This window comes from Acinetobacter bereziniae LMG 1003 = CIP 70.12 (assembly GCF_000368925.1).
Classification (GTDB): domain Bacteria; phylum Pseudomonadota; class Gammaproteobacteria; order Pseudomonadales; family Moraxellaceae; genus Acinetobacter; species Acinetobacter bereziniae.
Window position 1 is genome coordinate 1969789 of record NZ_KB849756.1, and the last position, 57671, is coordinate 2027459.

Sequence of the window (57671 nt, forward strand, 5' to 3'; positions counted from 1 at the left end):
CACCAATCACATTGTTCAGGCTGAAAAAATACAGGTTCCCACTCTGCCAATGAATCGGCATATTGCGTTAACGGAAGCATTTTTTCTCGAATTGGCTTAAGAATATTGTTTAACGCTTGATAACCTTGCGGGCGTGGTAAACCTATTCTTGCCAATTGTGGTGATTCATCTGCTCTAAAAAACACTCCACCATTGATCGGTTCTAAACGTAATGGCGTATTCGAATCTTGCTGTTGAATGGCTTGTACTTTATCGAGTTTTTCAAGCCACGGCTGACCAAGATACACCAACCAAGCTGTTGAACGAACACCTTTTTCTAAAGAAGGTTCATCATTGGTTACAGCACTGGTCTGCGTCATATCTTTTTCAATATCTAGACCTAAGAAACGGTAATTGGCTGCGGTTTCAAAAGCTTGCCATGGTACAGCTTGGGTAAAATCTAAGGGCTGTCCGACGCGATAACCACAATAGGCTTGTTCTATCTTAATTTCACGAATAATGGATTTAAAAAATTCAATACACTTTAATCGTCGATCACTGTTATTGGTAAAATCAAAAGGGAAAATAAAATTTATCCATGAGTACCATTCGTTATTTGCAAAATCAGGGTTAAATGAAGCCTTAACTCCATACTTAGGGGCAAAGCTCATATTGGGTTGATCTGAAAAATAATAAATGACAGAGGTTTTTTCCTTTTTTATATCTTCTAATAAATTTTCAGGAAAACCCTCCTTACGAAATTTACGTTCACGTTGATTTTTTACAGAGGCTTCTCGCTGAAATTCAACACCTGTCAAAGCAATATAGTCTTGTATTTTCTTGACAAATCTTTTCTTAATTTCTAGTTGATCACCATCATAGAACCAAAAAGACATCATTAAGTTTAAACGGAGTGGCTCAGTCTTTGACTCAATATCAACATAAGGCAATGTGTAGTCTTGTGTTTGTTCAATCTGATCTAACCACGCTTCCGCTTGTTGAAATAACTCACCCATCATCTATTCCTTATTATTTCCAAAGATTCTCTGCATTCGTCACAATCACATCCCAAATTTCACGCATTTTATTCACTTTACTGGTCTTTTTACCTTGCGGGGTACTGCTTGGCTTTTGTGTATTTTGCGGTATTGCCTTTGCCTTACAACCACAATCACTTGTTTTGGGATCAGCAGATACTCGAATCATCGCAAGTTTTGTGCTACTACCTAAAAATCTTGTGTAGTTAGTCATTTGTTTTTGATCAGGAGGGTCTTTGCTGTCCAAAAACTTAATTTCTACCCAATGTAAGAGATTATCAATAGTGGGGGCTTTCATGATGTCTTTGAGCACAACTACATCTGCCCCTATGCGATGATCTCCCCCAGGCGTTTCCATAAACTTATGCCGAGGCGGGTTTGTCCCAGCAACCATCAACGGTTGTTTGGTTTTTATGTCATAAATCACTTCGGCTTTAATCGGACATTTATGTTCCATCACAATATCTACGAGTGCAAAAATGACTTGCACGGCTTTTTGTCTAAGGTGGCGTAATCCGCCCCATAAATTAATCACTTTATCAGCAATCGTTTCTTTTTTAGACGCTTTCCCTGTTGCACCACCAATTTGATTACTAAAACAGCAAACTTTACAAATCACCGATTTAAATAAAATTGGTTTCTTGGTGTAAACCTCATACCAAGCGCCAACTCTTGAAGCTTGCGAGGGTACGGTTGGTTTTGTTGAACTGCTTGGTTTGGGTGTCGTAGAAGCTCTTTGTTCTCGCTTAATATCAGTCGCAACTTCAGTTGCAAAAGAAAATATAAACTCAATCAACTCTTGAGCAATCGTTGCGCCAATATCTTTTAAAAAAGGTGCAAGATACTTTTTGACCAATTCAGTGGTCACTTTTGCTGCCTGATTGAGGAGTTTTTTGAGTACGTGGAGCAATACTCTCAACAAAAATGCAATGACAACATATGCAGCTGCAACAATTGGAGCAACCATAATTTCCTCTTATTCTTCTAAATGATCAATATCATCTAATTCATCTTCTGGATCTTCCACATAAAACAAGGCTTCATATGTTTTTTTAAGAAGCGGAGATTCGCCTGAATTTTGTTGGTGGTTATTTGGTAAATCTGCAATATACAAATCGACTTTTTCCCGCTGATCAGTTTGAATCGGTTGAGTTTTTCCAAACTCATCCGTGATTCCCGAAACTTCAAGCCCATTTTCAGCAATCAGTCGATAGTTATAATTCGCCATCGGTTGTTTGGCATCATCAAGAAAAGTCACAGCAGCTGAATAAGGTTGATCAATCATCACAGGAAGTGCTGGAAAGACTGTTTGTATTTTTGCCCCACTCTCAAACTTATGCTGACCAGCTCTAACAACAAATTCCCTACCCATTTTCACCTCATTGTTTATCATAATTTAATTATTTGTTAAATTATACATCACAATCTTTTAATAGTCCTGATTTTTTATGTCATTAGTCATCGCCTTCAACTTAGATCGTTATGCAATACTTGCTACAGATAGACGTGGAGTCATAAAATACAGCGATACAAAAAAACATATCACTCTGAATATCAATGATCATTATCAAAAAATTAGAAAAGTACCCTTTGGTTTTTTTGCGGCAGCTGGTGATTATTTTATAACAACGTGTTTTTATGCTGAATGTATGCGAAAAATGCCAAAAAAAAGAAATTTAGAAGAACTCCTTCAAGATACTTATCATAGATATTGCAATATGAAAGGAATTCTGCACTTTTCAGGAATCACAACAATATTGCTGATTGCGAATCACCGTACAGCAGGTAAAAATTGTGAGAAAGATGCTATTTTAGAAATCAACATCAGTTATGAAAATATTGAAATTCAAGAAATTGAAACGATGAATTTAGTCGCATTGATGGCAAACATGAACCCAGATATTCATTTCTGGGATAGTGTCAGTGAGTTATTACGTCCATCCAATCATTTTTTAGGAATAGATCAATTTTTGAGTTATCACCTAAATCTAATTCACTACATTTGGCAAGAACAGCTCAAATTTGACCACTTAATTTCCCATCATATTGATTTTTATTTTCATGATCGGATGACAAGCAAAGGAATATTTATTCCCTATGAAAAGTTTACAAATATCTCCGAGGATTTGGTTAAAAAACTATAGAATGGGACTTCGACTTAAACATATCTTTAACTTTTAAAAAACATCGTGAAGAGTTGATACGCACGTGCATAGCTCACTTTTAGTAATTTCACAGTTGACCGTAAAACTTATTAGAGAACTGCAAAAACACTCAATCACTAGTAAAACAACGATTACAAATAGAATTCTGCCTAAAACAATTGCGGACAATATCTTCGAGTATCATCTTAGATCATGGGTTTAGTCATCCAGTCTTTTTTGCATTCTGAATGAGAACGATTAGAATAATAGCAAGATGATTAATATGGAGTCACCATGCAATACCAATGTCCAAAGTGTCAAAGCCGGAAAATTCTCCCAGTTGCAAATGGCAACACACCTGCTGCTCGCCCAGTTGTACCTAAAAGCTTGGTATTCTTGATTCCACTACTCTTTATTTTATTGCTTTTGGTTGTCATCAGTATAGTGATGTGGATTTTCAGTAACGGTGCAGGTCAGACATTGCAGATTGCAACAGTGGTGGTTTTTATTGCAACAGTGATTGCTGGCGTGCTTTTTTGGCGTGATCTTCCTGATTTTAAAATTTCCATGCAATCTTTTATGCAAGCCAATAAAAATTGGAAGTGTCGCGACTGTAATCATGAATGGCAAATCTAAAACCATTACTTAACAGATTTAAAAATCAAACCATTCACATTAATGTGAATGGTTTTTTTCTTGAGCTATAGGTGAATCTTGAGCATGGTTCTGTGTTGTATGTGAATCTACCATATCTGCATCATCCTCGATTTGTAGAGTCATTTCGGTGATCCCATGCTGATGACTCAGCATTTCCATGGCTTGTTGATATAGCTGGTTGCGATCTGCTTCAGGTGCATACAAATGGACAGTTAAATGAACATTTTTGGAAGTAATTGCCCAGACTTTGAGTTGGTGAATACTTTCCACGCCTTTGATTGATAACAGGTCATTCCGTAACTTCTCAATATCAATTTCCTCAGGTACACCCTCTAAGAGAATATTGATACTTTGTTTAAGTAGAATCCATGTTCTTGGCAAGACCCAAAACCCGATAAGCACAGCAATGACTGTATCAACCCACATCCAACCCGTGAAATAAATAATTGCTCCACCGACGATAACACCAACTGAACCAAGCGCATCACTCAAGACTTCCAAATAAGCTCCCTTGATATTTAAACTTTCTTGGGAACTTGAAAATAAAATCTTCATCGAAATCAGATTAATCACCAAACCAATAACGGCGACAATCATCATGCCTACACTTTGAATTTCAGGAGGTTGACTAAAGCGTTGATAAGCTTCATAAAGAATATAAATCGCCACCACAAACAACATCAGCGCATTAAACAATGCCGCCAAAATTTCAAAACGCTGATAACCAAAGGTACGCTTATTGTCCGCGGGTAATTTTCCAATTTTTATCGCGACCAATGCAATTGCGAGTGCAGCTGCATCGGTAAACATATGCGCAGCATCAGACAATAACGCTAAACTCTGTGTAATGAACCCAGCCACCACTTCAACAATCAAAAAAGTACCAGTCAATAGCAATGCAAAGCTTAGTTTTTTAACATTGCCCTCGGTGACCATGGCGTGACTATGATCATGCCCTTGTTGTTCACTCATTTCGCACCTCTCTTTATTTGATGTATTCGCAATTCATTTCTTTTTCAATTATTGATAATAATAATTATTATCAATAATACTTTTTCTCTATATAATGCCTACACAACATTTTTAGATTTGACAATACCCCTTCTAACAGGATGTCTACAATGAAAAAATATCTTGCGCTCGCCCTACTGTTTTGTTCTTATAGCCATGCACATGAACCCTATGTTGCTCCTTTGAGTTACCTCACTGCAAATACACAAATTCCTGTCATTGCTGGTTATGCAGAAGAAGCGCTCAATGCTGAACATGCACTTAAACAAACAACTTTAACGGTCATTCAACCTGATCAAAACCAATTACAAGTTCAACCTACCAGCACTTTAAAATCTGCGACTGTTTTTGACTTAGCTCTACCACAATCAGGCACTTATCAATTGGGTACTAAAGTTTCTTTCCCGCTCAAATATGTACAACATAATAAAGAATGGAAAATGCTTTTTGATGTTGCCGCAGATAAAGCAGGAAATATTTCCGAACGTGACTATGTCGTCCCGTCTGATTTCAAAAAAGCCCCTGTACCCGTCAGTATTCAGCGTGAATGGTCAATCCAAAGCTATATTTCAAAAGATAAATCCTCTGCTTTTCAAAACAAAACTGATGCAGTCATGCAGGTTGAGTTTAAAACCCATCCCAATGACATCACTGCACAACAACCTGTACAAATTCTAATTAAAAAATCAGGGCAAGCACTCAAAAATGCGGAGCTACTGATTCGAGCTCAAGGTCAAACCGATAAGCAAGCGTTAAAAGTTCCTGTCGCTACGGATGGCTCTGCCACACTTACTTTCCCATATTCTGGACAATATCTTGTTGAAGTCAGTGAACCTTTCAATTCAACCGCAAAACCAGTCAATCAAAACTACACCATTATTAGCTTAGGCGTATTACCTGCTGGCAAATAATACAACCTTAAAAATATAGAGACCCTCTTCTTGTTTTACTCAAAAAGAGGGCTTTGTTTTTTAGACAAGCAATTAGTTACTTCGCTCTTTACGCTCATTCATCCAACGATAGATCACAGGCAAAATCACCAAGGTCAACAACGTAGATGACATAATTCCACCGATGACCACTGTTGCCAATGGACGCTGTACTTCTGCACCTGTCCCAGTTGCCAATGCCATCGGCACAAAACCTAAAGAAGCAACACAGGCTGTCATCAATACAGGTCTTAGACGTAAAATTGCACCTTGCCAAGTCGCATGATAAACATCAAGTTGCTGACGCAATTCCTTAATGAATGTCAACATGACCAGACCATTCAACACCGCCACACCAGAAAGTGCGATAAAACCAACACCTGCTGACATAGACAATGGTATTCCTCGCAACCACAATGCAATCAAACCGCCACATAGTGCAAATGGAACACCAGTAAAGACCAATAAGCTTTCTTTGAAGTTATGGAAAACTGCCATTAGCAAAATAAAAATCGTAATCAATGCCAATGGAACCACCAATTGCATTCTGGCTTTGGCTGAAGTGAGGTTTTCAAACTGCCCACCATAACTCAACCAATACCCTGCAGGCATTTCCTGTTTAGCCAAAGTAGATTGAAGTTCTGCAACAAAAGAACCTAAATCACGTCCTTCTACATTTGTAGTGACAACAACCCGACGCTTACCATTTTCACGGCTGACCTGATTGATACCTAAAATATTTTCTACTTTAGCGACATCTTGTAACTGAATTAAGCCACCATTTGGTGTTTGAATCGGCAGCACAGCCAAGTGTTCTGGAGTACGTTGCGCATCATCCAGACGGATCACAAAGTCAAAACGACGATCTCCTTGTAAAATTTGCCCAACATTCTGCCCACCCACACTTGTTGCAACCAAATCCTGAATAGCTCTTACAGATAATCCGTATTGCGCTGCTGCTGCTTTATTCACTTCAACATTAAGCAAAGGTAAACCCGATGTCTGCTCGATCTTAACTGCGGATGCGCCTGAAATACTTTGAACTTGTTGGGCAATTTTACTCGCCTGTTGGTTCAATACATCCATGTCATCGCCAAATATTTTGATCCCGACATCACTACGCACACCTGAAATCAATTCGTTAAAGCGTAGTTCAATCGGTTGTGAAAACTCACTGTTATTACCGGGTAATGTTGCCAGAAATGCAATCATGCGTTGACGTAACTCATCTATGCTTTCTTTCGGATTTTTCCATTCCTTCTGCGGTTTTAACAAGACCACAGCATCTGAAATATTCGGTGGCATCACATCTGTTGCCACTTCTGCAGTACCAGTACGGGCAAATATGGCTTTAATTTCTGGAAACTCTTTTAACAACAATTTTTCCGTATTTTCTTGCATTCTTAAAGATTGCTCCAAGCTGGTACTTGGGGAACGCATTTGCTGTACTGCAAAATCTCCTTCACTCAACGTTGGTGCAAATTCACTTCCAATCTGTGTTGCAAGTAGACCTGTCAAAAATAAAATACACAGCGCAAGCGTGATGACCAATACTTTAAAATGATAGGCTAAGTTCAGCACTGCTTCATATTTACGCTTTAACCAAAGCATCCAGCGACTTTCTGTTTCCTTCACCTCACCATTTACAAACAGCGCCACCGCTGCTGGAATAAATGTCACAGAAAGGATAATCGCGCCAAGAAGAGCCAATACAACTGTCATTGCCATTGGATGGAAGAGTTTAGCTTCAACCCCTGACAAAGCAAAAATAGGTAAGTACACCACCAGAATAATCAATTGACCAAAAATCAATGGACGACGTGCCTGTTTTGCTGCAAGGAATACTTCTTTAAAGCGCTCTGATCGTGACAACAAACGCCCTTTAGCATGTTGAGCTTCTGCTAAGCGACGAATACAATTTTCCACAATCACCACTGCACCATCGACAATAATCCCGAAATCTAATGCACCTAGACTCATCAAGTTAGCACTGATTTTTTGTTCCACCATACCTGCTAAAGTGAATAACATGGACAATGGAATTACACAGGCAGTAATTAAAGCCGCTCGGAAATTACCTAGGAATAAGAACAAAATAACAATAACCAGAATCGCCCCTTCAACAAGGTTTTTCTGTACAGTTTTAATCGCTCGCTCAACCAGATCAGTACGGTCATAAACTGTTTCAATCACAATGCCTTTCGGTAAAGACTGCTGGACTTCCTTGACTTTGGCATCCACAGCACGTGCAACTGTACGGCTATTTTCTCCCATCATCATCATGGCAATACCCAGTACAGTTTCTTGACTGTTATAAGTCGCCCCACCAGTTCGAAGATCATGCCCTATCGCTACGGTCGCAACATCAGCAACACGGATCGGAAAACCATTTTTATTGCCAATGCTGACATTTTGAATATCTTCAATACTGCTGAGCATTCCCGGAACACGTACAGTCAATTGCTGACCATTGGTTTCAATAAAACCAGCACCACGGTTCTCATTGTTTAAAGTCAAAGCATTTTGCAAATCACTGAGAGGGATTTGCAATTGTTGTAAACGATTGAGATCTGGAGTGACCACATATGTTTTATTAAAGCCACCAATCGAGTTTACCTCAGCAACACCAGGTACTCGTTGTAATTGCGGTCTTACAATCCAATCCTGAATTTCACGCAAGTCCATGGCGGTATAAGGTGTACCATCAGGTTTCTTGGCATTGGGTTCAGCTTTGACCACCCACTGATAAATTTCTCCCAGCCCTGTCGATACGGGTGACATCGTAGGTGAAATATCATCAGGTAGTGCTGCTTGAGCTTCTTGGATACGCTGATTAATTTGTTGACGCGCCCAATAAATGTCTGTGCCATCTTTAAAAATAATGGTGACTTGTGATAAGCCATAACGAGAAATTGAGCGGGTCATCTCAAGTTTAGGTAGCCCCGCCATCGCAGTTTCAATGGGATAGGTGATTCGTTGCTCAACTTCCAATGCAGTAAACCCAGCTGCCTGTGTGTTCACTTGTACTTGGACATTGGTAATATCAGGTACCGCATCAATCGGTAATTTTTGATAGCTATAAACACCTACACCAATCCAAGCCACGATAAACAGTATCACCCATATCGCATTTTTGATTGAGAATTGAATGAGTCGATCAAACAAACCCTCTGCCTGAGGCAATTCCTGATCTTTGTCTAAATCTAATTGAGAATCTGGAGAATCCTTAATGGTCATGGCTCGCTTCTCCCTTTTCTAGTTCAGATTTGAGTAAGAAACTGCCTTGCCCCGCGTATTGCTGCCCTTGCTTCAGACCTGACTGAATTTCAATCCACTGTCCATCACTGGATACCTGCCCCAAGACGACAGGCTGTGCTTTAAATTCAAGCTTTTTATCATGTTCATTGGCAACAAATACAACATCTTTATCCTCTATTTTTTGTACTGCACTTTTTAATACACGTAACGCTTGAGCAGAACCCGGCTGTTGAAGCTGAACATTGACCATTAAGTTTGGACGTAATTCAGCAGCATTGGACAATACTTTGGCACGCACTTGTAAACGTCCAGTCTGAGCATCAGCTTCAGTATTTAAACTTTGAATCTGAGCCTTGAAAGTATTACCTGTTTGTAACGACTTAAACTCAATCTGTTGATTCGGTGCAATAGATGAAAACTCGGAACTTGGAACAATAAATTCAAGCCACAATTGATCCAACTGATCAATCACGAACAATTGACTGGCAAGCTGAACATTTTCCCCCATGACTAAATCTTTTTTGCTAATAATTCCCGCAATCGGTGCTGTCATGACATAACGTCCCTGACTTCCAGAAGAAGCCCCTAAAGCAGACAGACGAGATTTGGTTGCTTGTACCTGTATTTGAGCCTGTTTATAGGCATTGTATGCACGCTGATAATCCTGTTTGGCAGAGATGCCTTGTGACCACAATTGACGCTCACGTTCATAATCTTGATGCGCCAACTCCATTGCAGTTTGTGCAATCTGCAAATTCGCTTGTTGGTCAACCAAATCTGGAACAACGAGCGTTGCCAATGCCTGACCTTTTTGCACACGCTGCCCTAGCTCTACATTTACCGCTATCACTTGTCCACTAAAAGCAGGAGATACATGCGCCTGTCGATCGGTATTGACCATGATTTTTGCAGGATAAGAAGCTGACTTTAAAACAGCTCCCATTTCCGCTTTGGCGAGTTGTATGCCTTGCTCAGTAATTTGCTGTGCAGTCAGGCTAATGGTTTCTTTTTCCTCCTCTTCACTATGCCCACCTTCATTTGCACCTCCCTCAGCTGATTCTGCTGCACCTTCTTCACCATGCGCATGTCCTTCCTCACCATGCCCTTCTTCTTTTGATGTGCTTTTTTTCGATGAAAAAAGTAAAGCTGTTGCAATAAGTGCTGTCACGACAATAGCAACAATGATCAGTAGGCGTTGAGAAATTTTGCCCTGCTGATGCTGAAACGATTTAAATTGATTTAGCATATTAATTTCTCCCACCAATCACTGGTAGTGCTTGAGTCTCTTGCCATAAGTTTTGATTAATTTGTGCGATTGCATCTTTCGCCATGATTTGACTTGGTTCAACGCCTAGACTCAAACTTTCTGCTTCAATGGCACGTTGCCATCCATCTTTGAGTAATTGCACCTTGCGTAAACGTACATCCTGCAATTGTAAAGTCGCTTGCTGTACATCCGTTACAGCAAACTTACCTACTGTAAAACCCATTAAAGTTTTACGTTGTACCTGAGCGGCAAGTGGAATTTGCGACTGATCCACAGCATTAAATTGCACTTCTAATCCTTGCAGTTCAGTCAATAATGTACCGACCTGCAAAGCATTTTGACGAAGATAGAATTCTTGCTGTTTGTTTAATAAATCTTCTTTCGCACGCGCAATTTGCACACCATATTGTTGGCGGTTAAAAATATTCAATGGAATCGACACCCCCACCACAAGTGCATTATCCGTTTGTGCTTGAGGTGATCGTGTGCGGTTTACCCCAAAATTCACAGTAGGATTTGGGCGCGCTGAGGCTTTGAGCTGATCTACGGTCGCTTTTGCCTGCAACACTTGTAAACGGCGTGATTTTTCAAACAAATTATCCGATAAATATTCTTGCACTTGTTGATGAGAAGAAGATGGCCACAATGATTGTGGACTCAGATTGATACTGATCGATTTATCTGAATCTCCCCATAAATTTGATAATTGCTGTCTAGCAACCTGAACTTGTAGATCCGCTTGGCGATACAGACGCGCATTTTCAGCATGACTTAATCGCACCCGATCCACATCGACTTGGGCAACACCACCTGCTTGATAACGCTTCTGGATGGCATTCAAATTTTCTTCACTGACTTTAAGTTGCTCTTGAACTACACTACGTTCGAGTTCAAAAATTGCCAGTTGTGACCATAGATATTTAACAGCAAGCTCAAGTTGAGCTTGATAAATTCGCTGATTTAAATCGCTTTGATCTTTAGAAAGTTGCGCCAATTTTTGAACAGATTTTCGCTCACCAAAAATATCCAAGCGCTGAGAAACACCTATCGCAAGCTCTTTATCATCATTTGAACCAAAGCCTGTTTGCTGTATGGATATCTCTGGATTTGTCCACAGTTTTGCTTGTTTTATATTCGCATCCGCAATCTGCTGCTGAGTCTGCCACACATTTTGTGTTTGTTGGTACTGCTCTGCTTTCGCGATTGCCTGTTGCAAGGTTAATGACTGTTTTGAATCATTCGCCCAAGCGCTAGATGTAATGATACTCACCATGAGCGCGCCAAGAAGAGACGATCTAAAGCTCAATCTAGACTTTTGTAAGGTTTTACATGTTTTTTTAGGCATAGAAATGCTCCACTAAATTCAAATATTAGCGGTGAGTGATTTTTCGGCTACCCCACCTTATAGCGGGGATAAGAGGGGCGGTGGGTTAGGAAAATATAGATCAGGCGACTGGTATAAGTTGTTCCAGCCAACAAATGGCGCTTCTCGGTAACCTATAAATTTAGGCTGTTCAGCATGTTGCTGATCATCCACGACAATAAAATGGACTAAAGAAGGCAAATGATCACTATGATCATCATTGAAATGATTTAGAAAATCGTTAACGCGTACATCATGCTGATGGGTTGCTTTCTGTGGAGAAGCCCCATGATCTGTTTGAGTCTCAGACCCATAGCTTCCCAATAATTGAGGATGTAGTAACTGATCTTGCGTACAATCAGGCGCACTATGATGACCAAAATGCTGAATGACCGATTTCTGAGCTGCTCCAGCACTTTTTTCATGATCACAAAAAGCCGCTGCCACATTCCAAAGGCTCTGGAACATGAACAAACTTAGCAAGACTGTGATGAAAACAGCTGAACGTTTCACAGATTGAGACTCGAAATCAAAATACATGATGAATATAGCAACTTTGTTGAGCTATTCAAATTACAGAAAGGTAATTTTTAAAAATTCTAAATCTTTTATTAACTAGGACTAACACAAACAAAAGTATATAAAAAGCAATTGACAAATTACATAAAATTATTTGCAAAGTTTACAAAATCAGCTAGATTTACTGATATCTAATCAATTTTTTATGATTAGCAATCTCTTTTACTTTGTTAATGGATTAGCAAGGAGGTTTTATATGTTGGTGCATATTTTTAACCGTTTTTTAGGAGATTCCACATCTCGCCAAGCATTTGAACAAAATGCATCTGAAGCAACGCTCGAAAAAGCGCAAGCACATGATTTTGAAGATCAACATTTAAGTTCAGATGAAATCGCAAATCGCAATGCAATGTGGTGTTATCTCAGAGCCGCTTTACGCGGAGATCAGGAAGCCCAATATAAAATGGGGCTGAGTTATCTCAATGGGCAACTGGGTTTAGACCGTAGTTATAGTCATGCTGAAAAATGGCTTGAACAAGCGGCGCATCAAGGTCATCTTCATGCAAAAGAACAGTTAAAGAAAGCCTATGACGAACTTGCATTCTCATAAATTATGTTAATTGTATTGTATATATCGCGCGATAAACAGAGCTAAAACTGGCTCTGTTTATTGATCAATTATACTGGGTTATCCACCTGAATTCATTTGTTTATTTTTCACGCAAACATTGATTATTTTTACTTTAAAAATTGATTTCAATATGGTAAAAATCACTAAATAAATAAAAAAACTATAGAGTATTTACTCTAAAATATTTTTTAAATTCAGAGGCTTACTACTAGTAATTTTATTTTTTTTGTATATTATTGCCCCCAATAAAACTGACTATCTTTTATACAAGGATAGCTTCACCCAGAAACTAAAAATACAGCTCATATATTCATTTTAGCAAAATCAGGAAAATAGCTATGAATCAGAAATTGGAGCAACTTTTTCAAGAAAAGGTTCAAGGTAAAATTGCATTAATCACTGGTGCATCTAGTGGTATTGGTTTAACGGTTGCAAAAAAACTTGCTGCGGCAGGAGCACATGTACTTTTGGTGTCTCGTACAGAAGAAACACTCAAAGAAGTTCAAGCGGAAATCCAGGCAGAAGGTGGTCAAGCGGACATTTTTCCGTGCGACTTAAATGATATGGATGCAATTGATAGGGTCTCTAAGCAAATCATTGCTTCGGTTGATCATATTGATATATTAATTAATAACGCAGGACGTTCGATTCGCCGTGCTGTACATGAGTCTGTCGACCGTTTCCATGACTTTGAACGTACCATGCAGCTGAATTATTTTGGTGCTGTACGCTTAGTATTGAACATTTTACCGCAAATGATGACACGCAAAGATGGTCATATCATCAATATCAGCTCGATTGGTGTATTGGCAAACGCAACCCGTTTCTCTGCTTATGTTGCTTCAAAAGCGGCTTTAGATGCCTTTAGCCGTTGCTTATCTGCCGAAGTCCACTCACATAAAATTGCGATCACATCGGTGTATATGCCTTTAGTGCGTACACCCATGATTGCACCAACCAAAATCTATAAGTACGTTCCGACGCTCTCTCCAGAACAAGCTGCAGATTTGGTGGCTTATGCGATTGTTAAACGTCCGAAAAAAGTTGCAACCAACTTAGGACGTTTAGCTTCAATTACCTATTCAATCGCACCTGGAATCAACAATAAATTAATGTCGATTGGTTTTAATTTATTCCCAAGCTCAACTGCCTCTGTGGGTGAACCACAGAAACTTAATCTAGTACAACGTGCCTATGCGCGTTTATTCCCTGGTGAACATTGGTAAGTTTAAAACATCTTAGAAAGCTTATTTTTAAGTAAGCTTTCTAGCCACTCAATAAAAAATTGAAAATAGGCAGGTCTATATTTTCTTTCTAAAAATAAAAAATTAACAGGAATCTTGAGACAAGGTTCATCTTCAAAAATTCGAATTAATTTATTTTGTGCAATAAAAGGCACTGCATCGAACGCTGGAATCTGAATGATCCCCAATCCTTGTAAAGCAGCATGTAGATAGCTTTCTGTGTCTTCTACACACAGTTTGTAGGGAAGATTGACCTGAATATTTTTAAAATACAGGCGCTCAAAATCAGTATCTAAATTTTTGATTTGATACCCGATCAGAAAATGCTCTTGTAAATGCGTCAAGCGCAATGGCTGTTGCAACCTATTTAGATAATCAGGAGAAGCCAAGGTATATAAATCAACATTGGCAATCGGTCTTACAATTAAATTTTCATCCTCCACCCTACCCACACGAACGACACAATCTAAACGCTGTTCGATTAAATCTGAATAATGATCATGACTATAAATTGAAATTTTAACATTTGGATATTTTTCATAAAACTCATTGAGATAAGGAATAAGGTATTGTGTTGCTATACGCAACGGCAAACCAATTTTAATTTTTCCTATATGCTCACGATTTTTTAATTTGAAATGATCTAATGTTTCAGACTGTAGAATTAAGTGTTTAACCTCTAGAAAAAATTGCATTCCGTCATTGGTTAAATTGACTTTTCGAGTAGTTCGATTAAACAGCAAAATTTCATATTCTTTTTCTAAAGCTTGTATGGCATAGGTAATGGTGGAACGTGGTAAGTCTAACTCTTTTGCTACTTGTGCAAATGAGTGTTTTTCTGCAACAAGACAAAAAATTTTAAACCGCTCTATTTTATCCATCTATTATTCAAATTTTTCAAACAATCCATTCGATTCTATCCACTATGTAGAATAAAAAATAGCACCTAGAATTTCAACATCACTGGTTAACATTGGAAAATAAAAATGAGCTCACATGACTTAAAAGATAAAACCGTTATTATTACGGGTGGCGCAAAAAATTTAGGTGGTTTGATCTCTCGTAAATTTGCAGAACAAGGCGCAAATTTGGTCATTCACTATAACAGCCCAGAAACCCGAAAGGATGCTGAAGAAACACTTAAAGCTGTTGAACAATTGGGTGCTCATGCAACACTGATACAAGCAGATCTTTCTAATATTGAGAATATTGAAACCTTGTTCATCAAAGCCAAAGAAACTTTTGGTGATATCGATATTGCAATTAATACAGTCGGTCGAGTATTAAAAAAACCATTGATTGAAACCACAGAACAAGAGTTTGATTCAATGAATGACATTAACAATAAAATCGCTTATTTCTTCATTCAATCTGCGGGAAAACATCTCAATAATGGTGGAAAAATTTGCTCAATCGTGACCAGTCTTTTGGCAGCCTATACCGGTTTGTATTCCACCTATGAAGGCTTAAAAGCACCGGTTGAGCACTACACTCGCGCGGCATCAAAAGAATACGGAACACGTGGTATTTCCGTTACAGCCGTTGCGCCTGGTCCAATGGATACCCCATTTTTCTATGGTCAAGAAGCACCTGAAGCTGTGGCGTACCATAAATCTGCCTCAGCACTGGGGGGCTTAACCAAAATTGAAGACATTGAACCTTTGGTACGTTTCTTAGTCACAGAAGGCTGGTGGATTACAGGACAGACTATTTTTGCCAATGGTGGTTATACAACACGATAATGCTGCTCGAGAAAAGTGCCCATTTTATTCAATGGGCACTTTTTTCTTAGTCGTCATAATTTTGCTTGACCCATTCAGCCGTCCGTTCAATGGTTTGCTTGAGATTGGTTTCGGGTATTTTCCAGTTTTGATTCAATTTTAAAAATGCATCAATATTCAATTGCTCTGTACGAATGAAATTTAACATTTCCGCAGATAACTCCAACTTTTGAGCAAGCCATTTCCATTTTAAAATTAATTTTAATATTTTGAGAGAAACAAAATAGTGTGGTGCCTTAAGATTTAAGCGATCTGCCGCATGTTGAATCAATACCTGTAAAGAAATCTGGGTGGGATTAACAATCAGTATCTCTTGATCTACTGCCAATTGATCCTGTGAGGCTTTACATATCGCATGAATCAACATGGTCACTGAAACTAAAGGCAAATAATGCTGAGGGGTGGCAGGAATTGCAGTCAACTTGCGTTGTATCAATTGGGTAATGAGATGTTCAATCGGCTGATATTTTGCGATTTCTCCAGAATTTTCATCTCCTATGACAGTTGCAGGGTGTATCACAGTCCAATCAATTTTCAACGCTTGTGCAGATTTGATCCAAGCAAAATGTGCTTCAATTTTGGAAGCTTCATAAGCACCTAGTTTTTGATAGACACACTGCCAATCTGTTTTTTCTATATTTTTCAGATCAACTCCAGCATCTTCCAAATGCTGAGTAAGTGTCAACATATAGCCAGAAAGATGAATTGCCCGTTTCAAGTGACAGTGAGCATTCACAGTTTGAAGTAAGTTGATGACTCCTCGAACATTCACTTCATGTGCCTGTTGCATCGACAGATTCCATGCAAATAACGCACTGGTGTTGAACAAATGTGTCACCGTTGCAAGCCGTTTCCAGTCCCCAGTTGAAATACCCAAGTCTGGTAAGGTGATATCACCTTGTATACATTGCAATTTTTGATGATTTATTCCTTGCTTTTCTAGCCAAGCTTTCAACCTAGGCTCTTGCTGCTCACGATTTCGACACAGCGCAAAAACCTGATCATTGTCTTGAAGTAATTGTGCCACCAGAAATTTACCAATAAATCCTGTTGCACCTGCGACTAAGGTAATTTTTTCTGTACTTTGATTATTTTGCATCACTTGCTACGCTCCTTATGTTCACACTTAATCTAAAGGATGGAGTACACTCCACAGTCAAGTGTTTCTTGCAAGTGCATTCAAATTTGGAGCCAGTGATGTTAATCAGTGAGTTATCAAAACACCTCAATCTCAGTCGGGATACGATTCGTTTTTATGAAAAGCTGGATCTTATTCATCCTTTGATACGCAATAATGGATACAAAGATTATTCAGAACAGGATGTACAACAATTACAGTTGATCCAAGTTGCTAAAAATTTAGGTTTTACTTTGGCTGAAATTAAACAAATTTTAGATTTGGTCAATGTGAATGAAATTCCAGCGGAACAATTCCATGAGATTTTAACCGACAAGCTTAATCTCATTCGTGAAAAAATCCATCAACTACAAAACATTCAGCATCTGCTTGAAAATCTTGTGATTGGCGAAGCATGCCCCTTTAAAAAAGATTGTGATATTTCTGCGATTGTCTAGTCCATAAAAAAACCGCCTTACGGCGGTTTCATTTTGAGAAATTAAGGCTTATTTAGATCCTTTAATCCCTGCTTGTAATAATAATGCGCCTAAACCACCAATTTTATTTTCTTGAGGTTTTGCTGCCTGAGGCTTTTTGTCATGACGAGGTGCTTTGTCCTTATTGTCATGATTTGGACGACCTTGCGGTGGACGCTTACCTTGTGGCTTACGTTCAGCACGTTGTTCATTGTTATTAAACTCACGCTTTTGACGAGGTGCTTTAGCAGGTGCTTCAGAACCTTCAGGGCGCATCGACAAATTCACACGATTACGTTCAGCATCTACTGTCAACACGCGCACTTGTACAATTTGTCCTGGTTTAACAACTTTATGTGGATCTGCAACAAATTCATTGGCAAGTTCAGAAATATGGACTAAACCGTCTTGATGTACACCAACATCAACAAATGCACCGAAGTTGGTCACATTGGTAATTACACCTTCGAGCTGCATGCCCTCGGTTAACTGACTCACTTCAGTAATATCTTCACGGAATTTAGCCGTACGGAATTCTGGACGTGGATCACGACCTGGTTTTTCAAGTTCACTTAACACATCTTGAATAGTCGGTAAACCAAATTGATCGTTCACAAAATCTTCCGCTTTGACCTGACGGATAATTTCAGTATTACCAATAATATCTTTCACTGTAGTCGCTTTGGCTTCAACAATCTTATTGACTAAGCCATAAGACTCTGGATGAACAGATGATGCATCCAAAGGCTCAGAACCGTCTTGAATACGCAAGAAACCTGCAGCTTGTTCAAAGGTACGTTCACCCAAACGAGGGACATTCTTTAATGCTTGACGATTATCAAAACGACCATTTTCTTTACGGTAATCGACAATTTGCTGTGCAATCGCCTTATTCAAACCAGCGATATAACCCAAGATTGCAGGAGAAGCAGTATTGACATCCACACCTACAGCATTCACACAGTCCTCTACCACTGCATCCAGTGTTTTTGCCAAATTGGTTTGATTCACGTCGTGCTGATATTGACCTACGCCAATTGATTTCGGATCAATTTTAACCAACTCAGCTAAAGGATCTTGTAAGCGACGTGCAATAGACACCGCACCACGAATCGCTACATCAAGTTCAGGAAGTTCAGCAGAAGCCAACTCTGAAGCAGAATATACTGATGCACCTGCTTCACTGACTGAAACACGGGTTAAGTTAAGATCAGTATTCTCAGCCATCATTTCAGCGACAACTGCTTCAGTTTCACGGCTTGCTGTTCCATTACCAATAGCGATTAAATCTACATTGAATTCACGGCACAGTCTTGCCAGTTCTGCAATTGAACCCGCTTTATCTTCTTTAGGTGCAAAAGGATAAATGGTGCTGTGTGCCAAAACATCGCCTGAATTTGAAACTACAGCAAGTTTCACACCTGTACGGATACCAGGGTCAACACCCAGTGTGGTACGAGAACCAGCAGGTGCAGAAAGCAACAAATGACGTAAGTTTTCAGCAAACACATTCATTGCTTCTGATTCAGCAGCAAGGCGTTTTTCAGTCAATAATGAATGCTCGATGGTCGGACGAACTTTGCCTAACCAAAACAGTTTTGCTGTTTGTTTTAAAAAGTCTTGACGAGATTGTGGTTGAACTGTCTCAAGATTATATTCAGTTTCAATACGTGAAAGTGGTGCATGATCTTCACCATCAACTTTAAGACCAAGCACATTTTCTTGACGACCACGCAGCATCGCCAATAGACGATGTGAAGGTACTTTATTTAGGTTTTCAGAGAAATCAAAGTAATCACGGAATTTCTTACCAACTTCTTTTTTCTCTTCAGATGCAACTAAACTCTTCAACACAGCAGTTTTTGCAAAAGTCGTTTTCAACTCTGTTGTCAAAGGAATATTTTGTGCCCAATCATCAATAATGATGTGTTGAATCGCATCTAATTGACTTTCAACATCTGGATATTCTTCATGGCTAAAACCAGCCAAAGCTTCTGTAGGATCAACTTGCTCTGCAATAATTTTTTCTGCGATAACACCAAGACCCGCTTCTTTTGCTTTAAAAGATTTACTGGTACGTTTTGGACGATACGGTGCGTAAAGCTCTTCTAAGGCATTTTTTGTTTCAGCGGCATTTACACGAGCGAGCAAATCATCTGAAAGTTTATTTTGTTCTTTTAAAGATTCGATTACTTTTTCACGGCGTTCAAATAAATCACGTAAATAAACAAGGCGCGTATCGAGTTGGCGTAATTGTATATCGTCTAAACCCTGTGTTACTTCTTTACGGTAACGTGCAATAAATGGAACACTAGAGCCTTCATCAATCAGTTTAATGGCAGCTTCTACTTGGTTTGGACGTACGGCAAGTTCACTTGCCAACTGCTGAACTAAGTCAGTCATCGTGTTTAATTCCACAAGGATAAGGACTAAAAGTTAGTGATTATAAAGACCGAGACCATAAAATCCACAATTGTTTTGCAAATTAGTAATGAAAAAAGTGATAAAAGTTCATTTTTCTTGAGTTTTTATCATGCAATCGGGTATTTCACTCTGACCTTGTGCGTTCAAATTGCTTTGTAAAATAATTTTTCCAAGCTGCCATTTCGCCCCTTTTCTCTGACCGCCACCAAAACGGTTGAAATATTGTAAAGAACACGATTGATAACCCGGTTTAGTGACTGTCTCTTGAACAAACACTGGTGGCGCTTCCATATACATGATTTCTTTCAACAAAAAAGCAGAATAGCGCTGCTCTTTTAACTGAAAATCGCCATTTTGATTGGTTTGAGTTTCTCCCACTTGAACATATGCAATCGGTTGTCCACGACCATCAATCACTTGTCCAGAGATCTCTGGTCGAGATAACCGGCTAATACATGCACTTAAACAAAAGCTTATTGCTAAAATACATAAAAGTTTCATTTGCAAATGGTATGTTTTTTTATTTATAAACATAGAACGATCTCAAATATTTGTAGATGTTGTCTTTTGGTTTCAAAACAGCCGGAAAATTGTATTTTTGAGCAATTTGATACATAGTCTTAACAAGCGCTTAGGCATTATACTGAGATTGATGAATATTTATAATTTACAACATTAAGGGAGTACATCATGAGTTTGGTTGTACCTGCTGAAAATACAGATGTCGTACAAAACGAAACTGACCGTGTCGAACGCATCTTAGTGGTCGATGATGATGTGCGTTTACGTACCCTTTTACAGCGTTTCCTTGAAGATAAAGGCTTTGTTGTTAAGACAGCCCACGATGCAACACAAATGGACCGTCTATTACAACGTGAGTTATTTTCACTCATCGTTTTAGACTTCATGCTTCCTGTAGAAGATGGTTTAAGCATTTGCAGACGCTTACGCGCATCCAATATTGATACACCTGTCATCATGCTCACAGCACGTGGCAGTGACTCTGACCGTATTGCTGGTTTAGAGGCTGGTGCGGATGACTATTTGCCAAAACCGTTTAATCCAAATGAATTATTGGCACGTATCCGTGCTGTTTTACGTCGCCAAGTTCGTGAAGTTCCAGGTGCACCAAGCCAAAATGTAGAAGTGGTTTCGTTTGGTCCATGGTCTTTAGATCTTTCAACGCGCACTTTGACACGTGAAGGGCAAGTAGTCACCTTGACCACAGGTGAGTTTGCCGTGTTGAAAGCACTGGTACAACATCCACGCGAACCATTGACCCGTGATAAATTGATGAATTTGGCGCGTGGTCGTGAATGGGGCGCAATGGAACGTTCAATTGATGTTCAAGTTTCACGTTTGCGTCGATTAATCGAAGAGAATCCAGCACGCGCACGTTATATCCAAACTGTATGGGGCGTAGGTTATGTCTTTGTTCCAGATGGTGCGGAATAATAAAGCGATATATGGTATCTCTATTTGCTGAACGCATGAGATATTGACTTATGGGTGACATTTTTGAATAAGGAATGTCACCCATATTTTATTGCACAGAATAATGCTTTTATGAATTAAGCTTTTAGATGACTTATAAATGGGGTTAATCTTATCAGCCATGAAACCTCTGCCATTACATAGAAATAATTGTATGAAGATCAAGTTTGCAATGCACCGCTTTACATTTAAAGTTTAAATCGCTTTGCGTAGGCGCTATCTCACTTTTCAGAGATGAAAAGATGACAAAAAACTTCTGTTTAACAGGGGTCTTGCACTGCAAACAAAGCAATACTTTGTTTTTTGCTCATCCCCCCAAGATGGCAACATCCATGTCGCCTCACGATAGAAAGACCATCTATGTTTCAGAAGCATTTAAAATGTATGTAAACATTCAATGCGCATTTTTCGACCATCTCAAAAAGTCGAATTGGTTAATAAAAATAATAAAAGAAGCAAATCATCATAAAAATTAGGCTTTCTTATTCAATCAAACAATCTATTTTGACTAGATTAAATTTTATGAGTTTATTTTTATTCAAATCACAAGTGTTAGATCAAGCATAGATAAAATCACAGTTTTATTATTGCTATAAATTCACCATTGATTAAACTAAAATCATTGCATCACACGATATTATCGAGTAACAGGATCAATCTGTGAAATTAGAACCCATAGACCCACAAGAATTTACTGACTTTGTCGCTTACAAAGAACGCAAACGCACACCTTGGGAACGCTTTCTCGATAAAATCAAACCACGTTCAGCAGCAATGCGAACTACGGTTCTGGTCATATTTGTGGTTTTTTTTAGCCTATTTATGTCTCTTTGGTTTTTCTGGAAAACACTCTATCTCCCAGAAATTCAACAACATGCACGCTTTCTGGCAGTTGAGCTTGAGATGGTCAACAATCCTCGCTTGCAGATCTACCACGACGATATTCAGTTAGATATTGATGAGTGGTTAAAACAGCGTGTTGGTGTGGAATATGTTACAGACTCTAAAGACTATCCAAATGTTAAAGATAAAATTATTGCTGATTTCTTTACCAATCGCATTGAAAAGCAATTGGCAGAAGAATTAAAAATTAAGGACGTAACGGTTTACTTCCAGTTTAAACCTAGTCCACGTATCTGGGTACAAACGCCTGAAATGAATGGGAATTGGGTTCGTGAACCGTTAAATACCTATGCGAATTATAGTCCAGAACTTATTTTAGCTTGGTTATTGGGGATTCCTTTAATTGCTGCAGCCATTATTTTGACATTGGTTAGACAGTTGAATCGCCCATTACGTCGCTTACAACATGCTGCAAATAATTACAGTAAAACAGGTAAAGCGCCTTATCTTGAAACCAACCATGGACCACAAGAAATTCGTGAAGTTAATCAAGCTTTTAACCATATGATCTATACGCTTGAACAAACTGAACGAGATCGTCAAATCATGTTGGCTGGAATTTCACATGATTTAAGAACACCGTTGACTCGGATTCGTTTAAGTGCAGAAATGATGTCTGATGATGACTTCTTAAAAGAAGGACTGATTTATGATGTCGATGATATGGATGCCATTTTGAGCCAATTTATCTCTTATATGCGTGATGGTTCAGATGAAGAGCTACAAGACACCAATATCAACAGCTTACTACAAGAACTAGTGATTCAGTTTAAGCCTTTGGATATTCGCTTTACACCTCAAGAGTTGCCAATCATCACCGCACGTTCGCTCTCCCTCAAACGCTTGATTGGTAATTTGATCAACAATTCTAAGCGCTATGGTGCAGAACCCATTGAATTGAGTGCACTGGTTGAAAATGAACATATCAAAATCTGTGTTGCGGACAATGGTGAAGGTATCCCTGAAGATCAGATTGAAGACTTAATGCAACCCTTTGTACGCGGAAATGCTGCACGTACAGTTCAAGGCAGTGGTTTAGGGCTGGCAATTGTGAAGCGAATTGTCGATATTCATCAAGGTGAACTGTCTATTTCCAACCGCCCTGAAGGTGGTTTACAAGCCATCGTCTCCCTACCACTTTCGATAAAAGTTGAGGAAGAACCGACACCTACAAACCCTATTCAAAAAATTAAGCAAAGTTTGAGTGATCATTTTTAGTGATCGCTCAATAATCAAACAAACAGTTTTGTTTATTTATCAAACAGACAACATTATTTCATTAATAAATAATAACTTAAAAACCATCACTAAAATTTATACCCGCATTTATTGAAAAAATTAGACCTTAGCATTAGAGGCATGCACAATTTAGTTTGAGGGCGGTACAATCCGTCTAGTTTTGAACAAGAATTGAGCGTAAACCATGTCTTTAGATCGTATCCGTTTAGCATCTCTCCATGACAAAGTCATGAGCGCAGAACAAGCTGCAACTTTTATCCAAGATGGTATGACTGTGGGGATGAGCGGCTTTACTCGTGCAGGCGAAGCAAAAGCTGTACCTTTAGCACTTGTAAAACAAGCCAAAGTAAATCCTCTCAAGATTACATTGATCACTGGTGCGAGTTTAGGTAATGATCTAGACAAACAATTGACTGAAGCAGGTGTACTTGCTCGTCGTTTACCGTTCCAAGTCGATAACACATTACGTAAAGCCATCAACAAAGGCGAAGTGATGTTTATCGATCAGCATTTGTCAGAAACTGTTGAGCAAATGCGTAATCTTCAATTGAAAAAACCTGATGTTGCTGTGATTGAAGCCATTGCAATTACTGAAGATGGCGGCATCATTCCAACCACTTCTGTAGGTAACTCTGCAAGCTTTGCAATTTTTGCTGAAAAGGTGATTGTTGAAATCAACACCAATTTAAGCCCTGCTTTTGAAGGCTTACACGATATTTATATCCCAACGTATCGCCCTACTCGTCAACCCATCCCATTAACACATGTTGATCAACGTATTGGTACACCTGCAATCAATATCGATCCTACAAAAATTGTCGGTATCGTGATTAACAGCGAATTCCATGACTCTCCATCAACAGTGACTTTACCGGATGATGAAACGCAATCGATTGCAAACCATTTGATCGCATTCTTTGAGAAAGAAGTTGAAGAAGGTCGTTTGCCTGCGAACCTTGGTCCATTACAAGCAGGAATTGGATCTATTGCCAATGCAGTATTAACAGGTCTGAAAGAATCAAACTTTGAAGACTTAGTGATGTACTCAGAAGTACTTCAAGACTGTACTTTTGAATTGATTGATGCGGGTAAAATGAAATTTGCTTCAGGTTCATCAATTACGCTTTCTGCTAAATATGGCGAAAAAGTATTTAACAATCTTGAACAATACAAAGATAAATTGGTTTTACGTCCACAAGAAATTTCAAACCATCCTGAGTTAGTTCGTCGTTTAGGTATCATTGGTATCAACACGGCACTTGAATTCGATATTTACGGCAACGTCAACTCAACTCACGTTTGTGGTACCAAGATGATGAATGGTATCGGTGGTTCAGGCGACTTCGCGCGTAATGCACATTTGGCTATTTTCGTAACCAAATCAATTGCAAAAGGCGGTGACATTTCTTCTGTTGTACCATTTGCCTCACATATTGATCATGCTGAACATGATGTTGATATTCTGGTTACTGAACAAGGTCTTGCAGACTTACGTGGTTTAGCACCACGTGAACGTGCACGCGCTGTAATCGATCACTGTGCTCACCCAATGTATCGTGATGCCTTAAATGATTACTTTGATCGTGCATGTGAAAAAGGCGGTCAAACACCTCATATTCTTCGTGAAGCGCTTTCTTGGCACTGCAACTTTGAAGAAACAGGTCATATGTTAACTACACAAGATCAAGCTAAAAAATCTGCATAATCTTTCTGCACGATCTTTTTGCATAATCTTTTAGCTCAATAAAAAACGCCCAACGGGCGTTTTTTATTGTCTGTTGCTTTAACAGGTTGATATGTTCGTTGCAAAAAATGGCAATCAAATAAAATAGCTCTGCGATCTATACATATCCACTTGCTCACAAAGCTTAAATGATCTTGCCTAGACGACCATCTTTTCCTCAATAAATGCTACACCTGACTGATCCTGATTAATCATATCTACGGCTTTTTCAGCAATCATAATGGCAGGTGCATTGGTGTTTCCATTGACCACTTTAGGCATGATGGACGCATCCACCACACGTAAGTTCTGAATACCATAAACACGTAATCGTGGATCAACCACAGCCATTTCATCCACGCCCATTTTACAACTACCTACAGGGTGATAAACCGTGTCTGAGCGATCTCGTAAAACCTGTCGAATCTCCTCATCCGTGTGGACATTTGCAGTAAACAAATCTTCTTTGATCATGCTTTTAAACGCTTCAGACTGCATTAAAGTTTGCGTGAGCTTAAAACCTTTGACCATTTCTTCTAAATCAGACTCTTCTCCATAAAAATTTGGATCAATCAATATTGGATCGTCGATACTTGGACCACTGATCTTGATCGTGCCACGACTTTTTGGGTTCAGTAAGCATACATGACAAGAAATGCCATGACCTGTATGTAAAGTCCGAGCATGGTTATCAACCAATGCAATCACAAAGTGTAATTGTAAATTCGGTACTTTTTGCTCTGCTGAGCTTTTAATAAAACCGCCACATTCAGCAAAATTAGTCGTAAGCAAACCACGCCGCTCTTTTCGATAACGTCCTATTTGCTTGATTAAATCAATAGACCCGGGGATGGATAGCCCAAAAGTTCCCTGTATTTCACGTACTTTATAGCCAAAGATAAAATCAGGATGATCATGAAAATTCTTGCCCACGCCGGGTAAGTGTTTTTTCACCTCAATCCCATGTTCCATTAACTCATGCTGGTCACCGATGCCAGATAACATCAAGATTTGAGGTGACTGCATTGCACCAGCACTGAGTAGCACTTCACGTCGCGCGTGGATCTGTTTCAATTGACCATTCTGCTTATACTCCACACCCACAGCCACACCGTTTTCGATTAAAATTCGCTGGGTTTGCGCCGAGGTCTCAACTGTTAAATTTTTTCGTTTAAGATGTGGAAAGAGATAAGCCCGAGCTGAACTACAGCGCTCACCATTAATATGAGTGACTTGATAAATGCCTAAGCCTTCCTGCTCTTCGCCATTAAAATCATCCAAAATTCGATAGCCCTGCTGTTTCGCAGCTGCAAGATATTTTTGTTGAAGTGGATTGTCACTGTGTAAATCAATCACAGACAATGGACCATCATTACCATGATATTGATTTTTAATTCTTTGATTATTCTCTGATTTAATGAAATAAGGTAAAACCTCATCATATGACCAGCCTGTATTCCCTAAAGCCGACCAATCATCATAATCTTGTCGATGTCCTCGGATATAGACCATTGCATTGATTGCAGATGATCCTCCCAGACACTTACCACGTGGTTGGTAGCCTTTGCGACCGTTCAAACCTTTCTGAGGAACAGTTTCAAATGCCCAGTTATTAATTTTTGTAGGAATGCTAATGACCGCTGCGCAGGGAACCTCGACTTTCCAGCCATCTCCTGTACCACCTGCTTCAAGCAAGCAAACAGAAACCTGTGGATTTTCAGATAAACGACCAGCCAAAACACAACCTGAGCTTCCACCACCAACAATAATATAATCAAATTCCTGTTTATTCATATGAAATTCCATTTTTGTTTTAAATTATTCCTCAATCATTATGCATATTTTCCAGCAATAAAAAATAATCATTCGTAACCGCACCATTCCATTCCAAATTTAGAAAGTCTATCAAACATTTACGCATTGTCTAAAAAATCAACTTATCAAGATGCACTTTTTATATTAATCTGATGCAAACATTCTTTTAAAAACAAGAGATAAAAGAAAGCTATGTTTATCATTAGGCAGTTTCAGGAAACCGACTTAGATGATGTCATTGCACTTTGGGAGACATGTGATTTAACACGTCCATGGAATAGCCCAGAGATTGATATCTTCCGAAAAGTCGCTCAAAAAGATGGATTATTTTTATTGGCGGTCAAAGATGAACAGCTGATTGCTACCGTGATGGGCGGTTATGACGGACATCGTGGCTGGGTAAATTATCTTGCCGTACATCCACATGATCAACGTAATGGTGTGGCAACAGCTCTCTTACAACAGCTTGAAAAGCGTTTGGTTGCATTGGGCTGTCCAAAGTTGCAACTGTTGATCCGTAAAGACAATATTGATGTACAAAGTTTTTATGAGCAATTGGGCTATGAAGAGATTGAGGTGGTTTGCTTAGGTAAGCGGCTGATTCAGGATTAAGAACAGCCTCATCAAATTAACCTCATCATGGGTCTAATGCTATCGGTTAAAAGTGAGGCATCATCTACACCGCGTTAAAAGTATTTATTGCAATGCTGTCGAAGTTTCAGAGCTGTACGTATAGCTAAATACACTTAAAACCTATAACCATAAGTAATTCCCCAAATATCCTGACTCATTTTAATTTTAGCCTCACCACCACCAAATGCGGGAGAAATTGGTCCTTTCACCTCATTTTCCAAGGCATGTGTATAGGCAATACTGAGTTCTTGATGAGAATCAATATTCCATGTTGCACCAACACTGAGATGGTCTTGAATGACACCAGGTGCAAGAATATTTAAAAAGACCTCTTGCTCTGGAATGGGCTGATCATTATGGCTATAGCCTGCCCTTAAAAGCAGTCGAGGGTGTGCTTGATAAGATACCCCCAATTTATAGACATTGATGTCTTTCCAACCAAATCCAGGACCCTGTGGAGAACCAAAAAGCTGCCCCTGCTGTAGCTGCCCAACATCAAATGAATGTCCAACAGATTTCACATCTGAATAGTTAATCCGTTGTACATCTGCTGCAATGGTGAATTGAGGGCTTACTTTTAATGCTGCACCCACTGCATAGTTTTCAGGAACATCAAAATCTCCATGTTCAGCAAATAATCCCCGATATTGATCAAAACGATCAGCATTGATTTTTGAAGCATAACTCGCACCTAAAGTTAAGCGATCATTGAAGAATATGCCTGACCAGCCCACTCGTGCTCCTAGACCTGTAGCACTCTGCTTTCCTCGATTACTGAGGTTTGAAGCATCTGAAGAAAATCCAGCAAAACCCTGAATTCCCCTTGCCTCAAAACGTTGATATAAAATATTCGTTGCAACACCCACAGATTGATTTGCAGCATATTTCCAAGATACCGCAGGAGAGACAAAAACTTGCGTTAAATCGACCCCAGCCGTGCCCCTATTGCCAAATGCAGCAAACGGATTATCCTGATAGCCTGTATTCATGCCACCATTGCCATACACTGCTAAACCTAATGCCACTTGGTCATTGATTTGATGATTCAAAGCAATTTCTGGCAATACAAAATACGCTCGTCCATTGCCATCATATGAGCCATTCGCATTCGGCAGTTGATTTGCAGTGATGTTTGCAGAACGATCAGGTGAAAAAATACTCACCCCAATGTCAATACGGTTTCCAACCCAACTTAAACCTGCTGGATTATTAGCGATGCTGAGTGCATCCTGAAATTGAGCGATCGATACACCTGCATTACCTTGGGCTTTTACACCATAGGCATGCATAAAATAGCCTGTTGTCGCAGAAGAATTCGAGCTAAATAAAACCCCAGCAATTGCCAGCCCCGTAACTTGAGATATAAATTTCATTGAATCATCTTATCTTTAAATAATATATAACTAAGTATATTGTTAGCCATATATCTTGTAATCCAAGATAAAATGAGATCATTATTCTATTTTTTCATAAAACACTTTTTCTTGACTTGTTTCACTCGACCTAGGCGCAAGAATACAGGAAATTCTATTTTTAAATCTTCATATTCACTACTTAGTTGTTCAGCCAGTTCAAGTAAGGGATGATCTTGATTTTTTTCACAATAATGTTTAATTGCCGACCATGTCGATAAATATTTTAACAGTTGTGCTGCTGACCATTGATACTGCATTTTAAAACTGGCAACGGTTATTTCTTCAAATGGGAATGGAATCGTCTGATATTCTTCGTCAATATAACGGCGCTCAGCATCCCAATAACCGTTTAATTTTTTAAAATATACATCTTGAATCATGGAATGAATGACTTTATTCTCAACTTGAATTAAACCATATCCGATGACAGCAAGGATTCCCTGCGGTTTAAGTGTTCTTTGAACCTCTTTATAAAACCCGTCAAAATCAAACCAATGAATTGCCTGCGCTACCGAAATTAAATCAAAACTGTGAGCTGCAAATGAGGTGTGTTCAGCCGATTGAACCTGATAGCTAACATTATCAAAATAAGGTGCAAGCTGTAGTTGTTTTTCGCTCAAATCGGTGGCAACAATATGATCAAAATAAGGAGTCAGTAGTTGAGTGAATTGTCCTGAACCTGCACCACAATCCCATGCAAAGCTACGCTCAGGAACATGATTTAATATTTCCTGAACCACATCCTGTGGATAACTGGGTCGTGCTTGTTGATAAAGCGCACTGCCTGATGAAAATAAATCTTTCATTGTTTTTTTATAACAATCTATTCGTTTTATAAAAATTTATTCTACGTCATTTCCACATCAGCTCAAGGCATTTTGTAAGACAATTAAAATCATTCCTCTGCACCGTATTTTAATCGGTTTATTTTCTAGAACGCTCACAATGACATTGAACGCTAAAAATAGGCAATAAAAAACCCCAAACAATGTTTGGGGTTTTTCAAATATGGTGGCGAGACCCAGGATCGAACTGGGGACACACGGATTTTCAATCCGTTGCTCTACCTACTGAGCTATCACGCCGATGCGGTGTATTAAGCCGTATCTGTATTCAATAGTCAATAAAAATCATGACTTTTTTATTCAAGCGAATATTTTTTACCCAAAAAAAAATCCCTGATGGGATCAGGGATTGAAATCTTAAAGATTTTTAAATATGGTGGCGAGACCCAGGATCGAACTGGGGACACACGGATTTTCAATCCGTTGCTCTACCTACTGAGCTATCACGCCGATGGGGCGTATTAAACAATTTAATCCATAAGCCGTCAAGTATAGAAAGCATTAAAATCATTCAACAGTCTATTTTTACAACAAAATCAGCCTATTTACGCGCTAATGGATGCTTTTTCACACATATTTGAGCCATACATTGTTTGAATGATCTCGATTAGCATAACCAATTTGCGCATATTCCGTTTTTGAATCTGTGCAAAATGCACTTAAAACTAACCATTTCACCATCCCTTGTTCTTGAGCAACTTGTTTTTGAGCAAAGCAAGCAAAAGCAATGACTCAAGCTGCTTTAGGCATTCAGAAAACTCAAATCGCTTAGATTTTACCGAGATGTGCTAAACAACGATGTATTGCACCGCAACCTGGCTCAAAGTTCTTTACACCCTTTTCTTCTTCAATTCGGCAAACTTCCTCAACCAAACGTTCAGCAACTCCTCGCCCTCGATTGGCTGGATGTACCACAATATTTTCTAAAGTTCTGCTTTCACCTTGTCCAGTACACCATAATGCCCCAATAATCTTTGTATTAAATTCTGCGACATAAAGTAGGGTATAATGAGCCAAGTTTTGCTCAAGTTGTTCTATGGCGTCATGACCATCCCCAAATTCGGGGCTGGTGTCATATAATCGCTCAAGCTGATCGCGAACTTCTTCATTTTCTAGTGAAGTTTTAGCATGTACGGTAATAGGCATTGATTAACCCTCCTGAGCAATCTAATATGCTGTCACTTTCGTCACAGCGAAACATCTTTACATCAAACTTTTAATTTTTGACGTTTTTTGAGGAACGTGTCTATGGCGCAACGTATCAGTGAAGTGGTAAGAAACACCAACGAAACTAAAATTCGAGTTCGTGTGAATCTTGACGGTACTGGTCAAGGCACGCTCAATACAGGTGTTCCCTTTTTAGACCATATGATTGATCAAATCAAGCGTCATGGTTTATTTGATATTGATATTCATTGTGATGGCGACTTGGAAATCGATGATCACCACACCGTAGAAGATTGTGGGATTACGCTAGGACAAGCCTTTGCACAAGCGCTTGGCGATAAAAAAGGCTTAAAACGTTATGGTCATTTTTATGCACCACTTGATGAGTCTTTAAGCCGTGTCGTTGTTGATCTATCAGGTCGCCCAGGATTGTGGATGGATATTCCATTTACTCGTGCACGAATTGGTAGCTTCGATGTCGATTTATTCTCAGAATTTTTCCAAGGCTTTGTTAATCATGCCTTAATGACCCTGCATATCGACAACTTAAAAGGTAAAAATAGCCATCACCAGATCGAAAGTGTGTTCAAAGCGTTTGCTCGCGCACTACGTATGGCATGCGAAGTTGATCCTCGCGCTGAAAATACTGTTGCTTCTACCAAAGGAACCTTGTAATGACCCGTATTGCCCTTCTTGATTATGGCATGGGAAACCTTCATTCAGCAGCTAAAGCACTCGAACATGTCGGTGCAACTGTAGATGTGACCAATGATCCAAAGCTGATTGCTCAAGCAGATAAAATTGTATTTCCAGGTGTGGGAGCAATGCGTGACTGCATTCAAGGCATGCATGAAGCAGGAATCGATGAAGTTGTACGTCAAGCTGCCTTCAATAAACCTGTGCTGGCAATATGTGTCGGTATGCAGGCTTTACTTGAGTCATCTGAAGAAAATGGTGGCACTCAAGCGCTGGGTATTTTTGATGGCATGGTCAAACATTTTCCAGATATGGAGGGATTAAAAGTTCCTCACATGGGCTGGAACCAAGTCCACCAAGCTGATCCTAGCCATCCAATGTGGAAAAATATCGAACAAGATGCACGCTTCTATTTCGTGCATAGCTATTATGTTGAACCTAAAGATTCAACACTGATTGCAGCAACATGTGATTATGGTTTGCAGTTCTGTACCGCAATTCATAAAGAAAATCTATTTGCTACACAATTCCATCCAGAAAAGAGCCATACAGCAGGTTTACAATTGCTGAAAAACTTTGTGGAATGGAATATTTAACACCTCAAGATAAAAAAAATCAGAGCCAATTTAAATTGGCTCTGATAACTCAAATTGCTACAAAAAATAAAGTTTTAAACTTTTGACTACTTGGTCTTTTAGACACACTCCAATAAAAACTTTAATACTTATTGATTCAATGGCTTATAGATGAAAAACAACACGCTTATCAATGATGCACTGCTTCATCCCAATGGACGTTTTGGGCGTTTATCACTCATTGCATGGTTAACCATTCTCACCCTTATTTTATGCTCCCTAAATCTTTATATCTCATTACAGATGTTGAATACCGACGAAGATTTTAAGCAAATTGAACCTTTGGCTTTGTTTTTATGGGCGACCTTACACATCTCATGTATCTATACATTTTTTATACTCATCATTCGTAGACTGCATGATCTTAATCGTTCTGGTTGGTGGAGTGTGTTGATTTTGATCCCGATTGTACAGGTGCTTTTTTTGTTTTTAATCTTTGTCACACCTGGCTCTTTTCATGATAATCAATACGGTAGCAGTAGATTAACACCTATTTGGGAAAAAACCGTTGCACTGATCTCAATCATTTTCACCCCCATCTTAACCATCGTGGTCATCTATATTTTGGCGATCTCTCCCCCACCGAAAACTGATCCGCAAATCGAATTTGAAGGATCTCATCACGTGATGCAACCATCACGTTAATCTTTGGTAACAAAGCCACCTTCTAACGGTTCAACATTGATTTTAATCTCTGCTTTTAAGTTTAAAGCGGCATAACGATCTTTAATCTCATTGATTAACTGCTCCATGGTGGCATGGCTTAAATCCAGTTCAGATTCAGCATATGCCTTACTCACAAGTTCCGTTTTGTCTTGCTGTTTAGCTTCCATATTCCAACGTTCAGTCATACCCACTAAACGTGCCAATTCAATTAAACTTTGTGCGCTTGAAGGTGTAGAATTATGTAGCCATTTACTCATTGTACCTTTTGAAGTTTCCAGCACATTGACAATATCACTGGCCTTTATATTTTTATCTTGAATCAATTGCTTTAAACGTTTTGCACCTTCGATAAAAAGATCATCCTCTTTTTCTACCATCTGCTTGATTCCTGTAATTTCATCTCACAAAACTATCATCTTTTATTCAAAGTTTGTTATAACACAATATCGTTAAATTTTTTTATGCCTTACCTGCTCAATTTTAGTCGACAAAGCAAGTAATTTATGAAATTTCAGCTACCCCTGAAAACTGAGAGCTAAAATTTGTGAATGATCAAAGCCAACAAATCCCAAGCAAGGAACAAATTCTAAGCTTTCCACGTTTTGAAAATTTGCCTTTAAATAAAATTGTGGTGATTAATACGCTGGAACAGTGTCATGAAATTTCAGAAGAATTAGCAAAAGCGACTTTACTCGGCTTTGATACAGAGTCAAAGCCAACTTTTACAAAAGGTGAAGTTCAGACAGGACCTCATTTGATTCAACTTGCCACTGCGGAGAAAGCTTATTTATTTCAGGTTTCGCCTGAAATTCTAAACTTTTTAAAACCCTTTTTAGAAAACACAAATCAACTCAAAGTGGGCTTTGGTCTAAAAAATGACTTACATTTATTTCGTAAAAAAGGGGTAGAACTACATCGTGTGATTGAGCTTTCCAAACTTTTCTCAAGCTTCGGAATGACCAGTCCATTAGGCATTAAAAATGCGATGGCGCTCCTATTTCAGGTTCATTTTCCTAAAAGTAAATCAATAAGCACCTCGAACTGGGCGAAAAAGAATCTGACCATTCCTCAAATTCTGTACGCCGCAGCAGACGCTTATGCGCCAGTTCTTATTTTTAAGGCACTTCTCGATTTAAATTTAATCCCAGCTGATATCATCAAAATCACGACTGAATTGGGGATCAATGAAAATAAAAGCCCCAACTGACACTTAGAAATTGATCAAGTTTTTGCTAAGATGAACGCCAATGAATTTCTATGAGAATAGGCAAGGAGCGAAAGCATGCTGATCATCCCTGCAATAGACCTGAAAGATGGTAAATGTGTACGTTTAAAACAAGGTCGTATGGAAGACGATACTGTATTTTCTGATGATCCAGTTGCAACGGCACAACATTGGGTAAATGAAGGTGCACGCCGTTTACATCTGGTTGATTTAAATGGTGCTTTCGCTGGTACACCAATCCATAAACCTGTGGTTGAAGCAATTGCCAAAGCGCAACCTGAACTACCGATTCAAATTGGTGGTGGTATCCGCTCTTTAGAGACGATTGAGCATTACCTAGATGCAGGTGTGTCTTTTGTGATCATTGGAACCAAAGCCGTTCAAAACCCTGAGTTTGTCGAAGAAGCATGTCAAAAATTTGCAGGTCATATCATCGTCGGTATTGATGCAATGAACGGTATGGTTGCTACAGATGGCTGGGCAAATGTGACTGATGTAAAAGCGACTGATCTTGCAAAACGTTTTGCTGATGCAGGTGTATCAAGCATTGTTTATACAGACATCGCACGTGATGGCATGATGCAAGGTGTCAATGTTGAGCAGACTGTTAATCTTGCACAATATTCAGGTCTTCCTGTCATCGCATCAGGTGGTGTTACTAACTTAGATGATGTACGCAACTTAAAAGGTCAACCAGGTATTTTAGGTGCAATTACTGGACGAGCAATCTATGAAGGCACGCTCAATCTACGTGAAGCTCAATTATTGTTGGATGACCAAGCATTCTAACTTCAGTTAATTTGTAGAAAGAGAACCGTAAGGTTCTCTTTTTTATTCTTTCAATCACAACAAAAATCTAGACTAATGTATTCTCAAAATGCTGCATTTCTATTTTTTGTGCTAAAAAGGGTTTTAAAGCATTAAACCAATGTTTAAATTCTTCTGTTTTCATAAAAACATCTGTGTGTGCTTTTAAATCAGTCCAGTGAATTTGTAGAATATATTGTTGATTATTCTCTATTCCACGAATCAATTTAAATTTTTCACACCCTTGTGCATTTCTAAAAATGTCGGATAATTCATAAAATTTCTTTTCGAAAGCCGATTGCTGACCCTCAATAATATGAAATAAAGCTTGTTCAATGACCATGGCTTATTTCTCTTTATGCATATTTTAATAGTTAAAGTATAACGCTTTCAGGTGACAATTTAATGATCACCTCTCATTTATTACCAAACTTAACATCAGCATAATTCTGTGCTTTCGCGTAAAATAGCGATGCTTTCTTTTGCCCTCTTGTTCTTTATGTCATCCTCTCCCTTTGCTTTATTTTTAAAATCGAAAATACCTCAGATTGCCCTGATCATCATGACTATGATTTGGGGAGGTACTTTTGTCGTTGTGCATCATGCCTTGAATTATAGTTCTCCAATGTTCTTCGTAGGTTGCCGATTTGCAGCGGCAACCATCGCTGTCGGATTATTGTCATATAAATATCTCAGAGGCATTCATCTAAAAGAAATTATTGCTGGAGCACTGATTGGCAGCATGATTGCTGGAGGTTATGGCTCACAAACCGTAGGAATGCAAACCATCAGCAGTAGTGAGTCTGCATTTTTAACGGCGTTGTATGTCCCTTTGGTACCCATCTTAATTTGGCTGATTTTTCGTAAAAGACCTCACGTGATGACATGGTTAGGTGTCTTACTGGCATTTATCGGGTTAATTTTCTTAACAGGCAATGGCTTCAACCAAATCAATCTCAATACAGGGCAAATTGTAACCCTACTCGGTTCTTTTGCGATTGCAATGGAAATTATTTTGATTGGTTACTTTGCAGGGAAAGTGAACATTCAGCGAGTGACTGTCATTCAGTTGGCTTTTGCCTCAGTGTTATCTTTTGCATCAATGCCCTTCGTTGGAGAACATCATATCCCCGCCTTTTCGTGGGAACTGCTTATACTGGCTGTAGGATTAGGCTTGACCAGTTCTATATTGCAACTGACCATGAACTGGGCACAACGTTCAGTTGATCCATCTCAAGCAGCAGTGATCTATGCTGGCGAACCTGTATGGGCGGCATTATTTGGCAGAATTGCAGGTGAACGCCTTCCCTTAGTTGCACTTTTTGGTGGATTACTTGTGGTTTCGGGCATTATCCTCAGCGAATGGAGACCTCGATTTTTAAACAGAAAACAACATCAAAAAAGTACTCACACCATATAAAAAAAACAGCGTTTCAAGGTAAGCGCTGTTTTTTTACTTCAGTCATTCTTTCAATTTTTAGTCAGGTTTATAGCGGTAAAGCTTGATCATCATTCAAAACGATAATCCCTCGAATCGCTCGATAAACAATCCATATCCAAGAAAGAAATAAAGTCACACCACAAAACACTGTAGCGCCGAGTGCTACACCTGCAAATGCGTTGACATTATCCATCGTGAAAAAGAGAAAAAGAAATGGAATAAATGCAACGATGGTCCAGATCAAGTACCACCAAAATGTTCTGATTTGCCACTTAAAATGGCTTTCAAAAATCGTACCTCGAACAGAATCTAATTTTACGTAATTAATAATCAATGCAACAATTGCTAGAATTCCAGCGGAGAAAATCGCAATAATGTAAAGAATGTATAAGATTAAGGTGAGAGATTTACTATTGTTTGAATCGACATAATTACTCATCGCAAGCCCTTTTTTAAAACTTGGCGAATTCACACTAAATGTGGAATACATTTAAAGGTGAAATTAACCATAAAATCAATAAAATATTAAAGACTATGGTACAGAAATAGATCTTTCGAAAAGGTTGTTTTTGTGTTTTATGTCGTAAGCGTTGTTGTGCCAACCATGCAGCAGGCCAGCCGCCTAAAAAGGCTAAAATATGTAAGGTATTTTCAGGCACCCGACGCTGATTCATTTGTGCAGCTTCTTTGTCCTGCGAATAGAACCAATAAGTCATGACATTGATAATACTGACAAAAAACAGAATCATGCCATTTAATAAACCACTTATGCTTAAGATTGCCAAAACCACTATATAAACGATACATATGATTTGCATCGGCTGTAATGAGGAGGCTTTTTGGGCATTCAGTTTATTCTGACTGGTTCGATTTGTTTTGGCATGAACAGTTTGAGTTGCTTTCAAATAAGTCACTTGCTTGGCTTTATAACGTCCTTGTCCATCTAACTGCACCACATATTCAAGTGCACAGCCCACTATGGGACGTGGACCTTTTTGCGCAAAGTCTTTGATATGCAGGAATACACGCTCTTTTAGTCCATCATTGGGTTGAATAAAGCCATAGCCTTTGTCATCAAACCACTCAACTAACCGACCTTGATCACGCATTTTTTATCCCACACATTTATTAAGCTGTTACAAATTTCAATCTTTCAATCAACATATTACGCATTTCTTGTGGATTTTTCTGCAAGATATCATCCCCTGTTCGAGCTGATTCAGCATTGATTTGTGCAATCTGCAAACGCATCATCCAAAAGCGTCCTGCCGCCATTGCCAAATATAATTCTAGACATGCCTTTTCATCTTCAGTCAGTGGACGAACTGAACTATAAGCATTTAAAAATGCCATTGCCTTGGCTTCATTTAAAGTAACTTCAGGATATTCTGTACAAAAATCATTTAATGTAATGGCAATATCAAACAACAATTCATCTTGATTCATTTCATAAAAATCAAGGATTCCTTTGAGGTTGTCCCCTTCAAACAGCGTATTGTCGCGAAACAAGTCTGAATGAATCCAACCTTTAGGTCTATTTGGATACATCTGTGTTAATGCTTGATACAATCCCAAGAGATTATCAAGTACCGCTTTATCGGCTGTACTTAAAGTCGGTTTGATTTGTTTCGCCACGTTGTACCAATAGTCATGATCGCGGGCGATTTTGCGCTGTAGTGGAAAATCTTTTAATGCGATATGCATCTTTGCCTGAGCCATCGCAATCTGTTCAACTTGAGCAATGCTTGATGGCATAGGATGTTTGCCGATCATACGTGGTGCAATCTGCGCAGGTTTATCCTTCAACGTATGAATAGATTGACCTTCATATTTGAGTGGTACAGGGACAGCCAGCCCATATTCGCCTAAATGCTCTAATACAGGGATCAACTCACCTGCCGCTTGCGCATCCATATTTTCAAATAAGGTTAAAACAAACTGTGTTCCATCACGACAAATGATAAAATAGTTGGTATTTTGGATACCGCCTTGAATTGGGTTCAGCTCAACCACCTCTAATCCATAAGGTGCTGCAAAGACCTGAACTTCTTGTAAACTCAAAGTGGTATAAACCGACATAGAAAACCTGCGAAAAAACTTACATAAGTTTGATAGAATAACCGCTTCGGCTATTGTGGTGCTATAGCTAAGTCACGAAGTTTCATCATCGACTGTTATTTTTTGGAAAAAATTATGCTCGCTAAACGTATTATTCCTTGCCTAGACGTAGATAATGGTCGTGTGGTGAAAGGTGTTCAATTTCTTGATATTCGTGACGCAGGTGATCCTGTAGAAGTAGCTCGACGATATAATGAACAAGGTGCCGATGAAATTACTTTTTTAGACATCACTGCAACCTCCAATGGTCGTGATACGACTTATCGCACTGTAGAACGTATGGCGGAAAGTGTATTTGTCCCTTTAACTGTCGGTGGCGGTGTGCGTAAAGTTGAAGATATTCGCCTATTGTTAAATGCAGGCGCTGATAAAGTCAGTATTAACTCCGCTGCCGTGTTTAACCCTGAGTTTGTACAAGAAGCTTCTCAGCGCTTTGGCGCACAATGCATTGTCGTTGCGATTGATGCCAAAAAAACTGCGGAAAATAAGTGGGAAATTTTCACTCATGGTGGACGTAAACCTACAGGGATTGATGCCATTGAATGGGCAGTAAAAATGGCGGAATACGGCGCAGGTGAACTATTGGTTACGTCTATGGATGCTGATGGAACCAAAGCAGGTTATGACATTGGTCTCATGCGTCAAATTAATGATCGTGTCACCATTCCAACGATTGCTTCTGGTGGCGTAGGTAATTTACAACACCTTGCAGATGGTATTTTAAAAGGTGGAGCAGATGCGGTATTGGCAGCTTCAATCTTCCATTTTGGTCAATATACGATTCCTGAAGCAAAACAATATCTCGCAGAACAAGGGATTGAAATGCGTCTTTGATGAATGACGTTTTATCTAGATTAAAAACTATATAAATAATCTCATACTTCAATCAACATACTGCATCATGCTGAAAACGCCTTCTTCCACTGGGAGAGGGTTGTATTGAGCGCTTATTTTATTTCGAATGCTCTATTGAATAAGAAAATGAAAGCATTCTAAAGTGATGAGTTATTCATGGTTTTATATCACCTTTATTAAGTCTAAATTAAAACAACATAAAGAAATCAATTAATAATATTTATTTTCAAATAAAATTTTACAATTTATTTGTCATGATTTTTAAATAGAGAATTCACTCAGTAATGATAAAATAAATGAAAATAGTCACATTTCCATTTTTAATATCAGCGTCTTAAAATAAGCCCATCCTTCAATATAAATCAGGGAATTAACCCTATTTACTGAAACTCCTATATTTTTCCAGTATTTTTACTATGAAAAAAAATCATGAAAACAAGGTATTTCATATTCTTTTTATTTCATTTAATCTTGATTGAAATAAGCGTTAAATTTTGTAGTTGATGATGGAGTTAATAAAAATAAATAAGGAGGATTAATCAGCTCATGACTTATTCATACGATTATACACATCGGCATGTCTTATTTGGGATGTCTGAGTCCATGCATATTTATCATCGTGCAACCAGTTATGAACATCTCGCCCTGAATAATCACTATAGTGTGCATTATGATTTACATCGTCATGAGCGCGTTTATACCTATCAGCGTAATGCGATTTGGTATTTTTTACATGCCGCATTGAAAGGTTATAGTAAAGCACAATATAAACTCGGAATGATTTATCTACAGGGTCAACTGGGACTGTCTCCTGATCAATATAAAGCCAGAAAATGGTTGTTACTTGCAGCCAATCAAGGGCATATCGAAGCGCAAAATCAACTTCACCATGCTTACCTGCAATAAAAAACCAGCTCGAAAGCTGGTTTTTTACAGTAAAGTCAGTGTTTAGCCACCAATTTTTTTGTATTTAGTACGCTTCTGCACAGCTGCATCACCTAAGCGAGCCAAGCGATACGCTTCGTATTCAGCATAGTTACCTTCGTAGAACTCTGGCTGTTCATTTTCAAATGACAAGATATGCGTTGCAATACGGTCGAGGAACCAACGGTCATGCGATACCACCATCACTGTACCTGGGAAGACTAAAATCGCATCTTCTAGCGCACGTAAAGTCTCGATATCCAAATCGTTTGATGGCTCATCCAGTAAGATCACGTTTGCGCCCATTTGAAGAATCTTAGCAAGTTGTAAACGGTTACGTTCACCACCAGATAATTCTCCAACACGTTTTTGCTGATCTTGACCTTTAAAGTTAAAGCGACCGATATAGGCACGAGAAGCAATCTCGTATTCACCGATTCTTAAGATATCTAAACCGCCTGAAACTTCTTCCCAGACTGTTTTATTGTTGTCTAAGGTGTCACGAATCTGACCAACATAGGCGACTTTAACAGACTCACCCAGTGTCACAGTACCTGTATCAGGTTGCTGCTCACCTGTCATCATACGGAATAAGGTGGTTTTACCTGCCCCGTTTGGACCCACAATACCCACAATCGCTGTAGGTGGCACAGTAAAGGTTAGATTTTCGTACAATAAACGACCATCAAAAGATTTACTGATGCCTTCAACTTCAACCACTTTATTCCCTAGACGTGGACCAGGTGGAATATAAATCTCTGAAGTTTCATTACGTTGTTGGAACTCACGCGAGTTAAGCTCTTCAAAACGCTCCATACGTGCTTTATTTTTCTTTTGTTGACCTTTGGCATTTGAACGAACCCATTCAAGTTCTTTTTTCAATGCTTTAGCAAAAGATTCTTCTTGCTTTTGTTCTTGCTCTAAACGGGCATTTTTTTGCTCTAACCAAGACGAATAGTTACCTTGGTATGGAATACCATGCCCACGGTCAAGCTCAAGAATCCACTCTGCCACGTTATCCAAGAAATAACGGTCATGGGTAATCGCCACGATTGTACCAGCAAAGTCTTTCAAGAAACGTTCTAACCAAGATACAGACTCTGCATCCAAATGGTTCGTCGGTTCGTCCAGCAATAACATATCTGGCTTAGACAGCAATAAACGGCATAGTGCAACACGACGACGCTCACCACCTGAAAGCAAAGTTACATCTGCATCCCAAGCAGGAAGATTTAATGCAGCGGCTGCCTGATCCATTTGATTGGTCAGGTTATGGGCATCCCAAGAATGAATGATTGCTTCTAATTTCTCTTGCTCTTTTGCAAGTGCGTCAAAATCGGCATCTTCTGCTGCGTATTCAGCAAAAACCTCATCTAAGCGTGCCAAGGCATCCAATGGCTCACGTAAACCATCTTCAACGTTACCACGGACATCTTTATTTGGATCTAATGGTGGTTCTTGCTCTAGATAACCGATTTTAATACCTGGTTGTGCACGAGCTTCACCTGAGAAATCTTTATCTACGCCAGCCATAATACGGAGCAAAGTAGATTTACCAGCACCGTTTAAACCAAGCACACCAATTTTGGCACCTGGGAAAAATGATAAAGAGATGTCTTTTAAGATTTCGCGTTTAGGCGGAACCATCTTCGACACACGGTTCATCGTGTAAATATATTGGGCCACGTAGGACTCCTCTATAATGAATAAAAATTCGCAAAATGCGAATAGGCTTTACTCGAATGTCATCTGTAGCGACTTGATAAACAAAAACATGGTTTTGTTTATATCCACTTGCAACTCAAATTCACTCAGTCTGCGCGATAAAACTCAAAAACATGTTTACGGTTTTCTTCGTTTCACAGCATTCATTGTTTGTTTTAACTTACAAGGCAATCCACAGATGAAATGCGGACAAATCCTTAAATAAATGCTGTTAATTATACGCTGAATTTATCTATTTTTGTTCAGATTTGTCCAATTAGATGGAGATATTTTCAAACACGCTTTTTCAGATTCGTTCTTCAAAAGAGTTCGACCTTGAGTTTTATTCAAACGAGATATGAAATCAAAGTTCGCCTGATATTGCGATATAAACTGTAGATGCAGTCTGGATGTGTTGGTTGGATGACAACCAAATTAAGGCTTGCACAGGACTAAAACTGGTGGCTATACATTGCACCAAGGTATGAGTATCGTTTTTATTTTAATGCTTGTTGTTATTCAACACATAAGATTGAAAGAGCCGTCAATTTGACAACTCTTTCAAAGTGCTTATTGCCCTTTCAAATTCAATTTATCCATGATGTATAAGGTATTGATATCGACTCTTGTTCGCGCTGTATCCAGGTATTTTTGCTCCATTCCTTTTGCATTACTCCACAATCCTAAATCATCATCGTTTAATACACCTAAAGTGGTGTTATTAATCAACCATATGCCTTCTATTTTGTCATGTGGATATTTCACCGCTTTGCCCATATCGAGTACCAATGTTTTGGGTGCTGGAACAATATTCAATGCTTTTAAACCATCCCAGCCTTTTTCCAACTGGAATTCTTCCAGTGTTTTACCCGCGATCGTTAAACCGATCTTGTCATCCTGTTTGAAATCCTTTTGATCTTTAATATCTTCTAAATTGGTGGCTTGAGTTAAATCAATACGATAAACATTTTTAATTACCTTTGTGGTGTCTTTATAAAAAAGACCGTCCCGTTCCAGCACTAAAAATTGTGTTGCACTTAATGCAATAATCCCAGAGTTGGAGTTCTCAGGAAGTTCTTGCTGATAGAGATATTGTGCAACCTTACCTGTCTCAAGGTTAATGGTCACTATACGAGTCAATGTTGATTTATTGACACTTTTATTCGGCAAACTCATGGTCGACTGCATAATGCCCACCAAAGTTTTTTGATCTGGTGTAATGGTGAGCCCTTCCATTCCTCGATTGGCACGGCGATAACTAAATTCATTAGGTAGCGTCCATTGATTACGTTGATCTGCTTTGAATGGATTAATTCGCCCGATTTCCTTGCCATTGGCATCAAAATGTACAATATGTGGACCATATTCATCACTGACCCAAAACGTGCCATCTTGAAGTGCAACTAGCCCTTCACTATCTAAGCCATAATCATCCAATTTGATGGGATTATTCACTGCATCAAACGGTTTGGTTGGATCTACAGTAATCACTTTACCATTCACATCATAAGGGGTTTCTCCCGTCCCCCCAAAAGCTGAGGTATTGGGTAAACCTGAAATATCTTTACCATTACGGTCTTTCAAATTAATGGTTTTGATTAGTTTGACGGTGCCATTGTCCTGAATTTCAAACAAACCAATTTTGGGAACATAATTGGGAATCGCAAACACTTTACCTGCACCATACAGCTTGTCAGTAAAGTCAGCATTCGGTCCTCGATCTGTCAAAGCATAGAATTGCTTTTTATTTGTCGGGTGAGCAGTGGCATCAGAACCAAAACCACCTTGACGAATATCAAAGCTACTATCAATGGTCGTGCCATTTGCATCATGTCGTGCGAGTACAGTAAATGGTAATGCGACGCCTTGAGCAAATAAATTCGGTTTACAACTGTCCTCATTTTTTGTGACTTCACTGGCTTCCAGTTTACCATTTCCATTCCTATCTACCCCGCTTTGAACACGTGTTCCTCCCATCACACAAGCCTCATCGCCAAAGGCTAAACTTATACTTTGAGTAAGTGTTTTGCTGTTGGTTGAGTCTTTATTATCATCATCTGAACATGCTGTTAAGCCGAATAAACTACATAAAACTAAAGTTAAAGTGGTTTTACGAATTGTCAGTTTACTTATCTGTGCTTTATTCATTGTACTTAGTGCCTGATTTAATGGAAATTCCAATACTAATTTCGGCAAGTGACATCAACATGACAGTGACTCAACTAAGCGATATTCGGTATTTACATATTCAATTCTGTATAAACGGCACATCGCTAAGACTTTGTCTTTATCTTTTTTTATGATTTTAAAATATAGAAACCCTTGTTTACTTCATATATTTATTTGTTACACTCTATTGAATTTTAATAAAAAGTTGACGGAATATGACTTATAAAGACGAAACACTTGCCATTCACGCAGGCTATGAACCAGAAGCAACAACCAAAGCCGTTGCTGTTCCAATTTATCAAACGACATCCTATGCCTTTGATAACACCCAGCATGGTGCAGATCTATTTGATCTCAAAGTTCAAGGCAATATTTATACCCGTATTATGAATCCAACCACAGCTGTGCTTGAACAACGTCTGGCTGCACTTGAAGGTGGAATCGGTGCTTTAGCATTGGCTTCGGGCATGTCAGCAATCACCTATTCGATTCAAACCATTGCCGAAGCTGGTGATAATATTGCATCTGTATCGACGCTATATGGTGGAACATACAATTTATTTGCGCATACTTTGCCGAAACAAGGCATTGAAGTACGTTTTTTTGATTACCAAAATCCTGAAGCACTGCGCAACCTGATTGATGAAAAAACCAAACTGGTCTTTGTTGAATCAATCGGCAACCCATTGGGCAATATTATCGATCTTGAGGCGATTGCCAAAATCGCGCACGAATACGGCGTTCCTGTCATTGTTGATAATACTGTTGCTACCCCTGCCTTGCTCAAGCCTTTTGAACATGGTGCTGATATTGTCGTACATTCTTTGACGAAATACATTGGTGGTCATGGCAACTCCATTGGCGGCGCCATTGTAGACAGTGGGAAATTCCCTTGGGGTAAATATCCTGAACGTTTTAAAGTCTTAAATACACCTGATCCAAGTTATCATGGTGTCAATTATGTAGAAGCCTTAGGTGAAGCCGCATATATAGCGCGAGCGCGTGTTGTGCCTTTACGTAACACTGGTGCTGCGATTAGCCCACTCAGTGTTTTCCTTATTTTACAGGGCTTAGAAACGCTCAGTTTACGTATGGAACGTCATACCGAGAATGCACAAAAAGTTGCAGAATACTTGCAAGCACATCCTAAAGTGCAATGGGTCAACTATGCCGGTTTAAAAGACCATCCACAACATGCCTTAGCTCAAAAATATGTCAAAGGTAAACCATCTGCCATCTTATCTTTTGGAGTACAAGATGGTCGTGAAGGTGGAACTCGTTTTATTGATGCCCTACAACTCTTTACTCGTTTAGTCAACATTGGTGATGCCAAAAGCTTGGCATGTCATCCAGCAACCACGACTCATCGCCAACTCAATGAAGAAGAATTAAAAGCGGCTGGGGTCAGTATTGATATGGTTCGCTTATCTGTAGGCATTGAACATATTGATGATTTGATTGCAGATTTAGAGCAAGCCTTGGCACAAGTTTAATTCGTTGAGTTGACGTTTTTTCAAAACCGATGCCCCAACAAAAAGACCTGAATAATCCAGGTCTTTTTGTTTAAGTCTTTAGGCTACGTTAAATTATTTTCCTTGAACTTTTTGTTCAATTTCTTCAATGTTGGTATGACGCACATCAAAACCTTTCGCCATATAAATGACTTGTTCTGAAATATTACGTGCATGATCACCAATACGCTCCAATGAGCGCAATACCCACATCACATTAATAACACGACTAATATGTCGAGGATCTTCAATCATATACGTCATGAGTGTACGTGTTGCCGACTGATACTCACGGTCAATATCTGCATCTGCCAACAAAACTTTTAATGCTTGTTCAGCATCGACACGGGCAAAAGCATCCAAAGCATCATGAATCATGACACGAACTTGATTGCCAATATGGCGTGTTTCCATATAGCCACGAGGTGACTCACCTTCTTCGCACAATGTCTGTGCAATACGGGCGATTTTTGCGGCTTCATCACCAATCCGTTCTAAATCCGTGTTTGCCTTACTCATCGCAATCACCATGCGCAAATCAATTGCCGCGGGATGACGACGTGCCAAAATCAAGGTCAGTGCTTCATCGATTTCACGTTCATAACGGTTGACGGTATTGTCTTGAAACTGCACATCTATTGCCATATTGGCATTGGTATCTAACAAAGCATGCACCGCATTTGCCACTTGTTGCTCTACTAAACCACCCATGGTCATAAATTTGGTATTTACATCCTGTAGATCTTCATTGAATTGTGAAGAAATGTGATGGTTTAATACAGGATTACTTGGGCTCAAAGTTTGATACTCCACAGGCAACAAATGCGACTTTTTAGACTTAATATTAAACCATAGCAATGATGAACATTTTATGACAAGTATTTTTCTTTTAGATGAACTTTCATTGAAGCAATGTTGATTTTTCATCTTCAAGATTTAGCTCAAATCATAGCACTCACTTTATATAATTTATATATACTGACATTTAATTTAAGATAAACCGCAGGCTTATTTTTAGGCAAATTATTCAATAAATGAACGCTGCATAGCCATGAAAAAATTTGCCATTTCCGTTAAAATCGTAACGTTTCATTATCACAAAACTACAAAATATTTCATTTATTTAGCTTTGATTCAGCGACAATAGCAAAGTACCACATTGAGCTTCCTTGTTATATCGGTCTAATGAAATTTCCTCGCAACCCTATTCATTATCTCATTTCGAGCATACTCGTAGTTTTGAGTGGCTTGGTGGTGGTCGCGTGTCAAAAACCAACAACGGATATCGTACAAGAGTCAAAGGAAGCACCAAAAACAGAAAATCCTGTTCCTGATCTGACGCAAATTTGTCAAAATCTAAAAAATGAAATGTTGGCAATTAATCCGCAAAGAACAACTTTAGCGATTGAACAGGTGAATCAAGACATTCGCATGTGCTTACCTTTGTTAAAATCTACAGAACAAATGGAACTCATGCATCAATCCAAAAAGATGTACCAACAATTTCTACAAATAGATCGAACATCAGAACAACAGCAAGCATTTGAAAACTATGTGTTAGATCAGGCAGCATATCCCACCATTCAGCAGAATAAATTTGAACAACTCAATTTGCGCGATCAATATTTATTGCGCCATAAAGGACAGGCTTATATTGAGTTAACAGACCAGACTGAGGATGCAATCAACTATCGCCGAAGCCCGCAGTATTTGGCAAAAGTTTTTGCACCTTATCTGCAAGCACCTGAACAAGTATTTATCGAAAATCTGGCAGAGCAAAATGCGCAACCGCTTTTCAAAAATAATAAATTGAACCTTGAGCCTGATGAAATTGCCAAGCGCGCTAAATTTTGGCAAGAATATCTTGTGACGTATCCAAATACCATTTTTCTACATGACGCGCGCTTTTTAAAAAATGCTTACAGCAGCTTGTTATTTTTAGGTACAGAAGGCTCGCCCATTTCGATGAATTTTGAAAATCAAAATGATATAGATGTCTCAAGTTGGTTGGTCATCGAACATTTGTCTAAAACAAATGAAGGGGAGCTTTCAGTCCAAGCCAAGAAATTTATACAATTCGTACAAATGACGCCTGAACAACGCCAACAAAAAATTCAAATCAGTGAAAAAGAACGCTTAAAATTAGAAAATCGCCCTCAATTATTGGCACTTTCTCAACTCAATCAATATTTAAATTTAAGTCCAATTGATTTTAAACATGTCAAAAAAGACTGCTTTAGTGATGCAATTTGTTCTAATACATAGATTTCTTTTCAGCTCAATTTTTATTATCCTTTCACTATTCAAAAAACTCACAACAATTGTCATACCATGAACTTTCTACAAAAAAGTGTTCCATTTGCTGCTATTTTTATTTTTACCTTGCTCAGTGCTTGTCAAAAACATGAAAATAATCAAAAAACTGAAGCCGTTAAAACATCTACATCTGAGATTGATGCCACTGAAGCCTCTCGTCCTAAAGGACCTGCTCAAGATTGTAGCCAAATCGATTCAAGTATTCAAAAGTTAGAAAAAACAGTGGTTGCTGAGGATTTGCATGATCTCAATCAATGGTTTAGAAACTGTTTATCAACTGTACCCTTAAAAACTCGTTATCAATGGCAAGCAAAATCTGAAGACATTTATCAGAAACTTGTGATGGATGCTTCACCTCAAGTATTCCAATATTTGACTGATTCTCTTGCAGAAGGTCAGTCTATGACAGCAAAGCAAAAACAAGAACTATATAAAAAGTTAAAACCGAGTGAGAAATACTTGGTAGATCATGCAAAAGACTTATATTTAGAAAAATTTTATGTGGGTGAAGGTGAATATACGTTTACCCGAAATCCACAATATGATCTCGATATTTTTGCACCCTCTTTAGAAAAATCAGATCAAGTTTATTTTAAACAAATCCGTAAAGAGTATACAGGAGCAAACTATATACTGGATGCTGGATTGGCAATTAGTTTTAATGAAGTCGCCAACCGCTTATTATTTTGGGAAAAATTCAATAAAGACTACCCTAAAAACCATTATAAACCTCAAGTTTCAGAAAACATTGAACAATATCGTCGTGCTCTTTTTCAAGGCGATGACAATACCCGTACCCTATGGTTTGATGATGACAAAATTGCAGATGAAGAAGCCATGAAAGCCATTGAGAAAGTTGCCAAAAGCCAAACGGCAAGCCGTCAGACTGCACAAAGCTTCCTAAATTTGATCAATAAGAGTGAAACGCTTTGGCAACAAATGCCAAAGCCATCTAGAGAAAATACTCAAGATGAAACCCCTGAACAACAAAACATTCAAGAGCAACGTACAGCATTTGAACAAAAAATAAGGAAGCAGGTTGAAGAAATTCTTGCTCAAAAAAATAATTAAATTTGATAGGAGTATGTCATCACATTCCCGATGAGAACATGCTAATATTTAAACATCGCTTGACGGAGCGCGAGTAATTCCTCGCTGAGATTTAGTCAGTTTTGCATCTCCTTGCCAAAACTTAAACTAAAGTACCGTTGAACCTGATCAGGTTAAGACCTGCGTAGGAATCAAGCATCTAAAAACTGACAGCCCAAAGTTTATCTATTTTTTTAGAAATACAGCGCCATGCTTATGGTCATTGTGTTGCATCAAATAGACTAAATTTGCCACCGTTTTTGGTCGTGCTTGATTCGTTGATGTCATTCATAAGGATCATTGTAATGAACCAATTAACGAATCTATCCCCTGCTGATCAATTGGCTCAACATGAGCAAGAAGCCAAAGATCTCACTCGAATTTTACCCGCGTCTAAAAAAGTCTATATTCAAGGTTCACGCCCTGACATTCAGGTTCCGATGCGTGAAATTGAACTCACCGATACCCCTACAGGTTTAGGTGGGGAAAAAAATCCACCAGTGATGGTTTATGACACATCAGGGGTTTATACCGACCCGAATGTCAAGATCGACCTCAATCAAGGTTTGCCCAATGTTCGTGAAACATGGATTGCTGAACGTAACGACACTGAACGCTTAAACACCCTAACTTCTAAGTTCGGACAAGAGCGCCTCAAAGATATTCGTACAGCTGAAATCCGTTTTGCACATATTCAAAAGCCTCGTCGCGCCAAAGCAGGACATAATGTCAGCCAAATGCATTATGCCAAGCAAGGAATCATTACCCCTGAAATGGAATATATTGCGATTCGTGAAAATCAACGTCAACGTGAAGGCGTCGATATGCGTCAACATGCAGGACAAAATTTTGGTGCACATAATCTGATGGAAATCACGCCTGAATTTGTGCGCAAAGAAGTCGCTGAAGGTCGCGCCATCATTCCTGCAAATATTAACCATCCAGAATGTGAACCGATGATTATCGGACGTAATTTCTTGGTTAAGATCAATGCCAATATTGGTAACTCTGCACTGGGTTCATCGATTGATGAAGAAGTTGCAAAAATGACATGGGCAACGCGTTGGGGCGCAGATACCATTATGGATCTGTCGACGGGTAAAAATATTCATGAAACACGTGAATGGATTATTCGCAACTCTCCTGTACCAATTGGTACTGTTCCGATTTATCAAGCACTTGAGAAAGTCGATGGGGTTGCAGAAGACCTGACGTGGGAAATCTTTAAAGACACCTTGATCGAACAAGCTGAACAAGGCGTGGACTACTTTACTATTCATGCAGGTGTGTTATTGCGCTATGTTCCATTAACCGCAAATCGTTTGACGGGGATTGTGTCACGTGGTGGCTCAATTATGGCGCAATGGTGTTTGGCGCATCATGAAGAAAATTTCCTTTATACGCATTTCGATGAAATCTGTGAAATCATGAAAGCTTATGATGTCTCGTTCAGTCTAGGTGATGGTTTACGTCCAGGCTGTATCCAAGATGCCAATGATGAAGCACAATTTTCAGAATTACGCACCTTGGGTGAACTCACCCATCGTGCATGGCAACATGATGTTCAAGTGATGATTGAAGGTCCAGGGCATGTTCCAATGCATATGGTCAAAGAAAATATGGACTTGCAACTTGAAGTTTGTCAGGAAGCACCGTTCTATACACTTGGACCACTAACAACGGATATTGCACCTGGTTATGACCACATTACCTCTGCGATAGGCGCGGCAATGATTGGTTGGTATGGTACAGCAATGCTGTGTTATGTCACACCAAAAGAGCATTTGGGATTACCCAACAAAAAAGATGTCAAAGACGGCATCATCACGTACAAAATCGCCGCACATGCAGCAGATTTAGCTAAAGGTCATCCAGGCGCACAGGTACGCGACAATGCGCTCTCTAAAGCACGTTTTGAATTCCGCTGGGAGGATCAATTCAATCTGAGTTTGGACCCTGATACCGCTCGCTCTATGCATGATGAAACTATGCCGAAAGAAGCACATAAATCAGCGCATTTCTGCTCCATGTGCGGACCGAAGTTTTGTTCGATGAAAATCACCCAAAATGTTCGTGACTACGCACAAAATCAGCAACATGCTGAGCAAGCCACTTCAAGCCAAACGGTGATAGAGGATGGTCTTAAAACCATGAAATCTGTCTATCATGAGCAAGGACAAAAGTTGTACCACAAAGTGTAAAGTTAAAAAAAACTTTTGCCTTTGCCTATTTCTCAGTTAGGATGAAGTGAATATGTTTCATCCTAACTACACACATGAACATCATTCAGCAAGCAACTTACACCCATAACGATGTAAAAATTAAATCTCGAGAATATGCTTTTCAGGGCTTTGTTCAAGTCGAAAAAGTCAGCTTGCAGCACCGATTATTTAACCAAACCGAATATACATCAAACATCCAACGTGAGTTAGTTCGTCGCAAAGAAGCCGCGGGTGTTTTGATTTATAATGATCAACGACAAAAATTCGCACTGATTGAACAATTTCGCGTTGGTGCAATTGATGACCCAATTTCACCTTGGCAATTAGAAATTATTGCAGGGGTATTGGATGGTGATGAATCTCCAGAAACCTGTATTCGAAGAGAAAGTCTTGAAGAATCTGGCTGTGAGCTTGAACATATTCAAGCTCTTTTTAGTTTCTATCCATCGGCTGGCGCATGTGATGAAATTTTTCATCTTTATACTGCTCAAGCGGAGTTGCCTGCCGAAGGCGGTATTTTTGGAATGCCCGATGAAGGTGAAAATATTCAACTTCATATCATCGACTATGCAGATCTTAGTATATTATTACAAAGTAATCGTTTAAAAAATGCACCAGTGATAATGGCTTTACAATGGCTACAACAGCACTTGCGTACACTTGAAAATGTCTAGGGGAAAGACATGCAATCAAAGATATTGCAGCAAACCGATAAAGATAAAGTGATCATACAAATCACAGATACACACTTAATGGATAAGCCTGATGCAAAGTTTGTCGGGATCAACCCTGAGGAAAGCTTTCATGCCGTTATGGAAGATGTTCAGCAGCGCTTTCCAAATGCTGATTTGATTCTACATACTGGGGATTTGGCCCAAGCAGCTTATCCGGAAACCTATGCACGCTATTTAAATTATATGCGGGGCTTTGGCATTGATTTTTATCATATCCCAGGAAATCATGACAATCTGAGTTTTTTCCCCTTTCATGTACCTGAACCAGAACCCACAGTGATTGAGCTTGATCAATGGTGCATTATTCTGCTTAACAGTACAGTGAGTGGGCGTACAGATGGAAAGATTCAACCTGAACAATTGGTTCGCCTAAAACAACGCTTAGAGCAACTTCGAGACAAGTTTGTGATTGTTGCCTGTCATCACAATCCTTTTGAAATGCACTCAAAATGGCTAGATCAACACAAATTAAAAAATGCCGATGAATTAAAAGCAGTGCTCGAACCATTTAACAATATCAAGCTATTATTACATGGGCATGTACATCAAGAGTCTTATAACGAGTGGAATGGCATACAGTTTATTTCTACACCAGCCACCTGTGTCCAATTTAAACCGCTTAGCCAAGAGTTTTCATTTGACCCAATTGCACCTGGTTACCGTTGCTTACATTTAAAAGCCAATGGTGAGTTTGAGACCTATGTACATCGACTTGACCACTTCAATGTTACAATTAATGAAGAAATTTCAGGTTACTAGCTTTTCATTTTGTTTTTTTTCCATTAAGTTATTCGTCCAACAAGATATGCAGAAAGTCGAATTCAGGGCGAGGTGACTTTCATCTTTGTAAAAAAATCTATATGATGACGCCCCCGATAGATTCATTCTGTTGGTAGTGATAAAAATACTTGCATATCACCATATTTTTTGCGTATAGATAGTACGTATATGATGAGGAATGCCCTTTATGGCGAATGACAACCAAAATCAAGTCTTGGATGAGCAAACAGCAATGATGGATGATAAGTCTGCAAAGCGTGTACGCAAAGCCAAGCCAAAGACCAATGAAAACGGTACTACAGCAAGTCTATTCGGTATCGAGCCTTATCAGCCAAAGAAAAATGAAGAATATATGTCTGAGGGGCAGCTCGAACATTTCCGTCAAATTTTGCTGGCTTGGAAGGCAGAGTTAATGTCGGAAGTGGATCGCACTTTAAATACGATGCAAGACGAATCTTCTTCTTTACCTGATGTAAACGATCGTGCAACACAGGAAGAAGAGTTTGCAATTGAATTACGTACTCGTGATCGTGAACGTAAATTGATTCGCAAAATCGAACAGTCTATCGAAGCCATTAAAAATGATGACTATGGTTTCTGTGAAACTTGTGGTATCGAAATCGGTTTACGTCGTTTAGAAGCACGTCCTACTGCAACTTTATGTATCGACTGTAAAACACTTGCAGAGATCAAAGAGAAGCAAAACAACGGTTAAACACTGTGTCTGCACATTCCTCCCCGACCCTTCCTGATGTTAAGGAAGGGAGGAAGCATGACCAATATAAAGGACGATTTGCACCTTCGCCCACAGGTCCTCTACACTTCGGTTCATTAATTACTGCTGTTGCCAGTTATTGCGATGCAAAAGCACATAGAGGGCAATGGATCGTCCGTATAGAAGATACGGATATTCCTCGCATCTATCCCGATAGCGAACAACACATCTTACAATGTTTAGATGCTTTTGGATTTGAATCTGATGTTGAAATCATTTATCAAAGACAACGCATTGCAATTTATGAATCTGTTATCGACCAGCTCAAACAACACAATTGGGTATATGCTTGTGCGTGTACTCGAAAGATTCTTGGTTCAAACCATATCTATACAGGCACATGTCGAGATAAACAGCTTGAGTTTAAAGATCAAGCCATTCGTGTAAAAGTCACAGATCAAAACATTTGCTTCCATGATCGTTTGCAAGGGCTACATTGCTCTAACTTACAACATGATCTTGGTGACTTTGTCCTTAAGCGCCGTGACGGCATCATCAACTATCAATTGGCAGTCGTTGTAGATGACTATTTACAAGGAATTAACCATATCGTACGTGGTTCAGACTTATTGGATAATACTGAACGTCAAATATGGCTAGGGCAACTTCTTGGCTATCCAGCAATTGAGTATATGCACCTTCCGCTCGCCATGAATGAACAAGGTCAAAAGCTCTCAAAGCAAAATCTTGCTCATGCACTAAATATTGAAAATGCAGCGCCCCTACTTTCACAGGCAATTCTCGCATTGGGTCAGGCACCTGTAGACTTAGATCAGCCTGCACATATGTTGGCTCAAGCTGTGCAACAATGGGATATTTCACGTATCCCCCAAGGCATCCATTTAACCGGCATTTATCAATAATCACAGTGCTTATATCAACAATAAAAATGCTATAAGTTCACAGCACATCTCACAAAAAAGCCATTTGATCACAAATGGCTTTTGAAGTATTCAAGCTAAGGAAAATTCTAAAAACTCGATTCTTCCCTTGCTGGGTTGGCTTCTTTGGTTGTTGCATCAATTTTTAAAATCAAACTGATCATGACTGCGCACATAATCAAAGATGAACCCCCATAACTAATAAATGGCAGGGTCAAACCTTTGGTCGGCAACATGCCCATATTCATTCCTGCATTGACCAGAATTTGCAGTAAGAAAATAATACTAATTCCGTAAGCTAAATAGCCAGCACGTAAATACTGATGATTTAAAGCGCGCTGACCAATTCGAATACAACAAATCAGCATCACAAATGAAAGCAATAACACCGTCGCAATCCCAAAGAAACCAAACTCTTCACCCAAGATCGCCAACATAAAGTCTGTATGCGCCTCAGGTAAATAAGACATCTTTTGAATACTGTGCCCTAAACCGACTCCAAACCACTCACCTCGCCCAAATGCCATCAAGGCATTGGACAATTGATAACCCGAACCTAAAGGGTCAGCCCATGGATTAGAGAATGACATCAAACGCTCATAACGGTAAGGTTCGAATACAATCAAGGAAACAAACGCAACCAGAATGGCACCAAAAGCGAAACCAAACTGAATCATCGGCGCACCAGCAAGGAAAAACACCCCTAACATCGATACCGCAATCACTACTGTTGCCCCGAGATCAGGCTCTGCAATAATTAACCCTACCGTCAGTAACATTACGACACCGAGTCGAACCAAGCCTTTAATATTGTTTCGAACCTCTTCAGCACGACGAACCACATAATCAGCAGTAAAAATTGCCATCATCACCTTGGCAACTTCTGTCGCCTGCAAGGTGAAACCGCCGACACGAATCCAACGTGTAGAACCGTTTACCTCTGTTCCCACCACTAAAACAGCAAGTAACAGTAGAATAGTGATCAACCACAAAGGAAAGGTGTTTTTAAACCACAGATTCAGCGAAATCCGATAGGTCACTACAGCGGCTAGAAAAGCCACCACAATTGAAATCGCATGACGAATGACATAATGGAATTCGTTTTCATGCATCCGCTCCGCATACGGCATTGACGCTGAAGCAACCATCACGGTACCGATACACAATAGTGAGATGACACAAAACAGCAATACATTACGTGGGGTAATTTCTGCGGGCAATTTTGGCATCCAACGTTCATACGCTTGATGAAGTTTACTTATTGTCGTCTGAGCTAACCCAGCCATACTTTATTTTCCTTATGATTCTTTTAGTTTAGCGCATTTACATATTCAACAAAGCGATGACCGCGTTGCGGATAACCTGTAAACATATCAAAACTTGCACATGCTGGTGATAATAACACCACATCCTGTGCTTGCGTATGTTGCTGACACAGCGCCACAGCTTCCTGTAGCGTTTCAGCATGCAATAGCTCAGTTGTGCCTTGAATTGCTTTTTCGATCACAGGTCGATCTTCACCGATCAGTACCGCCAGTTTGGCATATTTTTCTAAGGACTGGCGTAAAGCAGTAAAATCTTGCCCTTTGCCTTGACCACCTAGAATAATCGCCACTTTGCCACCTTGCGCTTCAATTGCAGCACCTAAACCATCTAAAGCAGCCAAAGTTGCTCCAATATTGGTCCCTTTAGAATCATTATAATAGCGAACACCCGCCACTTCTTTAACGAACTCACAACGATGCTCTAAACCCTTGAAGGTCTTGAGTGTTTCCAACATCTTGTCTATCGGTAGACCAATCGCTTCACCTAAAGCCAAACATGCCAAAGCATTCGCAACATTATGCGTACCTTGGATGTACATCTCTGAACTTTTCAACAATCGTTCACGACCACGCGCTAACCAGATCGTACCATTGTCTTCTCTGAGAATACCGTATTGTTTTAAATCAGGTGCATTGAGACCAAAGCTTTGCATTGGGGTTACATCTGGAACCAACGGGCGAGTGAGTGAGTCATCACGGTTAAACACCACTTTTTTCACACCTTGGAAAATACGATGTTTCGCCGCATGATAACCCGCCATATCACCATGACGATCCAAATGGTCTTCACTCATATTTAACACCACAGCAACTTCAGCATTTAAATTTGAAGTGGTTTCAAGCTGGAAGCTCGACAGTTCAAGAATATAGACATCAGGATCATCACGCGTTAGATCCAAGGCTGGACGTCCAAGATTGCCTCCAACAGCAACTTTAACGCCTGCATCCTGCGCCATTAAACCTATTAAGGTCGTTACCGTACTCTTGGCATTTGAGCCAGTAATGGCAACAATTGGTTTATCTGTTGCACGACGTAAAATCTGAATCTCACTGACGACTGGAATCCCTTTGGCGATCGCCGCTTGAATCTCTGGCAGTTTAATATCCAATCCCGGGCTAATGACAATTTCTTCCGCTTGCAACAGCAAATCTTGGTCCAATTTACCAAAACTGGTTTGCACTGTTGCTGGAATTTGATCGTGTCCTGGTGGGAGTTGACGTGAATCAGTGACTGCAACACGGTAGCCATTTTCATGCAGAAAATTTACAGCTGAAACGCCTGAAATTCCAAGCCCAGCCACAACTTTTAAACCACCACGTTGTATCAACATTTTTTCCCACCAGCATTAAGATTTTAAAACTTGCAAAATGTTAGCACTTTGGCGATTTGAAAGCTTTTTATGTTTGCAGTTTCTGAAGTTTTTTTTGTGTCAGTGCGTAAAAATATCGTCATATTATTCTGATTTATTGCGATGGCTTTTTTTAAATTTCTTCGATGATAACCTGCGATCATATGATAGATACCAATCAGCCGAATGTTGGGTACAACATTCGGCTGATTGGTATCTATTCTCAATGTGTTTAGAATGAATCGATCAATAGCGACAGTAGATTACCTGCCCCATAACCTGCACCCAACAACAGCGCAATCCAAATCCAGCCACCCAACACGTTATACAGCATGAATACAGGCATTTTCATATGTCCTGCACCTGCTGCGAATGGAG

Annotated in this window: 54 protein-coding genes, 2 tRNA genes and 1 riboswitch (1 of these 57 running past the window's edge); of the genes, 27 read left to right on the top strand and 29 right to left on the bottom strand. The window is 39.2% G+C overall.

Going from position 1 to position 57671, the window contains the following annotated elements; all coding sequences use genetic code 11:
* The 3 genes from F938_RS19060 to F938_RS19070 form a co-directional block, all read right to left on the bottom strand.
* The coding region (locus F938_RS19060) for a type VI immunity family protein (protein WP_005034367.1) at nucleotides 1–995 on the bottom strand (995 nt) is incomplete at its 3' end.
* Between the two features lie 13 nt (nucleotides 996–1008).
* A complete protein-coding gene (locus F938_RS19065; protein WP_005034368.1) occupies nucleotides 1009–1983 on the bottom strand; it encodes a hypothetical protein in 975 nt (324 codons plus the stop codon).
* Between the two features lie 9 nt (nucleotides 1984–1992).
* On the bottom strand, nucleotides 1993–2388 hold the full coding sequence (locus F938_RS19070; protein ID WP_005034369.1) for a hypothetical protein: 396 nt from the start codon (nucleotides 2386–2388) through the stop codon (nucleotides 1993–1995).
* Nucleotides 2389–2464: 76 nt separating this feature from the next.
* On the opposite strand from F938_RS19070, the gene F938_RS19075 reads away from it, so the two are divergent.
* The gene (locus F938_RS19075; protein WP_005034370.1) at nucleotides 2465–3160 is read left to right on the top strand and encodes a hypothetical protein; all 696 of its coding nucleotides are present in this window, start codon (nucleotides 2465–2467) and stop codon (nucleotides 3158–3160) included.
* A gap of 294 nt (nucleotides 3161–3454) precedes the next feature.
* Nucleotides 3455–3796 carry a hypothetical protein gene (locus F938_RS19080; RefSeq protein WP_004825419.1) on the top strand — a complete coding sequence of 114 codons (342 nt, stop codon included), beginning with the start codon at nucleotides 3455–3457 and terminating at the stop codon, nucleotides 3794–3796.
* A gap of 39 nt (nucleotides 3797–3835) precedes the next feature.
* On the opposite strand, the gene F938_RS19085 is transcribed toward F938_RS19080, so the two are convergent.
* Nucleotides 3836–4789: a cation diffusion facilitator family transporter gene (locus F938_RS19085; RefSeq protein ID WP_005034371.1), complete on the bottom strand. Its 954-nt coding sequence runs from the start codon at nucleotides 4787–4789 to the stop codon at nucleotides 3836–3838.
* A gap of 149 nt (nucleotides 4790–4938) precedes the next feature.
* Here F938_RS19085 and F938_RS19090 point away from each other — a divergent pair, with 149 nt between their 5' ends.
* Entirely contained in the window at nucleotides 4939–5739 is an 801-nt protein-coding gene (locus F938_RS19090; RefSeq protein WP_005034372.1) for a DUF4198 domain-containing protein, read from the top strand.
* A 72-nt stretch (nucleotides 5740–5811) separates the two neighbouring features.
* Here the strand turns inward: F938_RS19090 and F938_RS19095 are convergent, their stop codons facing one another.
* The 4 genes from F938_RS19095 to F938_RS19110 are packed head-to-tail and all read right to left on the bottom strand — an operon-like array spanning nucleotide 5812 to nucleotide 12113.
* Nucleotides 5812–8994, bottom strand: a complete 3183-nt coding sequence (locus F938_RS19095) for an efflux RND transporter permease subunit (protein ID WP_005034373.1) — start codon at nucleotides 8992–8994, stop codon at nucleotides 5812–5814.
* The gene (locus tag F938_RS19100) at nucleotides 8984–10261 is read right to left on the bottom strand and encodes an efflux RND transporter periplasmic adaptor subunit (RefSeq protein ID WP_005034374.1); all 1278 of its coding nucleotides are present in this window, start codon (nucleotides 10259–10261) and stop codon (nucleotides 8984–8986) included. Before F938_RS19100 ends, F938_RS19095 begins: the two co-directional genes overlap by 11 nt.
* Before the next feature lies 1 nt (nucleotide 10262).
* On the bottom strand, nucleotides 10263–11627 hold the full coding sequence (locus F938_RS19105; RefSeq protein ID WP_005034375.1) for a TolC family protein: 1365 nt from the start codon (nucleotides 11625–11627) through the stop codon (nucleotides 10263–10265).
* Between the two features lie 57 nt (nucleotides 11628–11684).
* Nucleotides 11685–12113, bottom strand: coding sequence for a cation transporter (locus F938_RS19110; protein WP_227567152.1), 429 nt, complete (start codon nucleotides 12111–12113; stop codon nucleotides 11685–11687).
* A 307-nt stretch (nucleotides 12114–12420) separates the two neighbouring features.
* Here F938_RS19110 and F938_RS19115 point away from each other — a divergent pair, with 307 nt between their 5' ends.
* Both F938_RS19115 and F938_RS19120 read left to right on the top strand, forming a co-directional pair.
* Nucleotides 12421–12774 (top strand): SEL1-like repeat protein, encoded by a 354-nt coding sequence (locus F938_RS19115; RefSeq protein ID WP_004825435.1) that lies wholly within the window; start codon nucleotides 12421–12423, stop codon nucleotides 12772–12774.
* A gap of 359 nt (nucleotides 12775–13133) precedes the next feature.
* Nucleotides 13134–14021 (top strand): SDR family NAD(P)-dependent oxidoreductase, encoded by an 888-nt coding sequence (locus F938_RS19120; protein WP_004825436.1) that lies wholly within the window; start codon nucleotides 13134–13136, stop codon nucleotides 14019–14021.
* 2 nt (nucleotides 14022–14023) lie between these two features.
* Here F938_RS19120 and F938_RS19125 read toward each other — a convergent pair whose 3' ends face one another.
* Nucleotides 14024–14920: a LysR family transcriptional regulator gene (locus tag F938_RS19125; protein ID WP_005034377.1), complete on the bottom strand. Its 897-nt coding sequence runs from the start codon at nucleotides 14918–14920 to the stop codon at nucleotides 14024–14026.
* A 105-nt stretch (nucleotides 14921–15025) separates the two neighbouring features.
* Here F938_RS19125 and F938_RS19130 point away from each other — a divergent pair, with 105 nt between their 5' ends.
* A complete protein-coding gene (locus F938_RS19130) occupies nucleotides 15026–15781 on the top strand; it encodes an SDR family oxidoreductase (RefSeq protein ID WP_005034378.1) in 756 nt (251 codons plus the stop codon).
* A gap of 46 nt (nucleotides 15782–15827) precedes the next feature.
* On the opposite strand, the gene F938_RS19135 is transcribed toward F938_RS19130, so the two are convergent.
* The gene (locus F938_RS19135) at nucleotides 15828–16919 is read right to left on the bottom strand and encodes an SDR family oxidoreductase (protein ID WP_005034380.1); all 1092 of its coding nucleotides are present in this window, start codon (nucleotides 16917–16919) and stop codon (nucleotides 15828–15830) included.
* Nucleotides 16920–17017: 98 nt separating this feature from the next.
* Here F938_RS19135 and F938_RS19140 point away from each other — a divergent pair, with 98 nt between their 5' ends.
* Entirely contained in the window at nucleotides 17018–17395 is a 378-nt protein-coding gene (locus F938_RS19140; protein ID WP_005034381.1) for a MerR family transcriptional regulator, read from the top strand.
* A 48-nt stretch (nucleotides 17396–17443) separates the two neighbouring features.
* On the opposite strand, the gene F938_RS19145 is transcribed toward F938_RS19140, so the two are convergent.
* The gene (locus F938_RS19145) at nucleotides 17444–19816 is read right to left on the bottom strand and encodes a Tex family protein (protein ID WP_005034383.1); all 2373 of its coding nucleotides are present in this window, start codon (nucleotides 19814–19816) and stop codon (nucleotides 17444–17446) included.
* Nucleotides 19817–19924: 108 nt separating this feature from the next.
* Nucleotides 19925–20371: a carboxypeptidase-like regulatory domain-containing protein gene (locus tag F938_RS19150; protein WP_005034385.1), complete on the bottom strand. Its 447-nt coding sequence runs from the start codon at nucleotides 20369–20371 to the stop codon at nucleotides 19925–19927.
* Nucleotides 20372–20527: 156 nt separating this feature from the next.
* On the opposite strand from F938_RS19150, the gene ompR reads away from it, so the two are divergent.
* The 3 genes from ompR to F938_RS19165 all read left to right on the top strand — a co-directional run bounded on the left by ompR (nucleotide 20528) and on the right by F938_RS19165 (nucleotide 25178).
* Complete coding sequence (ompR, locus tag F938_RS19155) at nucleotides 20528–21292, top strand: osmolarity response regulator transcription factor OmpR (RefSeq protein ID WP_004825449.1); 765 nt, start codon at nucleotides 20528–20530, stop codon at nucleotides 21290–21292.
* A gap of 699 nt (nucleotides 21293–21991) precedes the next feature.
* The gene (locus F938_RS19160; protein WP_005034388.1) at nucleotides 21992–23452 is read left to right on the top strand and encodes an ATP-binding protein; all 1461 of its coding nucleotides are present in this window, start codon (nucleotides 21992–21994) and stop codon (nucleotides 23450–23452) included.
* Between the two features lie 205 nt (nucleotides 23453–23657).
* Complete coding sequence (locus F938_RS19165) at nucleotides 23658–25178, top strand: acetyl-CoA hydrolase/transferase family protein (protein ID WP_005034391.1); 1521 nt, start codon at nucleotides 23658–23660, stop codon at nucleotides 25176–25178.
* Nucleotides 25179–25355: 177 nt separating this feature from the next.
* On the opposite strand, the gene F938_RS19170 is transcribed toward F938_RS19165, so the two are convergent.
* Entirely contained in the window at nucleotides 25356–26990 is a 1635-nt protein-coding gene (locus F938_RS19170; protein WP_005034394.1) for a GMC family oxidoreductase, read from the bottom strand.
* A 213-nt stretch (nucleotides 26991–27203) separates the two neighbouring features.
* On the opposite strand from F938_RS19170, the gene F938_RS19175 reads away from it, so the two are divergent.
* Nucleotides 27204–27623 carry a GNAT family acetyltransferase gene (locus F938_RS19175; protein ID WP_004825465.1) on the top strand — a complete coding sequence of 140 codons (420 nt, stop codon included), beginning with the start codon at nucleotides 27204–27206 and terminating at the stop codon, nucleotides 27621–27623.
* Nucleotides 27624–27757: 134 nt separating this feature from the next.
* Here F938_RS19175 and F938_RS19180 read toward each other — a convergent pair whose 3' ends face one another.
* The 5 genes from F938_RS19180 to F938_RS19200 all read right to left on the bottom strand — a co-directional run bounded on the left by F938_RS19180 (nucleotide 27758) and on the right by F938_RS19200 (nucleotide 31050).
* On the bottom strand, nucleotides 27758–29017 hold the full coding sequence (locus F938_RS19180) for an OmpP1/FadL family transporter (RefSeq protein WP_005034396.1): 1260 nt from the start codon (nucleotides 29015–29017) through the stop codon (nucleotides 27758–27760).
* A gap of 86 nt (nucleotides 29018–29103) precedes the next feature.
* On the bottom strand, nucleotides 29104–29865 hold the full coding sequence (locus F938_RS19185) for a class I SAM-dependent methyltransferase (RefSeq protein WP_005034399.1): 762 nt from the start codon (nucleotides 29863–29865) through the stop codon (nucleotides 29104–29106).
* Nucleotides 29866–30068: 203 nt separating this feature from the next.
* Nucleotides 30069–30144: transfer RNA gene (locus F938_RS19190), tRNA-Phe, on the bottom strand.
* A 134-nt stretch (nucleotides 30145–30278) separates the two neighbouring features.
* Nucleotides 30279–30354: transfer RNA gene (locus F938_RS19195), tRNA-Phe, on the bottom strand.
* Between the two features lie 318 nt (nucleotides 30355–30672).
* Nucleotides 30673–31050 (bottom strand): GNAT family N-acetyltransferase, encoded by a 378-nt coding sequence (locus tag F938_RS19200; RefSeq protein WP_005034402.1) that lies wholly within the window; start codon nucleotides 31048–31050, stop codon nucleotides 30673–30675.
* Between the two features lie 102 nt (nucleotides 31051–31152).
* Between F938_RS19200 and hisB the strand changes: the two genes are divergently transcribed.
* The 3 genes from hisB to F938_RS19215 all read left to right on the top strand — a co-directional run bounded on the left by hisB (nucleotide 31153) and on the right by F938_RS19215 (nucleotide 33047).
* Entirely contained in the window at nucleotides 31153–31746 is a 594-nt protein-coding gene (gene hisB, locus F938_RS19205) for an imidazoleglycerol-phosphate dehydratase HisB (protein WP_004825477.1), read from the top strand.
* On the top strand, nucleotides 31746–32363 hold the full coding sequence (hisH, locus tag F938_RS19210; RefSeq protein WP_004825479.1) for an imidazole glycerol phosphate synthase subunit HisH: 618 nt from the start codon (nucleotides 31746–31748) through the stop codon (nucleotides 32361–32363). Before hisB ends, hisH begins: the two co-directional genes overlap by 1 nt.
* A gap of 150 nt (nucleotides 32364–32513) precedes the next feature.
* The gene (locus tag F938_RS19215; protein WP_004825481.1) at nucleotides 32514–33047 is read left to right on the top strand and encodes a DUF805 domain-containing protein; all 534 of its coding nucleotides are present in this window, start codon (nucleotides 32514–32516) and stop codon (nucleotides 33045–33047) included.
* On the opposite strand, the gene F938_RS19220 is transcribed toward F938_RS19215, so the two are convergent.
* The gene (locus F938_RS19220) at nucleotides 33044–33445 is read right to left on the bottom strand and encodes a transcriptional regulator (RefSeq protein WP_004825483.1); all 402 of its coding nucleotides are present in this window, start codon (nucleotides 33443–33445) and stop codon (nucleotides 33044–33046) included. The two genes, F938_RS19215 and F938_RS19220, sit on opposite strands and share 4 nt — an antisense overlap.
* A gap of 167 nt (nucleotides 33446–33612) precedes the next feature.
* Here F938_RS19220 and F938_RS19225 point away from each other — a divergent pair, with 167 nt between their 5' ends.
* Both F938_RS19225 and hisA read left to right on the top strand, forming a co-directional pair.
* Nucleotides 33613–34275 (top strand): 3'-5' exonuclease, encoded by a 663-nt coding sequence (locus F938_RS19225; RefSeq protein WP_005034407.1) that lies wholly within the window; start codon nucleotides 33613–33615, stop codon nucleotides 34273–34275.
* Between the two features lie 75 nt (nucleotides 34276–34350).
* Entirely contained in the window at nucleotides 34351–35082 is a 732-nt protein-coding gene (gene hisA / locus F938_RS19230) for a 1-(5-phosphoribosyl)-5-[(5-phosphoribosylamino)methylideneamino]imidazole-4-carboxamide isomerase (RefSeq protein WP_005034409.1), read from the top strand.
* A 67-nt stretch (nucleotides 35083–35149) separates the two neighbouring features.
* Here hisA and F938_RS19235 read toward each other — a convergent pair whose 3' ends face one another.
* A complete protein-coding gene (locus tag F938_RS19235; RefSeq protein ID WP_005034410.1) occupies nucleotides 35150–35443 on the bottom strand; it encodes an antibiotic biosynthesis monooxygenase family protein in 294 nt (97 codons plus the stop codon).
* 156 nt (nucleotides 35444–35599) lie between these two features.
* On the opposite strand from F938_RS19235, the gene F938_RS19240 reads away from it, so the two are divergent.
* Nucleotides 35600–36520, top strand: a complete 921-nt coding sequence (locus F938_RS19240; RefSeq protein ID WP_026040269.1) for a DMT family transporter — start codon at nucleotides 35600–35602, stop codon at nucleotides 36518–36520.
* Between the two features lie 67 nt (nucleotides 36521–36587).
* Here the strand turns inward: F938_RS19240 and F938_RS19245 are convergent, their stop codons facing one another.
* From F938_RS19245 to F938_RS19255, 3 genes are read right to left on the bottom strand one after another with little or no spacing between them, the layout of a single operon-like run.
* Complete coding sequence (locus F938_RS19245; RefSeq protein ID WP_005034414.1) at nucleotides 36588–36980, bottom strand: DUF4870 family protein; 393 nt, start codon at nucleotides 36978–36980, stop codon at nucleotides 36588–36590.
* 34 nt (nucleotides 36981–37014) lie between these two features.
* Entirely contained in the window at nucleotides 37015–37650 is a 636-nt protein-coding gene (locus F938_RS19250) for a DUF1294 domain-containing protein (RefSeq protein WP_005034416.1), read from the bottom strand.
* Between the two features lie 19 nt (nucleotides 37651–37669).
* The gene (locus tag F938_RS19255) at nucleotides 37670–38620 is read right to left on the bottom strand and encodes a homoserine kinase (RefSeq protein WP_005034418.1); all 951 of its coding nucleotides are present in this window, start codon (nucleotides 38618–38620) and stop codon (nucleotides 37670–37672) included.
* A gap of 114 nt (nucleotides 38621–38734) precedes the next feature.
* Between F938_RS19255 and hisF the strand changes: the two genes are divergently transcribed.
* Nucleotides 38735–39493, top strand: a complete 759-nt coding sequence (gene hisF, locus F938_RS19260) for an imidazole glycerol phosphate synthase subunit HisF (protein WP_004825500.1) — start codon at nucleotides 38735–38737, stop codon at nucleotides 39491–39493.
* A gap of 567 nt (nucleotides 39494–40060) precedes the next feature.
* Complete coding sequence (locus F938_RS19265; protein ID WP_004825502.1) at nucleotides 40061–40420, top strand: tetratricopeptide repeat protein; 360 nt, start codon at nucleotides 40061–40063, stop codon at nucleotides 40418–40420.
* A 42-nt stretch (nucleotides 40421–40462) separates the two neighbouring features.
* Here the strand turns inward: F938_RS19265 and ettA are convergent, their stop codons facing one another.
* Together ettA and F938_RS19275 are read right to left on the bottom strand one after the other, a co-directional pair.
* Nucleotides 40463–42124: an energy-dependent translational throttle protein EttA gene (gene ettA, locus F938_RS19270; RefSeq protein ID WP_004825504.1), complete on the bottom strand. Its 1662-nt coding sequence runs from the start codon at nucleotides 42122–42124 to the stop codon at nucleotides 40463–40465.
* A 588-nt stretch (nucleotides 42125–42712) separates the two neighbouring features.
* The gene (locus tag F938_RS19275; RefSeq protein WP_005034420.1) at nucleotides 42713–44290 is read right to left on the bottom strand and encodes an esterase-like activity of phytase family protein; all 1578 of its coding nucleotides are present in this window, start codon (nucleotides 44288–44290) and stop codon (nucleotides 42713–42715) included.
* Nucleotides 44291–44526: 236 nt separating this feature from the next.
* Here F938_RS19275 and F938_RS19280 point away from each other — a divergent pair, with 236 nt between their 5' ends.
* A complete protein-coding gene (locus tag F938_RS19280) occupies nucleotides 44527–45804 on the top strand; it encodes an O-acetylhomoserine aminocarboxypropyltransferase/cysteine synthase family protein (RefSeq protein WP_005034422.1) in 1278 nt (425 codons plus the stop codon).
* A gap of 93 nt (nucleotides 45805–45897) precedes the next feature.
* Here F938_RS19280 and phoU read toward each other — a convergent pair whose 3' ends face one another.
* Nucleotides 45898–46620, bottom strand: a complete 723-nt coding sequence (gene phoU / locus F938_RS19285) for a phosphate signaling complex protein PhoU (RefSeq protein WP_009584000.1) — start codon at nucleotides 46618–46620, stop codon at nucleotides 45898–45900.
* Nucleotides 46621–47007: 387 nt separating this feature from the next.
* On the opposite strand from phoU, the gene F938_RS19290 reads away from it, so the two are divergent.
* The 7 genes from F938_RS19290 to gluQRS all read left to right on the top strand — a co-directional run bounded on the left by F938_RS19290 (nucleotide 47008) and on the right by gluQRS (nucleotide 54601).
* Nucleotides 47008–48087 carry a hypothetical protein gene (locus tag F938_RS19290; protein ID WP_005034423.1) on the top strand — a complete coding sequence of 360 codons (1080 nt, stop codon included), beginning with the start codon at nucleotides 47008–47010 and terminating at the stop codon, nucleotides 48085–48087.
* A 66-nt stretch (nucleotides 48088–48153) separates the two neighbouring features.
* Entirely contained in the window at nucleotides 48154–49209 is a 1056-nt protein-coding gene (locus F938_RS19295) for a hypothetical protein (RefSeq protein ID WP_005034425.1), read from the top strand.
* 53 nt (nucleotides 49210–49262) lie between these two features.
* A riboswitch (TPP riboswitch) is annotated at nucleotides 49263–49396 on the top strand.
* A gap of 136 nt (nucleotides 49397–49532) precedes the next feature.
* Nucleotides 49533–51428, top strand: coding sequence for a phosphomethylpyrimidine synthase ThiC (gene thiC / locus F938_RS19300; protein ID WP_004825518.1), 1896 nt, complete (start codon nucleotides 49533–49535; stop codon nucleotides 51426–51428).
* Nucleotides 51429–51502: 74 nt separating this feature from the next.
* Nucleotides 51503–52123 carry an NUDIX domain-containing protein gene (locus F938_RS19305; protein WP_005034427.1) on the top strand — a complete coding sequence of 207 codons (621 nt, stop codon included), beginning with the start codon at nucleotides 51503–51505 and terminating at the stop codon, nucleotides 52121–52123.
* Between the two features lie 9 nt (nucleotides 52124–52132).
* Nucleotides 52133–52942 (top strand): 3',5'-cyclic-AMP phosphodiesterase, encoded by an 810-nt coding sequence (cpdA, locus tag F938_RS19310; RefSeq protein ID WP_005034429.1) that lies wholly within the window; start codon nucleotides 52133–52135, stop codon nucleotides 52940–52942.
* Nucleotides 52943–53150: 208 nt separating this feature from the next.
* On the top strand, nucleotides 53151–53678 hold the full coding sequence (gene dksA, locus F938_RS19315) for an RNA polymerase-binding protein DksA (protein WP_005034432.1): 528 nt from the start codon (nucleotides 53151–53153) through the stop codon (nucleotides 53676–53678).
* A 5-nt stretch (nucleotides 53679–53683) separates the two neighbouring features.
* Complete coding sequence (gluQRS, locus tag F938_RS19320) at nucleotides 53684–54601, top strand: tRNA glutamyl-Q(34) synthetase GluQRS (protein WP_005034435.1); 918 nt, start codon at nucleotides 53684–53686, stop codon at nucleotides 54599–54601.
* A 107-nt stretch (nucleotides 54602–54708) separates the two neighbouring features.
* Here gluQRS and ftsW read toward each other — a convergent pair whose 3' ends face one another.
* The 3 genes from ftsW to F938_RS19335 all read right to left on the bottom strand — a co-directional run.
* Nucleotides 54709–55905, bottom strand: a complete 1197-nt coding sequence (gene ftsW, locus F938_RS19325; protein ID WP_004825531.1) for a putative lipid II flippase FtsW — start codon at nucleotides 55903–55905, stop codon at nucleotides 54709–54711.
* Nucleotides 55906–55928: 23 nt separating this feature from the next.
* Nucleotides 55929–57275, bottom strand: coding sequence for a UDP-N-acetylmuramoyl-L-alanine--D-glutamate ligase (murD, locus tag F938_RS19330; protein WP_005034438.1), 1347 nt, complete (start codon nucleotides 57273–57275; stop codon nucleotides 55929–55931).
* 250 nt (nucleotides 57276–57525) lie between these two features.
* Nucleotides 57526–57671 carry the end of a VTT domain-containing protein gene (locus F938_RS19335; RefSeq protein ID WP_004825534.1) on the bottom strand. Its footprint extends 400 nt past the window's final position, so the window shows 146 of its 546 coding nt (coding positions 401–546); the start codon falls outside the window, past its right edge — the gene reads right to left on this strand; the stop codon is at nucleotides 57526–57528.

Excerpts from the sequence above, each read along its gene's own strand:
- ompR (WP_004825449.1), top strand. The coding sequence starts at position 20,528 with ATGAGTTTGGTTGTACCTGCTGAAAATACAGATGTCGTACAAAACGAA.
- F938_RS19140 (WP_005034381.1), top strand. The coding sequence starts at position 17,018 with ATGTTAATCAGTGAGTTATCAAAACACCTCAATCTCAGTCGGGATACG.
- F938_RS19305 (WP_005034427.1), top strand. The coding sequence starts at position 51,503 with ATGAACATCATTCAGCAAGCAACTTACACCCATAACGATGTAAAAATT.
- F938_RS19125 (WP_005034377.1), bottom strand. The coding sequence starts at position 14,920 with ATGGATAAAATAGAGCGGTTTAAAATTTTTTGTCTTGTTGCAGAAAAA.
- ftsW (WP_004825531.1), bottom strand. The coding sequence starts at position 55,905 with ATGGCTGGGTTAGCTCAGACGACAATAAGTAAACTTCATCAAGCGTAT.
- F938_RS19135 (WP_005034380.1), bottom strand. The coding sequence starts at position 16,919 with ATGCAAAATAATCAAAGTACAGAAAAAATTACCTTAGTCGCAGGTGCA.
- hisF (WP_004825500.1), top strand. The coding sequence starts at position 38,735 with ATGCTCGCTAAACGTATTATTCCTTGCCTAGACGTAGATAATGGTCGT.
- hisA (WP_005034409.1), top strand. The coding sequence starts at position 34,351 with ATGCTGATCATCCCTGCAATAGACCTGAAAGATGGTAAATGTGTACGT.
- F938_RS19235 (WP_005034410.1), bottom strand. The coding sequence starts at position 35,443 with ATGGTCATTGAACAAGCTTTATTTCATATTATTGAGGGTCAGCAATCG.
- hisB (WP_004825477.1), top strand. The coding sequence starts at position 31,153 with ATGGCGCAACGTATCAGTGAAGTGGTAAGAAACACCAACGAAACTAAA.
- F938_RS19095 (WP_005034373.1), bottom strand. The coding sequence starts at position 8,994 with ATGACCATTAAGGATTCTCCAGATTCTCAATTAGATTTAGACAAAGAT.
- F938_RS19065 (WP_005034368.1), bottom strand. The coding sequence starts at position 1,983 with ATGGTTGCTCCAATTGTTGCAGCTGCATATGTTGTCATTGCATTTTTG.
- F938_RS19120 (WP_004825436.1), top strand. The coding sequence starts at position 13,134 with ATGAATCAGAAATTGGAGCAACTTTTTCAAGAAAAGGTTCAAGGTAAA.
- F938_RS19180 (WP_005034396.1), bottom strand. The coding sequence starts at position 29,017 with ATGAAATTTATATCTCAAGTTACGGGGCTGGCAATTGCTGGGGTTTTA.
- F938_RS19185 (WP_005034399.1), bottom strand. The coding sequence starts at position 29,865 with ATGAAAGATTTATTTTCATCAGGCAGTGCGCTTTATCAACAAGCACGA.
- F938_RS19165 (WP_005034391.1), top strand. The coding sequence starts at position 23,658 with ATGTCTTTAGATCGTATCCGTTTAGCATCTCTCCATGACAAAGTCATG.
- dksA (WP_005034432.1), top strand. The coding sequence starts at position 53,151 with ATGGCGAATGACAACCAAAATCAAGTCTTGGATGAGCAAACAGCAATG.
- F938_RS19130 (WP_005034378.1), top strand. The coding sequence starts at position 15,026 with ATGAGCTCACATGACTTAAAAGATAAAACCGTTATTATTACGGGTGGC.
- F938_RS19110 (WP_227567152.1), bottom strand. The coding sequence starts at position 12,113 with ATGTTCCAGAGCCTTTGGAATGTGGCAGCGGCTTTTTGTGATCATGAA.
- F938_RS19085 (WP_005034371.1), bottom strand. The coding sequence starts at position 4,789 with ATGAGTGAACAACAAGGGCATGATCATAGTCACGCCATGGTCACCGAG.
- F938_RS19290 (WP_005034423.1), top strand. The coding sequence starts at position 47,008 with ATGAAATTTCCTCGCAACCCTATTCATTATCTCATTTCGAGCATACTC.
- F938_RS19075 (WP_005034370.1), top strand. The coding sequence starts at position 2,465 with ATGTCATTAGTCATCGCCTTCAACTTAGATCGTTATGCAATACTTGCT.
- F938_RS19145 (WP_005034383.1), bottom strand. The coding sequence starts at position 19,816 with ATGACTGACTTAGTTCAGCAGTTGGCAAGTGAACTTGCCGTACGTCCA.
- F938_RS19175 (WP_004825465.1), top strand. The coding sequence starts at position 27,204 with ATGTTTATCATTAGGCAGTTTCAGGAAACCGACTTAGATGATGTCATT.
- F938_RS19220 (WP_004825483.1), bottom strand. The coding sequence starts at position 33,445 with ATGGTAGAAAAAGAGGATGATCTTTTTATCGAAGGTGCAAAACGTTTA.
- F938_RS19265 (WP_004825502.1), top strand. The coding sequence starts at position 40,061 with ATGACTTATTCATACGATTATACACATCGGCATGTCTTATTTGGGATG.
- F938_RS19215 (WP_004825481.1), top strand. The coding sequence starts at position 32,514 with ATGAAAAACAACACGCTTATCAATGATGCACTGCTTCATCCCAATGGA.
- F938_RS19245 (WP_005034414.1), bottom strand. The coding sequence starts at position 36,980 with ATGAGTAATTATGTCGATTCAAACAATAGTAAATCTCTCACCTTAATC.
- F938_RS19170 (WP_005034394.1), bottom strand. The coding sequence starts at position 26,990 with ATGAATAAACAGGAATTTGATTATATTATTGTTGGTGGTGGAAGCTCA.
- F938_RS19115 (WP_004825435.1), top strand. The coding sequence starts at position 12,421 with ATGTTGGTGCATATTTTTAACCGTTTTTTAGGAGATTCCACATCTCGC.
- F938_RS19100 (WP_005034374.1), bottom strand. The coding sequence starts at position 10,261 with ATGCTAAATCAATTTAAATCGTTTCAGCATCAGCAGGGCAAAATTTCT.
- F938_RS19150 (WP_005034385.1), bottom strand. The coding sequence starts at position 20,371 with ATGTTTATAAATAAAAAAACATACCATTTGCAAATGAAACTTTTATGT.
- murD (WP_005034438.1), bottom strand. The coding sequence starts at position 57,275 with ATGTTGATACAACGTGGTGGTTTAAAAGTTGTGGCTGGGCTTGGAATT.
- F938_RS19070 (WP_005034369.1), bottom strand. The coding sequence starts at position 2,388 with ATGGGTAGGGAATTTGTTGTTAGAGCTGGTCAGCATAAGTTTGAGAGT.
- F938_RS19295 (WP_005034425.1), top strand. The coding sequence starts at position 48,154 with ATGAACTTTCTACAAAAAAGTGTTCCATTTGCTGCTATTTTTATTTTT.
- thiC (WP_004825518.1), top strand. The coding sequence starts at position 49,533 with ATGAACCAATTAACGAATCTATCCCCTGCTGATCAATTGGCTCAACAT.
- F938_RS19200 (WP_005034402.1), bottom strand. The coding sequence starts at position 31,050 with ATGCCTATTACCGTACATGCTAAAACTTCACTAGAAAATGAAGAAGTT.
- F938_RS19105 (WP_005034375.1), bottom strand. The coding sequence starts at position 11,627 with ATGCCTAAAAAAACATGTAAAACCTTACAAAAGTCTAGATTGAGCTTT.
- cpdA (WP_005034429.1), top strand. The coding sequence starts at position 52,133 with ATGCAATCAAAGATATTGCAGCAAACCGATAAAGATAAAGTGATCATA.
- hisH (WP_004825479.1), top strand. The coding sequence starts at position 31,746 with ATGACCCGTATTGCCCTTCTTGATTATGGCATGGGAAACCTTCATTCA.
- F938_RS19275 (WP_005034420.1), bottom strand. The coding sequence starts at position 44,290 with ATGAATAAAGCACAGATAAGTAAACTGACAATTCGTAAAACCACTTTA.
- F938_RS19240 (WP_026040269.1), top strand. The coding sequence starts at position 35,600 with ATGTCATCCTCTCCCTTTGCTTTATTTTTAAAATCGAAAATACCTCAG.
- F938_RS19080 (WP_004825419.1), top strand. The coding sequence starts at position 3,455 with ATGCAATACCAATGTCCAAAGTGTCAAAGCCGGAAAATTCTCCCAGTT.
- F938_RS19090 (WP_005034372.1), top strand. The coding sequence starts at position 4,939 with ATGAAAAAATATCTTGCGCTCGCCCTACTGTTTTGTTCTTATAGCCAT.
- F938_RS19280 (WP_005034422.1), top strand. The coding sequence starts at position 44,527 with ATGACTTATAAAGACGAAACACTTGCCATTCACGCAGGCTATGAACCA.
- F938_RS19255 (WP_005034418.1), bottom strand. The coding sequence starts at position 38,620 with ATGTCGGTTTATACCACTTTGAGTTTACAAGAAGTTCAGGTCTTTGCA.
- F938_RS19250 (WP_005034416.1), bottom strand. The coding sequence starts at position 37,650 with ATGCGTGATCAAGGTCGGTTAGTTGAGTGGTTTGATGACAAAGGCTAT.